Annotated in this window: 55 protein-coding genes, 3 tRNA genes, 1 pseudogene and 1 riboswitch (1 of these 60 running past the window's edge); of the genes and pseudogenes, 32 read left to right on the top strand and 27 right to left on the bottom strand. The window is 60.9% G+C overall.

What is annotated here, in order from left to right; all coding sequences use genetic code 11:
- From ABEA12_RS10485 to rpmH, 8 genes are all read right to left on the bottom strand, one after another.
- Positions 1–73, bottom strand: partial view of a ParB/RepB/Spo0J family partition protein gene (locus ABEA12_RS10485; protein ID WP_210102306.1) — the 5' end (the start) only. It extends 1,139 nt beyond the left edge of the window; 73 of the gene's 1,212 nt are visible here — the first part of the coding sequence; it begins with the start codon at positions 71–73; its stop codon lies beyond the left edge, outside the window.
- Between the two features lie 282 nt (positions 74–355).
- A complete protein-coding gene (locus ABEA12_RS10480) occupies positions 356–1,282 on the bottom strand; it encodes a ParA family protein (protein WP_425571770.1) in 927 nt (308 codons plus the stop codon).
- A gap of 266 nt (positions 1,283–1,548) precedes the next feature.
- Complete coding sequence (gene rsmG, locus ABEA12_RS10475) at positions 1,549–2,190, bottom strand: 16S rRNA (guanine(527)-N(7))-methyltransferase RsmG (protein WP_210102305.1); 642 nt, start codon at positions 2,188–2,190, stop codon at positions 1,549–1,551.
- Positions 2,191–2,215: 25 nt separating this feature from the next.
- The gene (locus tag ABEA12_RS10470; protein WP_210102304.1) at positions 2,216–2,764 is read right to left on the bottom strand and encodes a Jag family protein; all 549 of its coding nucleotides are present in this window, start codon (positions 2,762–2,764) and stop codon (positions 2,216–2,218) included.
- 2 nt (positions 2,765–2,766) lie between these two features.
- A complete protein-coding gene (gene yidC / locus ABEA12_RS10465) occupies positions 2,767–3,732 on the bottom strand; it encodes a membrane protein insertase YidC (protein ID WP_210102303.1) in 966 nt (321 codons plus the stop codon).
- 15 nt (positions 3,733–3,747) lie between these two features.
- Positions 3,748–4,107 (bottom strand): membrane protein insertion efficiency factor YidD, encoded by a 360-nt coding sequence (gene yidD, locus ABEA12_RS10460; protein WP_210102302.1) that lies wholly within the window; start codon positions 4,105–4,107, stop codon positions 3,748–3,750.
- Complete coding sequence (gene rnpA, locus ABEA12_RS10455) at positions 4,091–4,459, bottom strand: ribonuclease P protein component (protein WP_210102301.1); 369 nt, start codon at positions 4,457–4,459, stop codon at positions 4,091–4,093. Before rnpA ends, yidD begins: the two co-directional genes overlap by 17 nt.
- 75 nt (positions 4,460–4,534) lie before the next feature.
- Positions 4,535–4,672, bottom strand: a complete 138-nt coding sequence (gene rpmH, locus ABEA12_RS10450; RefSeq protein WP_210102300.1) for a 50S ribosomal protein L34 — start codon at positions 4,670–4,672, stop codon at positions 4,535–4,537.
- 503 nt (positions 4,673–5,175) lie between these two features.
- Here rpmH and dnaA point away from each other — a divergent pair.
- The 11 genes from dnaA (at position 5,176) to ABEA12_RS10395 (ending at position 17,789) form a co-directional block, all read left to right on the top strand.
- On the top strand, positions 5,176–6,588 hold the full coding sequence (dnaA, locus tag ABEA12_RS10445) for a chromosomal replication initiator protein DnaA (protein WP_210102299.1): 1,413 nt from the start codon (positions 5,176–5,178) through the stop codon (positions 6,586–6,588).
- A 982-nt stretch (positions 6,589–7,570) separates the two neighbouring features.
- Positions 7,571–8,701, top strand: coding sequence for a DNA polymerase III subunit beta (gene dnaN / locus ABEA12_RS10440; RefSeq protein ID WP_210102298.1), 1,131 nt, complete (start codon positions 7,571–7,573; stop codon positions 8,699–8,701).
- A gap of 172 nt (positions 8,702–8,873) precedes the next feature.
- Entirely contained in the window at positions 8,874–10,076 is a 1,203-nt protein-coding gene (gene recF / locus ABEA12_RS10435; protein WP_210102297.1) for a DNA replication/repair protein RecF, read from the top strand.
- Complete coding sequence (locus ABEA12_RS10430) at positions 10,073–10,624, top strand: DciA family protein (RefSeq protein ID WP_210102296.1); 552 nt, start codon at positions 10,073–10,075, stop codon at positions 10,622–10,624. Before recF ends, ABEA12_RS10430 begins: the two co-directional genes overlap by 4 nt.
- A gap of 357 nt (positions 10,625–10,981) precedes the next feature.
- A complete protein-coding gene (gene gyrB, locus ABEA12_RS10425) occupies positions 10,982–12,979 on the top strand; it encodes a DNA topoisomerase (ATP-hydrolyzing) subunit B (protein WP_210102709.1) in 1,998 nt (665 codons plus the stop codon).
- Between the two features lie 59 nt (positions 12,980–13,038).
- Positions 13,039–15,729, top strand: coding sequence for a DNA gyrase subunit A (gene gyrA, locus ABEA12_RS10420; RefSeq protein WP_210102295.1), 2,691 nt, complete (start codon positions 13,039–13,041; stop codon positions 15,727–15,729).
- On the top strand, positions 15,726–16,277 hold the full coding sequence (locus tag ABEA12_RS10415; protein WP_210102294.1) for a DUF3566 domain-containing protein: 552 nt from the start codon (positions 15,726–15,728) through the stop codon (positions 16,275–16,277). Before gyrA ends, ABEA12_RS10415 begins: the two co-directional genes overlap by 4 nt.
- A 122-nt stretch (positions 16,278–16,399) precedes the next feature.
- Positions 16,400–16,473, top strand: a tRNA-Ile gene (locus ABEA12_RS10410).
- 40 nt (positions 16,474–16,513) lie between these two features.
- Entirely contained in the window at positions 16,514–16,630 is a 117-nt protein-coding gene (locus tag ABEA12_RS10405) for a DLW-39 family protein (RefSeq protein WP_210102293.1), read from the top strand.
- Between the two features lie 8 nt (positions 16,631–16,638).
- Positions 16,639–16,711, top strand: a tRNA-Ala gene (locus ABEA12_RS10400).
- 130 nt (positions 16,712–16,841) lie between these two features.
- On the top strand, positions 16,842–17,789 hold the full coding sequence (locus tag ABEA12_RS10395; RefSeq protein WP_210102292.1) for a DMT family transporter: 948 nt from the start codon (positions 16,842–16,844) through the stop codon (positions 17,787–17,789).
- 99 nt (positions 17,790–17,888) lie between these two features.
- On the opposite strand, the gene ABEA12_RS10390 is transcribed toward ABEA12_RS10395, so the two are convergent.
- Entirely contained in the window at positions 17,889–18,890 is a 1,002-nt protein-coding gene (locus ABEA12_RS10390) for a hypothetical protein (RefSeq protein ID WP_210102291.1), read from the bottom strand.
- Positions 18,891–19,050: 160 nt separating this feature from the next.
- Here ABEA12_RS10390 and ABEA12_RS10385 point away from each other — a divergent pair, with 160 nt between their 5' ends.
- The 3 genes from ABEA12_RS10385 (at position 19,051) to ABEA12_RS10375 (ending at position 22,259) form a co-directional block, all read left to right on the top strand.
- A complete protein-coding gene (locus ABEA12_RS10385) occupies positions 19,051–19,596 on the top strand; it encodes a peptidylprolyl isomerase (RefSeq protein WP_210102290.1) in 546 nt (181 codons plus the stop codon).
- A gap of 437 nt (positions 19,597–20,033) precedes the next feature.
- Entirely contained in the window at positions 20,034–20,717 is a 684-nt protein-coding gene (locus ABEA12_RS10380; protein ID WP_345468019.1) for a rhomboid family intramembrane serine protease, read from the top strand.
- 576 nt (positions 20,718–21,293) lie between these two features.
- Positions 21,294–22,259: a GNAT family N-acetyltransferase gene (locus ABEA12_RS10375; RefSeq protein WP_210102288.1), complete on the top strand. Its 966-nt coding sequence runs from the start codon at positions 21,294–21,296 to the stop codon at positions 22,257–22,259.
- 36 nt (positions 22,260–22,295) lie between these two features.
- Here ABEA12_RS10375 and ABEA12_RS10370 read toward each other — a convergent pair whose 3' ends face one another.
- Positions 22,296–22,913 carry a LysE/ArgO family amino acid transporter gene (locus ABEA12_RS10370; RefSeq protein WP_210102287.1) on the bottom strand — a complete coding sequence of 206 codons (618 nt, stop codon included), beginning with the start codon at positions 22,911–22,913 and terminating at the stop codon, positions 22,296–22,298.
- Between the two features lie 72 nt (positions 22,914–22,985).
- Here ABEA12_RS10370 and ABEA12_RS10365 point away from each other — a divergent pair, with 72 nt between their 5' ends.
- Entirely contained in the window at positions 22,986–23,894 is a 909-nt protein-coding gene (locus ABEA12_RS10365) for an ArgP/LysG family DNA-binding transcriptional regulator (RefSeq protein WP_210102286.1), read from the top strand.
- A 170-nt stretch (positions 23,895–24,064) separates the two neighbouring features.
- Positions 24,065–24,556 (top strand): annotated as a pseudogene (locus ABEA12_RS10360) (DUF4442 domain-containing protein); the annotation flags it as partial.
- Here ABEA12_RS10360 and ABEA12_RS10355 read toward each other — a convergent pair.
- Positions 24,512–25,021, bottom strand: a complete 510-nt coding sequence (locus ABEA12_RS10355; RefSeq protein ID WP_210102285.1) for a DUF3817 domain-containing protein — start codon at positions 25,019–25,021, stop codon at positions 24,512–24,514. The pseudogene ABEA12_RS10360 and the gene ABEA12_RS10355 sit on opposite strands and share 45 nt — an antisense overlap.
- 72 nt (positions 25,022–25,093) lie before the next feature.
- Positions 25,094–25,155, top strand: a riboswitch (guanidine-III (ykkC-III) riboswitch).
- A 21-nt stretch (positions 25,156–25,176) separates the two neighbouring features.
- On the opposite strand from ABEA12_RS10355, the gene ABEA12_RS10350 reads away from it, so the two are divergent.
- Positions 25,177–25,491 (top strand): DMT family transporter, encoded by a 315-nt coding sequence (locus ABEA12_RS10350; protein WP_210102284.1) that lies wholly within the window; start codon positions 25,177–25,179, stop codon positions 25,489–25,491.
- Here the strand turns inward: ABEA12_RS10350 and ABEA12_RS10345 are convergent.
- On the bottom strand, positions 25,488–25,739 hold the full coding sequence (locus tag ABEA12_RS10345; RefSeq protein ID WP_210102283.1) for a cell division protein CrgA: 252 nt from the start codon (positions 25,737–25,739) through the stop codon (positions 25,488–25,490). The two genes, ABEA12_RS10350 and ABEA12_RS10345, sit on opposite strands and share 4 nt — an antisense overlap.
- A 183-nt stretch (positions 25,740–25,922) precedes the next feature.
- Here ABEA12_RS10345 and ABEA12_RS10340 point away from each other — a divergent pair, with 183 nt between their 5' ends.
- The 3 genes from ABEA12_RS10340 to ABEA12_RS10330 are packed head-to-tail and all read left to right on the top strand — an operon-like array spanning position 25,923 to position 27,499.
- A complete protein-coding gene (locus ABEA12_RS10340; protein ID WP_210102282.1) occupies positions 25,923–26,675 on the top strand; it encodes a class E sortase in 753 nt (250 codons plus the stop codon).
- Positions 26,676–26,684: 9 nt separating this feature from the next.
- Positions 26,685–26,852 (top strand): hypothetical protein, encoded by a 168-nt coding sequence (locus ABEA12_RS10335; RefSeq protein ID WP_210102281.1) that lies wholly within the window; start codon positions 26,685–26,687, stop codon positions 26,850–26,852.
- Positions 26,849–27,499, top strand: a complete 651-nt coding sequence (locus tag ABEA12_RS10330; RefSeq protein ID WP_210102280.1) for an anthranilate synthase component II — start codon at positions 26,849–26,851, stop codon at positions 27,497–27,499. Before ABEA12_RS10335 ends, ABEA12_RS10330 begins: the two co-directional genes overlap by 4 nt.
- Positions 27,500–27,591: 92 nt before the next feature.
- Here ABEA12_RS10330 and pknB read toward each other — a convergent pair whose 3' ends face one another.
- Genes pknB through ABEA12_RS10295 form a run of 7 tightly spaced genes read right to left on the bottom strand, consistent with a single transcriptional unit; the run spans position 27,592 to position 36,810 of the window.
- Positions 27,592–29,541 (bottom strand): Stk1 family PASTA domain-containing Ser/Thr kinase, encoded by a 1,950-nt coding sequence (gene pknB / locus ABEA12_RS10325; protein ID WP_210102279.1) that lies wholly within the window; start codon positions 29,539–29,541, stop codon positions 27,592–27,594.
- Positions 29,542–29,558: 17 nt separating this feature from the next.
- Positions 29,559–31,310, bottom strand: a complete 1,752-nt coding sequence (locus tag ABEA12_RS10320) for a protein kinase domain-containing protein (protein WP_210102278.1) — start codon at positions 31,308–31,310, stop codon at positions 29,559–29,561.
- The gene (locus tag ABEA12_RS10315) at positions 31,307–32,761 is read right to left on the bottom strand and encodes a penicillin-binding transpeptidase domain-containing protein (protein ID WP_210102277.1); all 1,455 of its coding nucleotides are present in this window, start codon (positions 32,759–32,761) and stop codon (positions 31,307–31,309) included. Before ABEA12_RS10315 ends, ABEA12_RS10320 begins: the two co-directional genes overlap by 4 nt.
- Positions 32,758–34,164, bottom strand: a complete 1,407-nt coding sequence (locus ABEA12_RS10310; RefSeq protein ID WP_210102276.1) for an FtsW/RodA/SpoVE family cell cycle protein — start codon at positions 34,162–34,164, stop codon at positions 32,758–32,760. Before ABEA12_RS10310 ends, ABEA12_RS10315 begins: the two co-directional genes overlap by 4 nt.
- Entirely contained in the window at positions 34,161–35,582 is a 1,422-nt protein-coding gene (locus tag ABEA12_RS10305) for a PP2C family protein-serine/threonine phosphatase (RefSeq protein WP_210102275.1), read from the bottom strand. Before ABEA12_RS10305 ends, ABEA12_RS10310 begins: the two co-directional genes overlap by 4 nt.
- Before the next feature lie 2 nt (positions 35,583–35,584).
- The gene (locus tag ABEA12_RS10300; RefSeq protein WP_210102274.1) at positions 35,585–36,067 is read right to left on the bottom strand and encodes an FHA domain-containing protein FhaB/FipA; all 483 of its coding nucleotides are present in this window, start codon (positions 36,065–36,067) and stop codon (positions 35,585–35,587) included.
- On the bottom strand, positions 36,064–36,810 hold the full coding sequence (locus ABEA12_RS10295; RefSeq protein ID WP_210102273.1) for an FHA domain-containing protein: 747 nt from the start codon (positions 36,808–36,810) through the stop codon (positions 36,064–36,066). Before ABEA12_RS10295 ends, ABEA12_RS10300 begins: the two co-directional genes overlap by 4 nt.
- Positions 36,811–37,093: 283 nt before the next feature.
- Here ABEA12_RS10295 and ABEA12_RS10290 point away from each other — a divergent pair.
- From ABEA12_RS10290 to ABEA12_RS10280, 3 genes are all read left to right on the top strand, one after another.
- Positions 37,094–37,177: transfer RNA gene (locus ABEA12_RS10290), tRNA-Leu, on the top strand.
- Positions 37,178–37,591: 414 nt separating this feature from the next.
- The gene (locus ABEA12_RS10285; RefSeq protein ID WP_210102272.1) at positions 37,592–38,290 is read left to right on the top strand and encodes a dienelactone hydrolase family protein; all 699 of its coding nucleotides are present in this window, start codon (positions 37,592–37,594) and stop codon (positions 38,288–38,290) included.
- Between the two features lie 61 nt (positions 38,291–38,351).
- Complete coding sequence (locus ABEA12_RS10280) at positions 38,352–38,795, top strand: universal stress protein (RefSeq protein ID WP_210102271.1); 444 nt, start codon at positions 38,352–38,354, stop codon at positions 38,793–38,795.
- Positions 38,796–38,819: 24 nt separating this feature from the next.
- On the opposite strand, the gene ABEA12_RS10275 is transcribed toward ABEA12_RS10280, so the two are convergent.
- A complete protein-coding gene (locus ABEA12_RS10275; protein ID WP_210102270.1) occupies positions 38,820–39,206 on the bottom strand; it encodes a DUF5997 family protein in 387 nt (128 codons plus the stop codon).
- 29 nt (positions 39,207–39,235) lie between these two features.
- On the opposite strand from ABEA12_RS10275, the gene ABEA12_RS10270 reads away from it, so the two are divergent.
- The 6 genes from ABEA12_RS10270 (at position 39,236) to ABEA12_RS10245 (ending at position 44,471) form a co-directional block, all read left to right on the top strand.
- The gene (locus ABEA12_RS10270) at positions 39,236–40,000 is read left to right on the top strand and encodes a substrate-binding domain-containing protein (protein ID WP_210102269.1); all 765 of its coding nucleotides are present in this window, start codon (positions 39,236–39,238) and stop codon (positions 39,998–40,000) included.
- Positions 40,001–40,111: 111 nt separating this feature from the next.
- Complete coding sequence (locus tag ABEA12_RS10265; protein ID WP_210102268.1) at positions 40,112–40,921, top strand: enoyl-CoA hydratase/isomerase family protein; 810 nt, start codon at positions 40,112–40,114, stop codon at positions 40,919–40,921.
- A complete protein-coding gene (locus ABEA12_RS10260) occupies positions 40,921–41,721 on the top strand; it encodes an alpha/beta hydrolase family protein (RefSeq protein WP_210102267.1) in 801 nt (266 codons plus the stop codon). Before ABEA12_RS10265 ends, ABEA12_RS10260 begins: the two co-directional genes overlap by 1 nt.
- A gap of 80 nt (positions 41,722–41,801) precedes the next feature.
- On the top strand, positions 41,802–42,713 hold the full coding sequence (locus tag ABEA12_RS10255) for a carbohydrate kinase family protein (protein ID WP_210102266.1): 912 nt from the start codon (positions 41,802–41,804) through the stop codon (positions 42,711–42,713).
- A gap of 27 nt (positions 42,714–42,740) precedes the next feature.
- Positions 42,741–43,565, top strand: a complete 825-nt coding sequence (locus ABEA12_RS10250; RefSeq protein ID WP_210102265.1) for an HAD-IIB family hydrolase — start codon at positions 42,741–42,743, stop codon at positions 43,563–43,565.
- A gap of 60 nt (positions 43,566–43,625) precedes the next feature.
- Positions 43,626–44,471, top strand: a complete 846-nt coding sequence (locus ABEA12_RS10245; protein ID WP_210102264.1) for a glycerophosphodiester phosphodiesterase family protein — start codon at positions 43,626–43,628, stop codon at positions 44,469–44,471.
- Between the two features lie 28 nt (positions 44,472–44,499).
- On the opposite strand, the gene ABEA12_RS10240 is transcribed toward ABEA12_RS10245, so the two are convergent.
- The 4 genes from ABEA12_RS10240 to ABEA12_RS10225 all read right to left on the bottom strand — a co-directional run bounded on the left by ABEA12_RS10240 (position 44,500) and on the right by ABEA12_RS10225 (position 49,226).
- Positions 44,500–45,492: a hypothetical protein gene (locus tag ABEA12_RS10240; protein ID WP_210102263.1), complete on the bottom strand. Its 993-nt coding sequence runs from the start codon at positions 45,490–45,492 to the stop codon at positions 44,500–44,502.
- Positions 45,493–45,585: 93 nt separating this feature from the next.
- Positions 45,586–46,542 carry a carbohydrate ABC transporter permease gene (locus ABEA12_RS10235; RefSeq protein ID WP_210102262.1) on the bottom strand — a complete coding sequence of 319 codons (957 nt, stop codon included), beginning with the start codon at positions 46,540–46,542 and terminating at the stop codon, positions 45,586–45,588.
- Positions 46,542–47,675, bottom strand: coding sequence for a carbohydrate ABC transporter permease (locus ABEA12_RS10230; RefSeq protein WP_210102261.1), 1,134 nt, complete (start codon positions 47,673–47,675; stop codon positions 46,542–46,544). Before ABEA12_RS10230 ends, ABEA12_RS10235 begins: the two co-directional genes overlap by 1 nt.
- A 213-nt stretch (positions 47,676–47,888) precedes the next feature.
- Positions 47,889–49,226 (bottom strand): ABC transporter substrate-binding protein, encoded by a 1,338-nt coding sequence (locus ABEA12_RS10225; protein ID WP_210102260.1) that lies wholly within the window; start codon positions 49,224–49,226, stop codon positions 47,889–47,891.
- Positions 49,227–49,833: 607 nt separating this feature from the next.
- Between ABEA12_RS10225 and ABEA12_RS10220 the strand changes: the two genes are divergently transcribed.
- Positions 49,834–53,085 (top strand): beta-phosphoglucomutase family hydrolase, encoded by a 3,252-nt coding sequence (locus ABEA12_RS10220; RefSeq protein WP_210102259.1) that lies wholly within the window; start codon positions 49,834–49,836, stop codon positions 53,083–53,085.
- 191 nt (positions 53,086–53,276) lie between these two features.
- On the opposite strand, the gene ABEA12_RS10215 is transcribed toward ABEA12_RS10220, so the two are convergent.
- Positions 53,277–53,633: a DUF3224 domain-containing protein gene (locus ABEA12_RS10215; protein ID WP_345467995.1), complete on the bottom strand. Its 357-nt coding sequence runs from the start codon at positions 53,631–53,633 to the stop codon at positions 53,277–53,279.
- A gap of 77 nt (positions 53,634–53,710) precedes the next feature.
- Between ABEA12_RS10215 and ABEA12_RS10210 the strand changes: the two genes are divergently transcribed.
- On the top strand, positions 53,711–53,848 hold the full coding sequence (locus ABEA12_RS10210; RefSeq protein WP_210102257.1) for an FAD-dependent oxidoreductase: 138 nt from the start codon (positions 53,711–53,713) through the stop codon (positions 53,846–53,848).
- A 543-nt stretch (positions 53,849–54,391) separates the two neighbouring features.
- Entirely contained in the window at positions 54,392–54,616 is a 225-nt protein-coding gene (locus ABEA12_RS10205; RefSeq protein ID WP_210102256.1) for a hypothetical protein, read from the top strand.
- Positions 54,617–54,675: 59 nt separating this feature from the next.
- On the opposite strand, the gene ABEA12_RS10200 is transcribed toward ABEA12_RS10205, so the two are convergent.
- Both ABEA12_RS10200 and ABEA12_RS10195 read right to left on the bottom strand, forming a co-directional pair.
- Complete coding sequence (locus ABEA12_RS10200) at positions 54,676–55,398, bottom strand: alpha/beta hydrolase fold domain-containing protein (RefSeq protein ID WP_345467989.1); 723 nt, start codon at positions 55,396–55,398, stop codon at positions 54,676–54,678.
- 308 nt (positions 55,399–55,706) lie between these two features.
- A complete protein-coding gene (locus ABEA12_RS10195; RefSeq protein ID WP_210102254.1) occupies positions 55,707–57,032 on the bottom strand; it encodes a uracil-xanthine permease family protein in 1,326 nt (441 codons plus the stop codon).
- Positions 57,033–57,263: the final 231 nt, after the last annotated feature.

The raw sequence follows: 57,263 nt of genomic DNA, 5'->3' as shown, positions 1-57,263 counted from the left end.
CAGTCTCCACGACAGGGCTGCTCGAAATCAATGCACCGAGACCTCGTCCTAAACCACGTCGTTTTTCCGACATTGGATGCTACTCCCTTTCGACACCGTTTCTACCTTGACCCAAGGCAATTCTACTGTCTGGTTCGCAAAACATAAGGACCCGGCTCACGGGTGTGGCCCCGGTTGGTCGAGACCGCTCCGTAGGGCCTGACTGCCGTTCAGGTGACATAACGCTGAACCAGAGAATCTGTGTGAGTCTTGTGGAGATTATATGCAACCGTTTAAGAATGATAATTTGTCATTTGGTCGGCAGAATGATTATTTTCGTTGCCCTGAATGAACGATAAGGACGAATCTCGAACGACTAGCTTTTGCCACGCTCGGCGATTTCGGCTGCAGCCTCTAGATACGAAAGAGCACCCGTGGAGCTGGAATCATAGGTGATCACGGTTTGTTGATAGCTTGGAGCTTCCGAGATCCGCACGCTACGCGGAATCACAGCCCTAAGAACCTGATCCGGGAAATGCTCACGTACTTCGCTCGCAACCTGTGCGGCTAGGTTTGTACGTCCGTCATACATGGTCAAAAGTATCGTTGAGACCGAAAGGTCCGAGTTGAGATGTTTTTGGATCATCTCGATGTTCTTGAGAAGCTGGCTTAACCCTTCCAGAGCATAGTACTCGCACTGTATCGGAATTAAGACTTCCTGGGCGGCAACGAAGGCGTTGACCGTCAATAGGCCAAGGCTCGGCGGGCAATCAATAAATACATAGTCGAGGCGATCCATGTCGTTCGCTTCACGATACTTGGCATATTCCTCAAGCGCCCTGCGAAGTCGTTGTTCCCGCGCGACCAACGAAACAAGTTCGATTTCTGCACCTGCAAGATGGATCGTCGCCGGAGCGACCGTAAGATTGTCTATGTCTGGGCATTCCGCAACAACATCAGACAACGCCATGTCGTTGATAAGGACATCGTAAATACTGTCAACATCCGCATGATGCTCAATTCCCAATGCAGTTGAGGCATTTCCCTGAGGGTCGATATCAATCACCAGTACGTTTAGGCCGGCGATGGCCAACGCGGCAGCAATGTTGACGGTGGTGGTAGTTTTACCAACACCGCCTTTTTGGTTACTGACCGTCATATAGCGGGTGATGTCCGGTTTCGGTAGTTTCCTGCCACTCAACTTCTCTCGCCTTTTGTGTTCACTTGCGAGTTGGCTGGCCAGCGGAGAACTATCGTCGCTGGTGTCGAAAACATTTCGCGCCGCCGTAGGTTCCTTCGCCACTACTGTGTCCCCTCCATCGGAAGCCTTTATTTCCACAGTTTTGATCTCATCCGGGATATGCGTTGCGGGTGGAATCGTTTCACGTGAAACATTGTCAAGTTCTTGTAAAGCAACAACTTCAGGTTGCTCTAAATTGTTCGGCAGACCGAAACTAGCAAAAAGCGCTGCAAACGGTGGAATCTTGTTAACGTTACGCTTCAATACGGTTCTCTCTACTAACTCAACAGGTGATACCAAACCACCTGATACAGCCTATCGCGATTGCCTCAGCCTACGTGGATACGCACCACGGTCGTCGGTTCGCTCAAAATCTCTTCCCCGACCGTCACGACATCAGTACGGGTTCCACCAAGACGACGAATCACCTTAGTAGCCTTTTCTACTTCTTCGGCTGCTGACCGACCCTTGATAGCCAAGACCGTTCCCTTGCCGTGCAACAACGGAATGGTAAGTCCGGCCAGATTCGTCAAGGCGGAAACTGCGCGCGCGGTTGCGAAGTCCGCGTTAACTTGGTCCACGACCTGCTCGGCCCGGCCTCGCAACACAGTGACGTTTTCGAGTCCTAAGTCCTCAACAACTTCGTTCAACCAGATGCAACGACGTTCAAGAGGCTCGATCAAAGTCAGCTTTAGGTCGGACCTAGCCAGGGCAAAGGTCAAGCCTGGGAGCCCTGCTCCACTGCCGACATCGGCGACATGGGCACCCTGGTCGATTAGGTTGGCAACGACAGCGCAGTTCAGGACATGCCGGGACCACAGCCGTGGGACCTCACGCGGCCCCAGCAGGCCACGTTCCATACCTGTAGTGGCCAGATGCTGGACGTAGCGTTCAGCCAACCCCAGGCGGTCGCTGAACACCGCCTGTGCAGCGCGGCTCTCTTCTGCGGTCAGTTCTACTTCGTTGCTCATAGCTTGAGGTTCCTTAGTTGCGTGCTTAGGAGTCGCCGTGGGAAACGACAATATGGCGTCGGGGACCTTCACCCGAGGACTCACTGTGCATTCCCAATTCTGCAACGAAATCGTGTACCAGCTTGCGCTCGTAAGCACTCATGGCATCAAGGGGAACATCTTCTCCGCTGGCCTTAACCTTGGCAGCGGCTTCCTTGGCAATTCGCTTAAGATCTCCGGCACGCCCTTGGCGGTACCCTGTGATGTCCAAAACCAGTCGTGAGCGGCTACCTGTCGCGGTCAGTACAGCCAGCCTTGTCAATTCCTGCAAGGCGTCCAATACCTCGCCTTTGGAACCGATTAGGCGACGCAAGGAGGCCCCGTCCTCTGGTTCCCCCGCGATCGAGATATACGTGCGTCCACCACGGACTTCAATATCGATGTCGCCGTCGAGGTCAGCGATATCAAGCAGTTCCTCAAGGTAGTCGGCGGCGATATCGCCTTCTTCCTCGATGCTGCTGGCAACATCGGGGATTTCTGTTTCCTCATCCGGCGTTGCGGTTTCGATAGCGTCACTTTGCTCAACATGGCTCATGGCTACTTCTTCTTCCTGTTTTTGCGCTGTGGCTGGACGCGTTGCACCTTTGGTTCTTCAACAATTACCTCTGCTGCAGCTTCATCGGCCTTTTTCTGACCGATGGGCGGAAGTCCCTTGGCTGCGCGACGCTCGTTGAGTTCACGTTCGGCCTGCGAACCCGGAGTCGGGTTGTTGCGAATAACGTAAAACTGCTGACCAAGGGTCCACAGGTTGGTGGCTGTCCAGTAGATTAACACACCGATGGGGAAGTTGATGCCGCCAATGCCGAAGACCAGCGGAAGGATGTAAAGCATCATCTTCTGCTGCTTCATGAAGGGGCCTTCAAGGGCCTCCTTCGTCATGTTCTTGGTCATGATCTGCTTCTGAGTAATGAACTGCGAACCAGTCATAGCCAGAATCATGATTATGGCAACGATGATCACTGCAACGTTGATTGGACCGTCGGAGTTGATCGTCCCCAAGAACGTCTCCGAAAGCCTTGCACCGAAAATCGAAGACTGGTCAAAACTGCGGATGGATTCCGCAGATAGCTTGCCGACGCCTTCGCCAGCCTGGCTTGCTTGTGAGGCACTGTTCAGAACACGGAAGAGGGCAAAGAAGAACGGCATCTGAATGAGCATTGGCAAGCAGGAAGACAGCGGATTGGTCTTGTGCTTTTTGAACAACGCGCGCTGTTCAGCGATCATGGCCTGCTGCGAAAGCTGGTCTTTCTTGCCCTTGTACTTGGCCTGGAGCTTGCGCAGGTCCGGCTGTAGCGCTTGCATGGCGCGCTGCGCCTTGATCTGTTTGACGAACACCGGGATCAGAGCGGTACGAATCAACATCACCAGGAAGATGATGGACAGCGTCCATGTCCAACCGGAGCTGGGATCCATACCAATGAGGCCGAACAGTTCATGGAAGGCCCAGAGGATCCATGAGACTACATACCGAAACGGGGTCAGAATCGAGTCAATAAAGTTCATTACCGGTCATGCTCCTCAGGCCGCGTCTGCGGCATCTTCGTCGGCGGGAATCGGAGGATGATTCAACACCATGATCTTGGGGGTCTTGCCTTCTGGCCAAATCCGCCGGCCTTCGGGAACGTAATCGATCCCACCATGACTAAACGGATTACATCTTAAGACGCGCCAGACGCTTAGCCCGATGCCTTTAACTGCACCGTGTACCGTAACCGCTTCAAGGCCATAGGCCGAGCAGCTAGGGAAATAGCGACAAACATCGCCGTAAATCGGCGAAATGATCTTCCGATAGACCATGAGAAAACCGATGATCAGGTTCCTCGGTATATCGATCAAGAACCAAAGAATTCCGTTTCTTGGCCTAGAGTCCTTTTTCATGCTTGGTCCTTGCCTTTTGCAGAACAGACCCAAGCGCGGATCGGACTTGTTGGCTCAGTTCGTCCCAGTTGATGTCTGCAGAACCAGGCAAAGCCCGGACCACGACATCGAGACCGGTGGCGTCCGCAGTAAACTGCGCGGCCAGAGCCCGCATTCGTCGTTTGACGACATTGCGGTGCACGGCATTGCCAACGGCCTTGGAAACGATGAAACCAAAACGATTATTGCCCTGGGGTTCTTCAGAACGAACCCGTGCATATAGCACTACGTTCCGGCGCCCAGTTCGGGCGCCGGAACGTACAGTGGCTGTAAAATCCTGTGATAGACGCAATCGTTGATTCTTTGGCAACACGACGTCACGCGTCGAGTCTAAAAAACAAAGAACCCACGATTACCTGCGCTAGTTCAGGAAAATAGTGCTTAATGGTTATGCAGAAAGTTCGCTGCGGCCCTTGGTGCGGCGGGTTGCCAGAATGGCACGGCCTGCACGGGTACGCATACGAAGTCGGAAACCGTGCTTCTTGGCACGACGACGGTTATTCGGCTGAAAAGTCCGCTTGCTCACGGTAGTAACTCCAAGACGATCATGTGATGCGCCTTGCCCGTTGCTACTAAGTACGGAAGAACAGGCTGACGCTCGTATTCAGGTGGGCCTCGAGGACTGTTCCGTACTTTCGATCAATCAAGAGATTCTCGAAGATACCTCACAGTGCCAAAAGTGCACACATAGGACTACACAACGATAGGGGTGGAAGTGAAGGCACGTCAAATTGGACGTTTCGGAGACCAGCTCACACCCTTGCCTCAATGTGTCTAGAGCTTGTGGATAGTTCGGTGGATAAGTCTCGTTCCACCCTAGTTCCATGGGTTAATTCCCATGTCCTGGATCTCAATCCCTACTTGTAATTCCGACGGTTTGCAAGCTTCCAAGAGTTATCCACCTCAAGTTATCCACTGTCTGTGCATAACGCTGTGGATGAGAGCTAGAATCATTCCGTTGGGTTCAGTAGCTGGGAACCCCATTCGTCGCCCGTTTGGTCGATGTAACAGAACGAAGGGGCCTTGATTGTGAGCACGGACGAGACCAACAGTGTCGGCAGTGCCTGGCGCCAGGTAGTTCGCCATATCGAACAAGATGACCGGGTGACTCCCCGACAACGTGCATTCGCTGCCTTGGCGCAACCCCAGGGACTCATCGGAACTACGCTCTTGCTAGCAGTACCCAACGAGTTGACTCGTGATGTTCTTCAAACCCAGCTCAAGGACCCTCTTGAGCAATCGCTGAAACTCGTTTTCCAGTCGGATATTCGTTGTGCATTCAGTATTGACTCTGATCTTCTTCCGGAAGAAGCGCCTGTTCCCCCGGTCGAGCTGCCACCGGTCCCCAAAGCGCGTATCAGCGATGTTCTTCCCCAGCCTTCGCCCCCTTCGAACTCCCAGGAATTCGGCCGCCTAAACCCGAAGTACATCTTCGATACCTTCGTGATTGGTTCTTCGAACCGCTTCGCACACGCAGCAGCTGTCGCGGTCGCCGAGGCGCCGGCCAAGGCCTACAACCCCTTGTTCATCTATGGGGACTCCGGTCTGGGCAAGACTCACCTCCTCCACGCAATCGGGCACTATGCACGGCACCTCTACAACGGTATTCGCGTTCGTTATGTGAATTCGGAAGAATTCACTAACGATTTCATCAATTCGATTCGTGATGACGAGGGTGCAAGTTTCAAGCAAACCTATCGGAACGTGGATATCCTGCTGATCGATGACATCCAGTTCTTGGCCAACAAGGATGCCACCCAGGAAGAGTTCTTCCACACATTCAATGCACTCCACAACCACAACAAACAGGTTGTCATCACCTCTGACCTTCCGCCCAAGCAGCTATCCGGGTTTGAAGATCGTATGCGTTCACGCTTCGAGTGGGGCCTGCTTACCGATATCCAGCCTCCCGAGCTTGAAACCCGCATTGCCATTCTGCGCAAGAAGGCCACGGCCGAGAATCTCTCCGCTCCTGATGAAGTCATGGAATACATCGCTTCAAAGATCTCGACGAATATCCGCGAACTCGAGGGCGCGCTCATTCGCGTCACGGCTTTCGCTTCGCTCAATAACCAGACGGTCGACATGAGTCTGGCTGAGACCGTCCTGAAGGATTTGATCACCGATGAAGGTGCCCAGGAGATAACTCCGGCAACCATCGTTGCCCAGACCGCCGAGTATTTTAATCTGACGATCGAGGAGCTCACCAGCAAGTCAAGAACAAGGACTCTGGTAACGGCACGCCAAATCGCCATGTACCTTCTTCGTGAACTCACCGATATGTCGTTGCCGAAAATTGGTCAGGAACTTGGAGGCCGCGATCACACCACAGTCATCCACGCGGATCGCAAGATCCGAGAACTCATGGCCGAACGACGTGCGATTTTCAACCAGGTAACCGAGCTGACCAACCGAATCAAGCAGCGGCAGCGAGAAGGGTAGCCCTCTAAAAGCCTAATAACCACAGGTGTGGATAAACCTGTGGATCATTAAGTGGACGACTGGGTTTTCCTGCGGATAACTACAGGGCTACCTGTGGATCCTTTTAACCGCGCGGAAAGTTATCCACTGGTCCATGACACTGAGTACCACCCCCAGTCACATGTTGTGCACATGCATAATTGGTTCATTCCCGCACCCCTAGGCACTTATCCACAGTATCCACAGGGGTTATTAACACTACTAATCCCATCTTTCTTATTAATCCAGATAACAAGTCCACTCGCTCCGAAACCGCCGATTCAGTCCAATGAACGTCGTTTGATTCTCAGGGGATCGCCACTTGAACGGTGGCCACAACTACCGCTTCCTGAAAGCGCTCCCGCATTCCAAAAGTCTTCTTTCACCACCCCACCGACCGTTCCAAACGGCGTTACACCGTGGCAATGGTTCTGGCCCTAGTTCATAGATCCTCAACACCAGCACGACAAACACTTCGCTCCAGAGAACCTAAGCCGTCACGCAATACGAATCGACAGCGATTCCTAGTAAGCCGGGTTTGCTCACCCTTCTGTTTAGCCATTCACAAACCAACCAAAGGCTCGTTCGTAGAAGGGTAAAAACGCAGGTTCCGAACTGCTGCTCGTGCATGGCTGTTCTGCCGGCCATTGCAATTCCAAAGAAGTCCCTCTTGGTAGTCCCCTGATAAACCAAACCCGGTGTTCCTCAGTGCCCTGATGAACTGGGATTCTCTGCATCCCGCCTTATATCCGTACATTCCGTCAAGAACCATGTTTTTGTGGTTCCCAAAGCCGGTATGCTTGAGGGCTGTGTCCTATGTGTTGCCGACCAAAGCAGTCGGTTCACGCAGCAGGCAGGCAAATGCATCTCGCTCTTCGCATCGCGTGTGTTTGATTTTTCTTCGCCCGCTACTCTTGTTTTAAGTCATTTACTGTCGACTTCGTCCTGAAAGGCGGACCACTTCGTGAAGTTCAGCGTTGAAAAGGATGTATTGGCCGAAGCCGTATCCTGGACCGCCCGTTCACTATCCCAGCGACCGCCTTCACCGGTGCTTTCAGGCATCCTCATCACCGCGAAAAACAGCACGGTTTCACTCGCCGGTTTTGACTACGAAATTTCTGCTCACCTTGAGATCGCAGCCGACGTTGCCGCCGAGGGGACGATTCTCGTTTCAGGCCGATTGCTGGCCGAAATTTGCCGGAGCCTTCCAAATGCGACTGCCGTCATCGAGACGGACGGAACCAAGGTCACTCTGACTTGCGGGAGAAGCCGATTCCATTTGGCAACCATGCCCGTAGCGGAGTACCCGGAACTTCCAGTTCTTCCCGAGGTAACCGGCGTAGTTGACGGCGAGGCTTTTGCGCACGCAATCAACCAGGTCATCGTGGCCGCGTCCAAAGACGACACCTTGCCGATCCTTACCGGTGTCAAGATGGAAATTGAAGATGACCTGATCACTTTCCTGGCTACAGACCGTTACCGTCTGGCCATGCGCGAAGTTCACTGGAAGCCGTCCCAGCCAGGCATTTCCACTTCGGCGTTGGTCAAGGCCAAGACCCTGAACGAAGTTGCCAAAACGCTAGGCTCTGCAGGCGAACTGAAGATCGCCCTTGGCCAAGGCAACGAGCTGATTGGTTTCGAAAGCGGAAACCGCCGAACCACATCGTTGCTCGTCGACGGTGATTACCCGAAGATCCGGTCCTTGTTCCCCGAGAACACACCGATCCACGCCACGGTGCGTACCTCCGAGCTCATGGAAGCGGTACGTCGTGTGGCGGTTGTTGCCGAGCGCAACACCCCGGTTCGGCTCTCTTTCGCCGGAGGCCAGCTCTCACTCGATGCCGGAACCGGTGAGGACGCCCAGGCTGAGGAATCCATCGAAGCGCAGATCGACGGTGATGAGATCACCGTCGCATTCAACCCCGCCTACCTCAGCGAGGGACTGAACGCGTTCACCAGCGAATTCGTGCGCTTCTCGTTCACGAGTGCGCCGAAACCCGCCATGATGACGGCGCAGTCCTCCCTGGACGGCCAGGACAGCGACGAATATCGATACCTCGTCATGCCGGTGCGGCTACCAAACTTGCCCAATTAGGTTGACTGCGGGGGAAGGCACTGTTTTCCTCACCGGCGCAACCTCGTGTTCGGCTGCTCCACGACCGCTCCAATCGGAGCGGCCGAACACAACTTCACTTGGCGTTTTCCGCCAATTCTCTGTTACCCGATCGATGGCATTGCGCCCCTCGATCCCATCGCAGGACGTTTAGGTGTACATCTCACATGTCTCTCTCACCGACTTTCGCTCGTATGCGCAAGCCGATGTCGAGCTCGGACCTGGCACCAATGTCCTGATAGGTGCAAACGGCGTTGGAAAGACCAACATCGTCGAAGCCATCGGTTACCTGGCAACGCTTTCTTCGCATCGGGTCACCAACGACGCACCGTTATTGCGCTTCGGCACCGATCGCGCCCTGGTTCGTGCACGGGTCCAGCGGGCAAGACTAGTGACCACCCTCGAAGTGGAAATCACTGCCGGCAAGGCAAACCGAGCCCGTATAAATCGCGCAAACCCGGTGAGGGCCCGCGATATCCTCGGCATCGTGCGTACGGTTCTTTTTGCCCCCGAAGACCTTTCCTTGGTCAAGGGAGACCCCTCGAACAGACGCCGTTTCCTGGATGAACTGCTGGTCATCCTGCGTCCTGGCGAGGCGGCAACCCGAGGGGACTACGAACGGGTCCTGAAACAACGCAACGCGTTGCTGAAGTCGGCCCGTGCCGGCAGCAAGCTCTCCACAACGCGTGAAGCCACACTGGATGTGTGGGATACGCATCTGGCCCGAGCCGGCGCACGGGTGCTGCGCGGCCGCCTTGAGGTCCTGAGCCTGCTCTCGCCCTACATGGGCGCTGCCTATGCCTCGTTGGCCGACGCCAACAAGGAAGCACGCGCCTACTACCAATCAACGGTCGTGATAGATCCCGAGGACGAGGAACCCACAAACGGTTTCTCGACCGTCCAAGACCATCCGGCCCAAGTCGCCCCTGCAACCCTGCTCGATGCCGGAATCCGGGAACTCGAGGAAATGTTCCTTGCGGCCCTGTTGAAGAACCGTGACAAGGAACTTGAACGCGGCATCACCCTTGTCGGACCCCATCGTGATGATGTCCTGCTGACCTTGGGTAATGCCCCGGCCAAGGGATATGCCAGCCACGGAGAGACCTGGTCATTTGCCTTGGCCTTGCGGCTGGCTGCCTACAAGGTCCTGGGCGAGGATGATCCTCGTCCCGGAGCCGGACCGATCTTGATCCTCGATGATGTTTTTGCCGAACTCGATGCAACTAGGCGTACGCGGTTGGCCACCATAGTTGCCGGTGCCGACCAAGTGATAGTCACCGCCGCCGTGGCCTCGGATGTGCCCGCAGAGCTAGGCGGTGCCTTCCTGAAGGTTAGCCCCGGGGTGGTGAGCACGTGAGCGAAGAGAAGGATCCGCACGCCCCGGAAGCGCTCGATGCCACCCGCGCGATACTCAACCGCATGCGCGAATCGGCAGTCAGCCGTGGCGAGGCAAGAATCGATGCCGCGAAAGCGGCAAGGTTCGAGGAGAACGCCGCTGCGCGCAAGACGCGAAGGCGTGCCTCCTCCGCACCGGCGAAATACACCGACGGACGCGATCCCCAGGAGATCGGCAACCTCTTCGGCAAGATTGTCCGGGACCGCGGTTGGAGCGCACCTGTTGCCGTGGGATCGGTGCTGTCGCGCTGGAGCGAACTGGTGGGACCCCAGATCGCACAGCATTGCATCCCGGAATCCTTTGAGGACTCCACCGTGGTGGTGCGGTGCGACTCCACGACCTGGGCCACCCAGGTGCGCTTGCTTTCGCACGAATTGCTTAAGCATTTCGACAAGGAACTGGGCCAAGGAGTGATCACCGTGATTCGGGTGCTGGGTCCGGCGGCACCCACCTGGAGGCACGGTGGACGCTCGGTAAAGGGCCGCGGCCCGCGCGACACCTATGGGTAGCGAAACAAAAACGCGTAGCTGGCCCGCTGGTGCGCTCAGAGCTCGCAAAGCACATAGCCCCCCAGACGAGTCGGCATTAATGGCTCCTAAGTATGCTTGGCGGCTATTAGACCTATGTTGCTGCTGGTCAATGTCCGATTAAATTGGTGTTACGCGGTAGAATTGATGAAGGTGTTTTGTCCAAGCGGCAAGACATCGGTTCATGATCGGACACCTTCGGTGTCCGGCCTTCCACTGTTTGAGGAGTCTGTAGCACCTGTGTCTACCGATAACACCACACCCCAGGAGCCAAACGATTCCCTCGAGGCAGGTGAATCCCCCACAGCGCAACCCGTAGAAGAGCACGTCAGCGGTCGGGTGGAGCACACCTACGGCGCCCAGGACATCACGGTGCTCGAGGGCCTTGAAGCGGTGCGCAAGCGTCCGGGCATGTATATCGGCTCCACGGCATTGCGCGGACTGCACCACCTGGTCTACGAAGTCGTGGATAACTCCGTGGATGAGGCCCTGGCCGGGCATTGCGATCACATCAAGATCACCCTGCGCGAAGACGGCGGAGTCCGCGTTGAGGACAACGGCCGTGGCATTCCCGTGGATATCCACCCCACGGAGGGCAAGCCCACCGTCGAGGTCGTCATGACCATCCTGCACGCCGGCGGCAAATTTGGTGGTGGCGGCTACGCGGTCTCCGGCGGCTTGCACGGTGTGGGCATCTCCGTCGTCAACGCACTCTCCTCCCGGGTCGATACCGAGATCAGGCGCCAGGGCAGCGTCTGGCGGATGTCCTTCGCCAACGGCGGCAAGCCGCAGGGCACCTTGGTCAAGGGCGAGGACTCCGATGCCACGGGAACCATCCAGACGTTCTACCCGGATGCAGGCATCTTCGATTCGACCCACTTCGATTTCGAGACCCTGCGCGCTCGCTTCCAGCAGATGGCATTCCTGAACAAGGGCCTGCACATCACGCTCACCGACGAGCGCACTATGGACACCGAAGGCGACGAGATCGCCGCCGAGGTCATCGAGGATAATGACGATGACGCCCCCAAGCACCGCGTGGTGGACTACCTTTACAAGGACGGGCTGCTGGACTATGTCAAGCACCTAAACTCGGCCAAAAAGGTCGAACTGGTCCACGAGGACGTCATCGCCTTCGAATCGGAGGACACCTCCAAGGGCATCAGCGTGGAAGTTGCCATGCAGTGGACCAACTCCTACTCGGAGTCGGTGCACACCTACGCCAACACCATCAACACCCATGAGGGCGGCACCCACGAAGAGGGCTTCCGCGCAGCCATGACCTCGTTGATCAACCGCTATGCGCGCGAGAAAACGATCCTGCGAGAAAAGGACGACAACCTCACCGGCGATGACATCCGTGAGGGATTGACCGCGGTGATCTCTGTGAAACTCGCCGAACCGCAGTTTGAGGGTCAGACCAAGACCAAGCTGGGCAACTCGATGGCCAAGGGCTTCGTTCAGGGCGTTGTCAACGATGAGCTCGGCGACTGGCTCGAGCGCAACCCCAACACCGCACGGGACATCATCCGCAAGGCCCAACTGGCCTCCCAGGCGCGCATGGCCGCACGCAAGGCCCGCGACAACGCGCGCCGCAAGTCGCCGCTGGAATCCTTCGGCATGCCCGGCAAGCTCTCGGACTGCTCCTCGAAGAACCCCGCCGAGTGCGAGGTCTTCATCGTAGAGGGCGACTCCGCAGGCGGCTCCGCCAAGCGCGGACGCAACCCTCACACCCAGGCCATCCTGCCGCTGCGCGGGAAGATCCTGAATGTGGAACGTGCCCGGCTGGATCGCGCGCTGGGCAATGCGGAGGTCCAGGCGATGATCACTGCCTTCGGCACCGGCATAGGCGAGGAATTCGACATGGCCAAGCTGCGCTATCACAAAATAGTGCTGATGGCCGATGCCGACGTCGATGGCCAGCACATCACCACGCTGCTGTTGACCCTGCTCTTCCGCTTCATGCGCCCGCTGATCGAAAACGGCTACGTCTACCTCGCCCAGCCTCCGCTGTACCGCATCAAGTGGTCCAACTCCCCCCACGAATATGTGTACTCGGATCGGGAACGCGACGAGTCGCTGACCGCCGGTGCCGCCAAGTCCAAGCGCCTGCCCAAGGAAAACGGCATCCAGCGCTACAAGGGCTTGGGCGAGATGGATTACTCGGAACTGTGGGACACCACCATGGACCCGGAGCACCGTACGCTGCGCCAGATCACTATGGAAGACGCTGCAGCCGCCGACCAGATCTTCTCCGTGCTGATGGGCGAGGACGTCGAATCACGTCGAAACTTTATCCAGCAAAACGCCAAGGACGTGCGCTTCCTGGACATCTAGTCCGGTACCGCCCACCCACGCGTCTTACTACTTAGAACTTTGACTAGAGGAAGAAATCGATGAGCGATCAGACTCCCGAGAACCCGCAGGACAACAAAGCCGGCAACGACGAACCCATCGAGGGTTCGGTGATCGATGATGCGGCGCCGATCAACCTCGGCGTCGACAAGATCGAACAGATCGACCTGCAGACTGAAATGCAGCGCTCCTACCTTGATTACGCCATGGCGGTCATCGTGGGACGTGCGCTGCCGGATGTGCGCGATGGCCTGAAGCCGGTGCACCGCCGCGTGATCTACGCGATGTACGACGGTGGCTACCGCCCGGACCGTTCATACAACAAGTGTGCGCGCGTGGTCGGCGAGGTCATGGGCCAGTACCACCCGCACGGTGACACTGCCATCTACGATGCGCTTGTACGCCTGATCCAGGACTGGACCATGCGTTACCCGCTGGCCCTGGGCCAAGGCAACTTCGGGTCCCCCGGCAACGACGGCGCCGCAGCCCCGCGTTACACCGAGACCAAGATGTCCCAGCTGGCCATGGAAATGGTCCGCGACATCAACGAGGACACGGTCGACTTCCAGGACAACTACGACGGTAAGAACCAGGAACCCACGATCCTGCCGGCGCGTTTCCCGAACCTGTTGGTCAATGGTTCCTCCGGCATCGCCGTGGGCATGGCCACCAACATTCCCCCGCACAACCTGCGCGAGGTCGCCGCCGGCGTCCAGTGGTACCTGGAAAACCCGGAAGCCGGCCGCGAGGAACTGCTCGAGGAATTGATGCTGCGCATCAAGGGCCCCGACTTCCCCACCGGCGCGGTGATCCTTGGCACCAAGGGGATTTCCGATGCCTACCGAACCGGCCGCGGATCGATCACCATGCGTGCGGTGGTCAGCGTCGAGGAACTCCAGGGGCGCACCTGCCTGGTCGTCACCGAGCTGCCCTACCAGGCGAACCCGGACAACCTCGCGGTGAAGATCGCCGAACTGGTCAAGGACGGCAAGGTCTCGGGAATCGCGGATCTGCGCGATGAAACATCAGGCCGCACCGGTCAGCGCCTGGTGATCGTGCTCAAGCGCGATGCCGTGGCCAAGGTCGTGCTGAACAACCTCTACAAGCACACGCAGCTGCAGGAAAATTTCTCCGCGAACATGCTCGCGATCGTCGACGGGGTGCCCCGCACACTCTCCCTCGATGCCTTCATCCGCCACTGGGTGGCCCACCAGATGGAAGTCATTGCCCGGCGCACGGCCTACCGCCTGCGCAAGGCAGAGGAGGAAGCGCACATCCTGCGCGGACTGCTCAAGGCCCTGGATGCATTGGACGAGGTCATCGCGTTGATCCGTCGCTCATCGACGACCGAGGAAGCCCGTGACGGGCTGATGGAGCTGCTCTCCATCGATGAACTGCAGTCCCGGGCCATCCTGGACATGCAGTTGCGCCGCCTGGCCGCCCTGGAACGCCAGAAGATCCAGGTCCGCCATGCCGAGCTCGAGGTGGAAATCGCCGAATACCAGTCGATCCTGGCAGATCCACAGCGTCAGCGCACGATCATTTCCGAGGAAATGGGTGAGATCGTCGACAAGCACGGTGATGACCGCCGCACCAAGGTGCTGATGGGCTTCGACGGCGACATGAGCATCGAAGACCTGATCCCTGAAGAGGAAATGGTCGTCACGATCACCCGCGGCGGCTACGTCAAGCGCACCCGGAGCGATAACTACCGCACGCAGCACCGCGGCGGCAAAGGCATCAAGGGTGCCGCGCTGCGCGGAGACGACGTGGTGGAGCACTTCTTCGTCACCACCACGCACAACTGGCTGCTCTTCTTCACCAACCACGGCCGCGTGTACCGCTCCAAGTGCTACGAACTGGCCGAGGCGGGACGCGACGCCAAGGGCCAGCATGTGGCTAACGTGATGGCTTTCCAACCCGACGAGCAGATTGCCCAGGTCCTTGACCTGCGTACCTACGAGGACGCCCCGTACCTGGTGCTGGCCACCCGCAACGGTCTGGTCAAGAAGACCCGCCTGACCGACTATGACACCAACCGCACAGCCGGGGTCATCGCGATCAACCTACGCGAGGGCGACGAGCTCGTCTCGGCGCAGTTGGTCAGCGAAACGGATGACATGATGCTGGTCTCGCGCAAGGGACAGTCGGTGCGCTTCACGGCCACCGATGCTGCTTTGCGCCCGATGGGCCGTGCCACCTCCGGCGTGACGGGCATGAAGTTCCGTGAAGAGGACGAATTGCTCGCCGCCGACGTAGTCACGGAAAATTCCTATGTGTTTGTCGTCACAGAGGGTGGCTACGCCAAGCGCACCTCCGTTGACGAATACCGGGTTCAGTCCCGTGGCGGCATCGGCATCAAGGTCGCCAAGCTTGCCGAAGAGCGCGGAAACCTTGTCGGGGCATTGATTGTGCATGATGAGGACGAGGTCTTGGTGGTGATGCAGGGCGGCAAAGTCGTCCGCACGGATGTTTCGCAGGTGCCGGCCAAGGGCCGCGACACCATGGGAGTGATATTCGCCAAGCCAGACAAGAAGGACCGCATCATCGCCGTGGCGAAGAACACCGAACGCGGCCTGGGAGTAAATCCCGAGGAAGATGAAGTACCGTTGAACGCGGAAAAGACACAAGAACCGGCCTCCCGGGCCCTTCCAGGTGATGAAAGCCTTGAAGGAACCGAGGGAAACCTTGGGCACGACGACGAGGCCATCAACGACGGAGGTAACGCGTGAGCACCCCAAATACGCCCCGCCCGGGCGGCGGCACTGGTGGTACCCGTCCGGCACCGCCAAGACAGGCCCCCACAGGCGCACAGCGTCCTGCAGGAGCGCCGCGCCCCGCGGGAGCGAAGCCCCAGGCGGGCGCTCCGCGCCCAGGCGCCGGGAACCCCCAACTGGTGCGCCCGGCACCCAAGGCCAAGGTCCGCAAGGCCCGCCTGCTGGTCTCCAAGGTCGATCCCTGGTCCGTACTGAAGATGGCGTTCCTGCTTTCGGTGGCCCTGGGCATCGTGACCGTCGTTGCTTCTGTGGTGTTCTGGACGGTGCTCGACCTGACAGGCATCTTCAAGGCCGTTAACGACCTCCTGGGTGAGATCGTCGGCTCGGAAAGCGGTTTTGACCTGATGAAGATCGCGTCACTGGGACAGGTCGCTTCGTTCGCCACCATCATCGCTGTGGTGAATGTGGTATTGCTCACGGCGCTTTCGATGCTCGCCGCAGTGCTCTACAACCTCTCCTCGACCCTGGTCGGCGGCATTGGCGTGACCCTCACCGACGATTAATTCGCGGAAACACAACAAAAGTCGGCCTTCGAAGCCCATCCGGAATGTTGCTTCGAAGGCCGATTTGTCTCCGGGGCAGTTCCTCGGGTAAAGTTTTATCTCGTTCCCGGCGGGAACATAGAGGGCGTATAGCTCAGGCGGTTAGAGCGCTTCGCTGATAACGAAGAGGTCCCTGGTTCAAGTCCAGGTACGCCCACGGATTCCCTCATCCGAGCGGTAACTGAAAGGAAATATCCATGCGGAAATTTCTGGTGTTTGCGGCAATAGTCGCAACCTTCGTCGGATATCGTAAGTACAAGGAATCTACGGCCGAAAAGGCCACCTGGAGTCAGGGCACCGATAAGGTATCCTGAATTCATACGGGGACTTAGCTCAGTTGGTAGAGCGGTAGCTTTGCAAGCTTCAGGTCAGGGGTTCGACCCCCCTAGTCTCCACCGAAGCGAAAGGCCCGGAACTCTGGTTCCGGGCCTTTTTCGTTTTAAACCGGCTTTGGTGGCCCCGGGCAACGCCGCGTGCATACCTTGCATGTATCCGCCCGGAGCACAATGCCAATACAGTGGGATCGTGACCTTTCTTCTGGCCCTGGTGGGTGTTCTAGGCGTTGCCGCATCGGGACCGCTCATCGCCGCGTTCCCTGCCGTACCGGCACTGTCCATGGCACTGTGGCGCAACGCCGTAGGAACCGCTGTCATGGCCGTTCCCGCGCTAGTCAACGAACCACGCACTTTCGCCCGGTTGCGCCGCCAGGAATGGGGCTGGAGCGCTCTGGCTGCTGTCTCGCTGGCGCTGCACTTCGCGTTCTTCATGACATCCATCCGTATGACCACCGTGGCAGCTGCCACGGCGTTGGTGTGCCTGCAGGCGGCATGGATCGCAATGTTCCAGTCCCTGCGCGGAACCAAATATGGCTGGAGAGTGGGGCTGGGCATCGTGCTGGCCTTCACCGGAGTCATCGTCATCACCGGATTGGACATCGGTTCGGGTTCCGAAGCACTGACGGGCGACGCTTTCGCGCTTATCGGCGGGGTCCTCGCCGCTGCCTATACACTTTCCGGGTCCAAGGCGCGAGCAACGATGAGTACCAGTTCCTACACGACGATTTGCTACGGGATGACCTCGGTCTTGTTGCTGGGGATGTGTTTGGTTGCCGGTGCCCCCATTTGGGGATTCAACCTCAACGGGTGGATCGGTATCATCGCTTTGGCATTGTGTTCACAGGTCCTCGGGCATTCGGCCTTGAACCACCTGTTGAGCTCACTTGGCCCGTTGACCGTGTCAACGCTGATCCTGCTCGAAATCCCCGGGGCCGCCCTGCTGGCCTCATTGTTCCTGGGCCAGGTCCTGCCGGCCGGCACGGTCGTGGGATTGACCGTCATCCTGGCGGGGCTGTTTTTCGTGGTCCGCGGCCAAGGCCACGCCCAAGCACGAGCACTTGTCTCGGTGGACATCGATGATCCAATAATGGACGAGGACGTAGCCGACGAACAGGCAAAGGAACAGGGCACCAACTGATCCATCGCGCCCCGGTTCCCGGAGACCTCGACGGGGCAGCTGCTGCCCTGCTTGACCTGCTTTTCTTCGGGGCTCCCGCGACGGGCGCCCAGAAGTGAATTACTTCTTGCTGCGCGGACCCGGCTTAGGCGTGGAATCCGTGGTGGATTCCTCGGCCTTGTGCTTGGCTGTGGCCGCGGACTCTGAGAGTTCCTCCGCCTCTTCGGAGAGCTTCTCCTTGGTTTCGGAGACGGTTACCTTGGCTGCCTCCGCGGCCTCCTCGACTGCTTCCTTGGCGTCCTCGGTGGCCTTCGCAGCGTGGGCCTTGGCCTCGGCTGCCGACGATGCTACTTCGTCGCTTACTTCCTCGACGCTTACCGGTACCTCTACGGGACCGCTGGCACGCACTGTGGTCGGCTCCACGGGCGTGGGCGTTTTCCAGGGGTCATCGATGGGCTTGGATGCGCGCCACGCGGCCACGCCGGCGGCCGTGGCCGCGGCGATGATGGCAACAATGAGCCAGCCCTTCTTCTTCTTGGCGGGCTTCTGCGCCTTTTGCAGCTCCTTGCTCACGTGGTCGACGGCTGCAGTTGCGGTGTCCTGCAGACGCGCGACGGTTTCGGCATTGGGCTTGAGCTTCTCGGAAACCTGGTGCAGTGCCTCCGGGACCTTGGCCTGGTCAAGCTTGCGGGAGGTGTAGTCGGCTGCCTTGCCGATCTTTTCATTAGCCGTCGGCAAGTAGTCGTTGAGCACGACGTCGCGGGCGTGGTTGAACGCGGGGCTGGCCTTGCCCATCGCCTCGTTCAGCGCCGGAGTTGCACGGTCGACGGCTTTCTGGACCCGCGGGGTAGCCTCATCGATGGCGGCGGAAATCCGCGGCCCCACGCGGTCAAGTGAATCCTGGATCATGGGACTGACCTTCGCAACGGTGTCGGAGAGCTCCTGGGCAGCCCAGGTCAAACCCTCTTGGATCTTCGGGGAAGCGGTCTCAATGCCCTTCTCCAGGCGCGGAACGGCCCATTTAACCGCGCTGTCCACCTTTGGTGCGGCCCAATCCAGTGCTTGTTCTGCACCGGTGGCAACACTTCCTCCAAAGTCTCGAGCAGTACGTTCTGGCTTCACGGGGACCCCTTTGATCGTTTCGTATGCTTAGTCCTAGCCTACGGCGTTCTAACGTCCCGGAGCCATTACCTGCCCGGCATATATGCAAACCCCTGCCCTTGTTCACTGAACGCGTAGCCAATCGCAGCGGTAGCTCAAGTGCTCATGGAAGAATGACTGAATGACTGCAATCCCAACGCACACAGCCACCATCCACACCACCTTGGGCGACATCGTCGTTAACCTCTTCGGTAATCACGCCCCGAAGACCGTGAAGAACTTCGTTGGCCTGGCCAACGGAGAACAAACCTGGACCGACCCGCGCTCGGGCGAGGAAAAGGCCAACACCCCGCTGTACAACGGGACGATCTTCCACCGCATCATCTCCGACTTCATGATCCAGGGCGGCGATCCGCTGGGCCAGGGCACCGGAGGCCCGGGCTACCGCTTCGACGACGAAATCAACCCCGAGCTTGATTTCCGCGAGCCTTACAAGTTGGCCATGGCCAACGCCGGGATCCAGATGGGGCAGGGCACGAACGGCTCCCAGTTCTTCATCACCTCTATCCCGACCACCTGGCTGCAGGGCAAGCACACCATCTTCGGTGATGTCACTGAAGAAGCTTCGCGCAAGCTTGTTGACCAGCTGAACGTCGTTCCGACCGATGGCCGTGACAAGCCACTGGAAGACGTAGTCATCAACAGCATCGACATCGCTGCACTCTAGCCCCGTGCTTCGGGCGCATTCCCTGCACCGATAAACGCGGACGGCCCCATTGACGACCCGCCGGCCTGTTGTTCACCTTTCCCTGAAACGTGGATGACGGGCGCGGGATGGTCCAATGGGGCCGTTTTGCATCGGTGGGCAGATGAATCCCGCCAGGGGTAAGGTCTATCTCCTCGGTTTCGGGGGCAAAACCGCGGCAAGAACCGGTTCCGGGGACACCGGAACCACGAACGTACTCACACAGGAGCATCATTTCCATGTCCTATGGACTGTCTAACCCGAACCAGGCCGCGCAAGCCCCGGTATGCCCAAGGCATCCGGAGCGGATCTCCTATGTCACTTGCCAGAGGTGCTATAGACCGGCGTGCCCCGAATGCCAGGTTGCGGCGGCCGTCGGTACCCAGTGTGTGGACTGCGTGCGGGAGGCAAACAAACAATTGCCGAGCACTCGGACGGTGTTCGGAGGAAAAGCCTCAGATGGACGACCGATCGTCACCTACGTGCTGATCGCGATCAACGTGGTGGTCTTCGGCCTGCAGATGCTGATTCCCAGCTTCACCAACCACTTGGTCTACGCGGGTCTTTACACCAGCGGCTATTTCGAGCCGGAACCGTGGCGGATGGCGACTTCGATGTTTGCCCACTCCACATCATTCATCGGGCACATCGCCTTCAACATGTACGCGCTGTATATCTGCGGGCGCGTGCTTGAGCCGATGCTGGGGCGGTTGCGCTTTCTCGCCCTCTACCTTGTGTCGGGCCTGGGCGGATCGGTTGCCGTGCTGCTGATCACCGATCCGCGGGTTCCGGTTCTGGGCGCTTCGGGCGCGGTCTTCGGCCTCTTCGCAGCCATGTTCGTGTTGCTGCGTTCGCGAGGGGTGCAGACGATGCAGATCGTTGTCCTCATTGTAATCAACCTCGTGATCGGATTCATTTTCCCCGGGATCGCATGGGAAGCCCACGTTGGCGGCCTGATTCTGGGTGCTGCCATGGCAGCGGTATTTGCCTATTCCCCGAGAGCGAACAGGCAAGCATTGATGCAGTGGGCAGGAACCGCATTGCTGGTGATGTTGTTGGTGGCCTTGACTTTGTATGGTGCCGTCAACGTTCGAGTTGGATAAGCCGAACTTAGTGGCACCGTACAAAGTTGTCCACAAGAGTTATCCACACTGTTAATAACTCACAAGCATGTAATTCACTTACGACGGACCGGCTCCAGCGCCCGCGCTGACGCCGGTCCGTCATGTATTTAAGCAACTTTTGACGAATATGCACAGTTTCATCCACAGCTGTGGATAACTTAGTGCACAACCTGTGTAGTGTTACCGGCCTCGATTCGAATGGAGGTCCCCCTGCATTCTTCGAAAGTATGACCTAGCCCCCGTGATTACGCGGAATATTGATGTATCCCCGATTGCCGTAGGGGCCTTTTCCACACATCTTATCCACAGTGTTAATAACTTACACACATGTAGTTCATCTTGGATGGAACCCCGAAAGAGCAGCAATTTGGGGAGAAATGAGGCGAAACCCACAACTTTATCCCCACCTGTGGATAACTTAGTGCACAGCATGTTACTAAGTTTCGATGGATGGTGCGGCGTCACTTTTGTGCAAGGCCGGGGATAATTGCAAAGTGGACTGCGGCAGCCTTGCCGCGATGAGGAAATCCACTCACAGCACCATGGGGGAGCGAGATGCACGAGGAACCGATCCACGTCGAACACGTGGAGGCATGGGCGGACCTCACCAATGCCTTGGCGGTTTCCGATGCCACCGATGAATTCTATGAAACTGAGGATCTCCTTGAGGAACTAGGGGAGCCGGGAGTAGACCCCGAGCACGATACCGTGGGACTGTGGGATCGCGGTGCAATGGTCGGTTTTGGCCAACTTCGGCTGGGTGCGCAGCTACGCGACGGACGCGGACGCATCTCCATTGGAGGTGGGATTTCCCCGGAATACCGTCGCAAGGGGCATGGACGAAAAATCATGGATGCCCTGGAGCTCAGGGCAACGCAAAAGATGGCCGAAAGGTTCCCTGGTATCGATTTCACCATCGATGTCTGGGGAAATTCCCCTGGGCACAGTGCCGGCTTGATGGCCCTGGCCCGCGGCTACGAGCCAGCCCGCTACTTCCAGGACATGGCGGTGGGCCCAGGGAACTTCTGTCCGTCCGGCCCCCCGGGTGCAATCCCGGAAAGCGCCCGACTCCTCTCCTACTCCCCCCGTATCGCCGAAATTGTCAGGCTCCTGGACAACGAGGCATTCGCTGACCACTGGGGCTCGACCCCAAAAAGTGTGGAGGAGTGGGAAGCGACGACGGGCGCGCGCTCATTCAGGAGCAACTACTCCATGGTCTTGCTGGAAGATCGCGGATCGGAGGCCGAACCACGCGCTCTGTGTTATGTCTTGAGTGCGGAATGGATATCCAAGGAACTCTATATATCCAGGGTGGGCACCTCTCGAAGCGACAGGGGGCACGGATATGCCGCGTGGGTGCTCTCTGCGGTGGTCTCGGCCGCATTCGAGGCCGGATATACGAAGGTCGATTTGTCAGTGGACGTGCAGAGCCCCACGGGGGCTACTGGCCTGTATGAACGACTGGGTTTCAAGACAGTCCGCCAAGGGATCATGTACCGGAAAATCGCTGCTGCAGGCTAAAACGTAGAGGGACTCCGAATCGACGTGCCGCATGCCCTATCCAAGGACAGGCAGCAGCAGCGATAGTGCCAGTGCCAACATCAAGGCGGCTACAACGGCATCAAGAAAACGCCATGACTTGGGGCTGGCGAAGAAGCCACGCAGATACCGTGCGCCAAAACCCAAGCACACGAACCAGAACGTACTTGCCAGGATTGCGCCGGCACCAAATGCCCATCGCCCGATATCACCCTGTGCCGCGGCGACGGATCCAAGCAAAATCACGGTGTCGAGGTAAACGTGGGGATTGAGCCATGTCAGTGCCAGTGCAGTTAAAACAGCAGTGTGGGCCGTAGTCTTCCCGGACATTGTGGTGGCTTCCAACGCGGACGAACTGAAGGCGCGTTTGGCGGCAAAGAGGGCATAGACGAGCAAGAACCCTGCTCCACCTATGCGGGCAACGGAGATGAACCACGGGGCCACGGCCAGCAGTGCACCGAATCCGGCGACCCCGGCCAAAATCAATACAGCGTCGGAAAGCACGCAAATCAAGACAGTGGCCCCTACATGGTCCTTGCGGATTCCTTGGCGCAAGAGGAAGGCGTTTTGGGCACCAATGGCAATGATCAGGGACAGGCCGGTGGCTAAGCCAGATACGAAGGGAAGTAATGTCACTAACCGAGGATATGCACTGCCGCAAAGATGTGTCGAGCTAAAGTATCTAAGCGTCCATTAGAATCCCTTACTATGGACTTTCCCGCCGAACAGCTGCAGACATTCAAGGTCGTCATCGAAGCCGGAACCCTTGAACGAGCAGCGCGGCAGTTGAACATCACCGCCTCAGCGGTTAGCCAGAGGCTCAAAGCACTGGAAAAACAAGCAGGCAGTGTGTTGTTCATCCGCTCGAGACCGATTCGAACCACCGGGAGCGGGGACGTGTTACTTCGGCTGGCACGCGAAACCCACATGCTCTCAGCCGAGGCACACCGGGCACTCGGCCTGCAAACGGCGACGGGTGTTGAACCCCGCCGCACGGATCTCAGCATTGCCGTGAATGCGGATTCCCTGGCTAGCTGGTTCACCCCGGTATTGGGAGGCCTGGCAACCCAAGACCTCATGGTGTGTGAAATCCTGCGTCACGACGAGGAACACTCAACGGAGTTGCTTCGGTCGGGACGGGTGATGGGCGCGGTGACCACAAAAGACACCCCTGTGCAGGGGTGCTCGGCGCTTTACCTAGGCACCATGCGCTACCGGGCCATGGCCAGCCGCGGTTTCACGGACCAATGGCTGCCGGGTGTCGACCCCGTCGCCGAGCTCGCTGAAGCCCCGATGGTGAGCTTTGACCGCACCGATGGTTTGCAACGTTCGATTCGCTGGAACATCGTCGGAGGAGCCGGTCCGGAGAAACCGACGGAATATTTCGTCCCTGACTCGCGCGTCTATGTGGCGGCCGTGGCGGCTTCGATGGGATGGGGCATGATTCCTGAAATCCAGGAGCCGGATGACGGCTCGCTCGTGTGCCTGAACCAGGCTTGGACCAGTGACGTGAATCTGTACTGGCAGCGATGGAAGGTTCCCTCCCGGGCGTTGGACATGCTCACGGCACTGGTCACGGATGCTGCCAGATCCTCCCGGCTGCACCAGGAACGGTAGCGCGCATGAAGGATCCTGCTGGAAGGTAACTTATGCGTCTAGCCTGAGTCCATGAGTAACCGGAAAAGCGCCAAGGAAAGGCCTCGATCCTCAATAATCTGCTTAAGGTGACGCCAAGGATGACCGGGGATCCTCGGGTGGTGCGATCTTGAAGGTCGCTCTGGCCGACGTTCTGGAGTGCGGGGATCAAGGTCAAGCAAATCGCTGCGGACTGGCGACGGGCCGCGGTACTCCTGAGGCAGCATCCGCGGAACATGAACTACGTGGGAAGCCATTTCGGTGGTTCGTTGTTTTCCATGACGGATCCGTTTTGGATGATGATGGTGCTGTACAACATCGGACTCGGGCACATTGTGTGGGACAAAAGCGGTGAGTTCGACTTCCGCAAGCTCGTATCCGGAACCCTGACATGCGCCATTGAGCTGGAGGAAAAACGCGTCGACGATCTCAGGGTAAGCGTGGCCCGGGACGGAAAAGCCACGATGTGGTTCCGCGTGGACATACTCGTTTCGACGGGCGACATCGTGGCAACAATCCGCAAGGAAGTCTATGTGCGCGCAAAGGACCGGTCGCCGGAAACCACCAGAGTGGTTCCGGCAACTGATGGAGATCGCTTGCTAGCTGCTGCTGCCGCCTGGGGGGCCAATGAACAGGAGCACTAAGGTGATGCCAGCTACCAAGACAACGCCAACAAGTGCGGCCAACCATGGGCTGCGCAGGGCCACGGCTTGGATCTTCTCGAGTGGGCCTCGGGGCGTATCGCCGCCGGGTGCCAGCCGCCAGGTGTCGCTGAGCAACCCTCGGCGCAGCATGGCCCGTTCGAAGGGCAGAGTGGCGAACGGAATGATCGCGGTCGCCAGACCGAGGATGCCACGTGAAGCACTCCATCGTTCATTGGCCCAGACGAAGATGGTCACCAGGCCGTAGGCGATGAACACCACGCCATGGAACATCCCAAAGATCCGGACGTAGATTTCCGGTCCGACGCCGTATTTGATGACCATGGCGATGATCAGCAGGGCCCACGTGAGCATTTCGGCTGCTGCCAGAAAGCCATACAGGCGTTTGGGGGAGAGCCGTGAGGCGGTGGCGGTTGGAGTGCCTGGGGAAACAGTGGGGCGAACCATGGATCGGCAAACCTTTCTGGGAGTTGGTGTGAGCGGTGTGTGCACGGACGCGGAATTGCTAAGCTGTGCGTATTGGAGCGCAGAAGCGCCCCCGGACGAGGGAGCCGTACCCGGACAGCGACAAGACGGCCACCGAAAGGAATCGGTGCAGCGCCATGTCGTGGATCGTACTTATTGTCTCGGGGCTCTTTGAGGCTGTCTGGGCCGTGGCGTTGGGAGCCTCGGAAGGCTTCAGCAAGCTCGTGCCCACCGTCATCTTTGGTGTGGGGCTAGTGATCAGCATGGCCGGACTGGCCTGGGCCATGAAGGAGATCCCCACAGGAACCGCCTACGCTGTCTGGGTGGGAATCGGAGCGAGCATTGCTGTCGCCTACGGCATGATCTTCGGCGGGGAAGCCGTCAGCATGATCAAGATCCTGCTGATCATCGGTTTGGTGGGCTGCATCATCGGGCTAAAAGCGGTGAGCTAGCGCCAGCCGGTGGTCATGAAAAAACCGACCATGGCCAAGCCAAAGCCAATCACGATGTTCCATCCGCCGATTCCGGGAATCGGGAACGCGGTTTGGGCGACGTAATAGACCATGATCCAGATCAAACCCAGGATCATCAAGCCAAACATGACCGGCTTGTACCATTTGGGCAACGGCTTGTCTTCGGCCCGTACGGCGCTGCCGCCTTGTGGCTTGCGGTTTTTTCGACGTGTCCTGGATTCAGGCATTGCTGCTCCTTGAGTCTTTGAGCGTCGACACGATCTCCAACGAGGCCGTGGCGGAACGGTAAGGTGTTAAGGGTGTGCCGAAGGGGAACGCTTCCCGACGTCACGCTTTGATCCAATACTATCCGCTCAAACTGGGCACCAGCAGGTTTCGCGGTGTTCCACGTGGCAGTGAGGGAATTTCGCATGACACGTTCCGCATCGCGGACGCGCCCCCGGCCCTCGATCGGGCAGCGCCTGTTGGGCGGTTTCGGTGAAATCCTCATCACTGTCGGTATCGTCCTGTTGCTCTTTGTCGGATGGGAACTTTGGTGGACCAACATCGACGCCGGACGTGCCCAAACGGAGGTCACCTCGGAGTTCGTCAAGGACCTTGACGTGATGGCCGATGCCCCGGGCAACGAAACGACAAAAGATTTCGGCCCGGCACCCATCACCAAGATTCCCGACGGGGAAACATTCGGGATCTTCTATATCCCGAGGTTCGGCAGCAACTTTGCACACCCGGTCACCAACGGTGTGGGAATGGACGTGCTGAACAACGTGGGCATCGGCCATTACCCCGAGACCCAGGCACCGGGGGAGCCGGGCAACTTTGCCGTTGCCGCCCACAGGCAGACCCACGGCCAGGTTTTTTGGAACATCGACAAGTTCCAGAAGGGCGACAAGATCTACCTGCACACACGCAAGGGGTTCTATACGTACGAATGGAACGAAACCGAGATCGTGTATCCATCGCAGAGCGAAGTGCTGTGGCCGGTGCCCCACAAGAACGGCGCCAAACCCACGAGCTCCATGCTCACCATGACCAGTTGCCATCCGCCGTTCACCACCCGGATGCGCATCATTGCGTACTCGGAGTTGGAGTCATGGCGTCCGATAGATGCAGGTCCGCCGAAGGAAATTGCCGCAGTGGTCAAAAAGACAATGGAAAAGTAGGTCACACACATGTACGCATGGATATTCTCCAGTCTTCCCGGCCCGCTGTGGATCCGCATCCTCCTGTCCTTGGCGTTGATCGCTGCCGCCGTACTATTGCTTATGACCTACGTCTTCCCTTGGCTGAGCCAATACAGCCCCTGGACCGAATCAACGATTGGCCTGATGCTCCCGTGAACGCCCCGAAGATCCTGGTGATCGATAACTACGACAGCTTCGTCTACACCTTGGTGGGATACCTGCGCGAGCTGGGCGCCGAGACCACGGTGATACGCAATGACGACCTTTCACTGGCCGAAGTCATCGAATTGGCGCGGGCCCGTGATGGCGTCTTGGTATCCCCCGGACCAGGAGCGCCGGCCGATGCCGGGGTGTGTATCGAAGTCATCAAGTGGTGTGGCGAGCACGGCAAGCCGATGCTGGGGGTCTGCTTGGGCCACCAGGCATTGGCTGAGGCCTATGGCGGCATCGTGACGCATGCGGAAGAACTCATGCACGGCAAGACCTCTCCCGTGTTCCACACCGGCCACCAGGTGTTTGCACACATCCCCAGCCCCTTCACCGCGACGCGGTACCACTCCCTGGCCGCCGTGCGCTCGAGCATTCCCGAGTCCCTCGCAATCACCGCGGAAACCGAAGGCGGCGCAATCATGGGCCTGGTCCACCGCGATGCGCCGCTGTGGGGAGTCCAGTTCCACCCTGAATCGGTCCTCACCGAGGGTGGATACCAAATGCTGGGCAACTGGCTGGAATCATTGGGCCTGCACGGCGCGGCTGATCACGCATCGACGCTTAGCCCGTTGATTCGGGACACTGGGCTCTAGAAAAACATATGGGAAGGAGCGATTTCGCCGGTGAGTGTTCTCACCGGCGAAATCGCTCCTTCCCAAGCATCCCCGTTGCGGCCATTGCCGCACTAGGGGGTTGGCGTTGGGGTTTCTCCCGTTGGCGTCGGGGTTGGCACCGGCTCAGGACTTGGAGTGGAACTGGTCTCCGTTGGTTCAGTACTTTCGGTCGTTTCCGAAGGAGAGCTCTCTGTGGGAGTGGGTTCCGTGCTTTCCTCTGGAACCTTCGGCTTTATGGCAACGGTAACAGTTACGTTGCCGCCTTGAGGAGACGTTGAACCAATTTCGGGAACCTGGCGGATGATGGTTCCTGGCTCAACGTCCTGGCTTTCTTCCTCGGTCGTAAGTATGCTCACGCCCGCATTGAGTTCATCCAGAACCGCGGTTGCTTCAGGTACCGTGAGATCGATCAGCTTTGGTACCTCAACTAAACCCGTAGATAGCACCAAATCGATCGTGGTGCCGACCTTGACCTTGCTGCCGAGTTTCGGCTCGGTGTTCACCAACCAATCGGTGGGGATCGAGGCATGGTTGACCCGGGTCACCGATCCGATCTCGAATCCCATGTCGCGCAGGACCTGCCGGGCCCCGGCCTCGGACTGGCCGGCGAGATCCTCAGGAAGGACCATGGCCTCAGGACCCTGGGAAACCATCAGTCGAACCGTGGATTCCTTCCGGACCTGCTGCAACGCGGCTGGATCGGATTCAACGACGTTCCCGATCTTGATCTCGTCATCGAAAACCGTTTCGACCTGTGGAACGAGTTGCAGCTCGGTTAGTGTCGATTCAGCCTTGGCCTGGGACATGTTCACAAGACTGGGAATGGTAACCGGTGCGTTGCGTTCGGCTTCGGCCTGCATCCAGTTGTAAAAGAACAGACCAGCAATTGCCAGGGCAAGGACTAAGACCAGGGATACCGCCACGGTCCAACTACGCCTGGATCTCGCCCGCTGCTCATCGCGTTCACGCTGTAGGCTTTGTTCCCACATCGAGGGCTCGTCCAAGTGGCGGGGACCATCAACGGGCTCCATGTAGCCCGTATGGCTTTGCGGGATCGCTGCGAAAGCCTGTGTAGACGACGAAGGAATGGCGGAGTGCGTCACCGGCGAGGCAAAGGTGGCCTGGTCGTCGGCATAGGGCAGTGGCGCCGTGAGCTCGTCGGGCGGCAACGGAATTCCCTGCCGGGCATTGGACAGCGCCGTGGCAAAGGCCGCGGCATCGGTGTAGCGATCTTCGCGGTCCTTGGCCAGGGCCTTGAGGACCACGGAGTCATAGATCGGATCCAGCTCCGGCACCAGGGTACTCGGAGGCGGTGCCTGCTCCCCAACGTGTTGATAGGCCACCGATACCGGTGAATCCCCGATGAAGGGTGGCCGGCCTGTGAAAAGCTCGTACAGCAGGCACCCGGTGGAGTAAAGGTCGGTACGGGCGTCAACGATCTCGCCGCGGGCCTGCTCCGGAGACAGGTACTGAGCGGTGCCCACCACGGTCTGCGTCTGGGTCATGGTGCTCGATGAATCCGCCAAGGCTCGGGCAATCCCGAAGTCCATGACCTTCAGCGCACCGCGGTCGGTGACCATGATGTTCGCCGGTTTGATGTCACGGTGGACGATTCCCATCGAGTGGGAGTGCTCCAGCGCTTCCAGGACACCCAAGACGTAGGTGATGGCCAGGTCGCTGGTCATTTCCCCCGCCTTGACCAATTCGCGCAGGGTTCGTCCACGGACGTATTCCATCACAATGAACGGGAGTTGGATGGTTGAACCGGCAACCATCCTTTGTTCCTCGCCGGTGTCAAAGACAGAAACAATGTTGGGGTGGTTCAGTCCTGCTACGGCCTTGGCCTCGCGCCGAAAGCGCGCCTGCACCATAGGGTCGCGGGTCATTTCGCTGCGCAATAGCTTGATGGCGACCTTCCGACCCAGGATCTGGTCAATGCCCAAATGGACGTCGGCCATGCCACCACGTCCTATGAGTTCCTCAACGACATATCGCCCGTTGAGAATCCGTTCCTCGGTCACCGTCTATACACCATCATCTATTCTTTTGGCTGCTCAGGAGCAGGGACAGGGTCTTTGCCAGAATCCGGTGCGACTGCCTCCGGTGTGGTTTTGGTGGGAGTGGGTGTCGGTTTAGTGGTTTCGGGCGGTGCCGAGGACTCTTTGGTGGGGGTGGGAGTGGGTGTCGGTTTAGTGGTTTCGGGCGGTGCCGAGGACTCTTTGGTGGGAGTGGGAGTAGGTGTCGGTTCAGTGGTTTCGGGGGGTGCAGTGGAGCTCTTGGTGGGGGCTGGCTCCCGGGAAGGAGGAGCCGGTGCTACGGCGGGACCGCGGGACAGGATATAGGTGACAGTGCTTCCGAGCTCGACCTTGTCGCCGGAGTTCTTGCTCTGTGCGATCACGGTTCCCACTTCAAGCGAGCTCTCCTGGGATTTGCCCTCGACCGGGTTGAGGCCGGCAGTGGTCAATTCTTGGGACGCTGCACTAGCGCTTAAGCCGAACAGGTCCGGCACAGCCACCGTTGAGGCAGCCGTTGAGCTAGGCGCTTGAGTGGTCTCCGACGAGGATGGGTCCGAGGATCCTGAAGTCAGCACCGGTATGAGCCAGGCCCCGAGGATCGCAAGCAGCACCAAGATAATTAACGCGATCAGTGGCGTGGTCCAGGGGCTGCGGCCCTTTTTGTCCGGGGTACGCACAGGGGCATCCTCGGGCTCGTAGTTTCCGACCGGTTCGTCCTCCCACTGCTGTGAGGCACCCATGACAGTGGTGTAGTTCCCCTCGTCACCGCCTGAGGACCCCTCGGCGGGGACCTGTGGCAGGGCATTCGTGATGGGGGCACTGGCAGTGGCGTCGGTCGACGGCAATGCGACGGTTTCGTTGCCCTGGGTTATCGGAGTCTGGTTGATGGCCTGGGTAGCGGCATCGGCGCCGGAGAACAGCAGCATTCCGGGCACTGCTTGCGTGGCCGTTTCCGTGTTCCCGGCACGGATCGCATCGGCAGCCACTGCCAAGGCATCGGCATCCTTGGGACGGTCTGACGGATCCTTGGCCAGCATCGACATCACCAGGGAGCGAACCGGCAGCGGGATCGTCTCCGGCAGCGGTGGCGGTGTGTCGTTGACCTGGGCCAAGGCAATAGCGATCTGGGATTCACCGGTGAACGGCCGTCGCCCAGCCAGCAATTCGTATCCGATCACGCCCAAGGCATAGATGTCCGAGCTTCCCGTAGCCTGCTGGCCGGTTGCCTGTTCGGGCGCCAGGTACTGGGCGGTGCCCATGACCTGGCCGGTGGCCGTCAACGGAACCTGGTCGGCAATGCGGGCGATGCCGAAGTCGGTGATCTTCACTCGTCCGTCGGGCAGCATCAGCAGGTTACCCGGCTTCACATCGCGGTGCACCAGACCCTGGATGTGGGCGGCGGCAAGCGCCTTGGCCGTCTGAGAAATGATCGACAGCGTGCGATCGGGGGAGAGCACGCGCTCACGCTCGATGATCGTTGACAGCGGTTGCCCGGGCACCAACTCCATGACCAGGTAGGCGGAACCGCCCTCCTCGCCGTAGTCGAAGACGCTGGCGATGCCGTTGTGGTTCAGCAGCGCGGTGTGCCGTGCCTCGACGCGGAAACGCTGAAGGAACCCGGGGTCCCCGGTGTACTCCTCCTTGAGGATCTTGATCGCCACAAGGCGGCCCAGGACCTGGTCCCTGGCCCTCCACACTTCACCCATGCCGCCAATGGCAATACGGTCGGTCAGCTTGTATCGACCGCCCAGGGTAATACCGGAAATTGGCCTCACTGGTTGAACACCGCCTCTAGAATCTTCTTCAGGTTGGGACTGGTCAAGGAGGACCCAGTCTTGAAATCAATTTTTTCAAACACAATTGTCACGGCGACCTCCGGGTCATCGGCCGGGGCGAAACCCGTGATCCAGGAGTTCACCAGGCCGGAACCTTTTGCCAACTGCGAGGTTCCCGTCTTGGCAGCAATATCCAGCCCCGGGACCTGGGCCCGCACGGCGGTACCGCTCTTGACCGGGCCGCGCATCAGGTCGGTGACCTTGTCGGCGATCTCCTTGCTGGTTGCGGTGCTGAATTCCTCGGGCTTGTGCTCCGAAAGCACCCGCAGATCGGGGGCGATGACCTGTTTGATCAGGTTTGGTGCCATGATCACCCCGTCATTGGCGATGCCCATTGCGGCCATGTTCATCTGCAGCGGTGTTGTCTTAACATCGCGCTGGCCGATCACCGATTGGGCCAACGGAGCGGGGTCGAGGCCGGGCGGGAAGACGCTGGGGACCACGCTCATCGGGATATCGACCTGCTGGCCGAAGCCAAAGCGCTCGGTCACGTCCTCGAATGGCTTTGCGCCAAGTTTCTCGCTCATCAGAGCGAACGGGGTGTTGCAGCTTTGCGCCACGATGAATGCGAAGCTGGCCGGGTTCCGGGCCGCACAGTTACCGCCATAGAAGTTCGGCAGCGGGGTTGTGGTACCGGGAAGGTTCATGCTGGAGGGGTTTTCGAGCATGGTGTCCGCATTGTATTCCCCCGATTCGAGGCCGGCGACGATATCGAAGATCTTGAACGTGGAACCGGGCGCGATGAGGTTGCCGATGGCCGGGTTCCGGTAGGGGCTCAGACCCTTGGACTTCAACTTCAACAGCTTGTCCATGTTGGCCGCAGCCTGCTTGGAGCTGTGCACGGCCAGGAGGTTGGTGTCATAACTCGGCTTGGAGGCCATGGCCAAGATGTTTCCGGTTTTGGGTTCGGAAACAATGATGGTTCCGCGGGTCCCGTCGGGAATGAGGTCGTAAACACGCTTTTGCAGGTCGCCGTCGATGGTCAGCTCCACGGCTGCCCCCTCACTGGCCCTGCCGGAGAACAGATCGACGACCCTGTCGAAGAACTGGTCTTGGCTCTTGCCCGTCAGCTCGGGGTTCATTTCCGATTCGAGCTGGGTGGAACCGTTGGCCAGGGAATAGAAGCCGGTCAGGTGCGAGTAGAGTTCCGGGTCCGTATAGACACGTTGGTACTTGAACTGGCCATCGGAGGGAACCGACTCGGCAATGGGCTTGCCGTCAACCAGGATCGCTCCGCGAGGGAGATCGAAGTCCCGGAACAACTGTCGGTTGTTCAAGGCATTCTGGTTGAGGTCCTTGGCAGCGAAGAACTGGACGTAGCTCAATGCGCCCAGACCCAGGACGAACAACAGCATCACGGCGATCCAGGTGTTGCGGATAGCTTGGTTCACAGCTGTGCCTCCTTTCGGCGTGCAAGGATGCTCCTGGAACGGCGGGGAGCCTTCGTGGCGACCTCGGGTGTCGCAGAAACCCCCGAAAGCATGGGGCGCCGGGAATTATGGGAAATCAGCAACAGCAAGGCGACGATGATCCAGTTCGAGAGCAGGGATGAGCCGCCAGCAGCCATGAACGGCGTGGTCAGGCCGGTCAGCGGGATCAAACGGGTGACCCCGCCAATGACCACGAAACACTGGAGGGCGAGGGTGAAGGAAAAGCCGGTCGCCAGCAGCTTGCCGAACGAATCGCGTGATCCCAGCGCTGCACGCATGCCGCGGCTGACCAGGATCAGGAACAATAGCACTATGGCGGCGATGCCGATGAGGCCCAGCTCCTCTCCCAACGACGCGACGATCATGTCGCTGTTGGCCAAGGGCACCATGTACGGGCTGCCATTGCCCAGTCCGGTACCCAACAACCCACCGTTGGCGAGGCCAAATAAACCCTCGACGATCTGTCGGCTGCCGCCGACGGCGTGGTAGATATCGGGGTCGAAGGCGTTAATCCACCCATCGATACGGCGGGTGACGTGCCCCATGGTCAGGTAGGCAAAGACGCCTCCACCGACCAGCATCAGGGTTCCGATGACGATCCAGCTCACTCGGGCGGTGGCGACATAGATCATCACCATGAACAGCCCGAAGAATAGGATCGATGAACCCAGATCCTTCTGGATCACTAGGACGCCGATGCTGACCATCCAGGCCACGATCATGGGGCCGAGGTCCCTGGCCCGGGGTAGCTGCATCGGGCCGAGTTTCTTGCCTGCCAACAGAATCAGTTCGCGGTTGGAAGACAAATACCCGGCGAAGAATATGGCGAGGGTGATCTTGGCCAGTTCACCGGGTTGGAAGGAAAGCCCGAAGAAGTTCACCCAGATCCTTGCGCCGTTGATTTCCACGCCCAGTCCCTTGATCAAGGGAAGGATCAGCAGCAGAACCGAGGCTGCCAGGGCAATGTAGGTGAATCTCCGAAGGATTCGGTGGTCCCGGATGGCCCAGAGGACGATCATGGCCACCACCATGGCGACCCCCGTCCACAGGATCTGGCGCAGTGCCGTGTCGTCGTTTCTCGCCAGGTCGATGCGGTGGATCATGGCCAGCCCGATGCCGTTGAGGGCAACGGTGGCAGGAAGTATTACCGGATCTGCATATTTTGCCCAGATCCGCAGGATGACGTGGAAAACGAGAGCAAGCCCGGCCAGGAAAAGCCCTTGGGTGATGAATTCCTTGCTCAGCCCGTTGTCACTGTTTGCACCGACAAGGTAATAGGCGCCCATGGCGACGGCAAGGGCAAGCAACAGCAGGAGCAGCTCCATGTTGCGCCGCGGGACCGGCACGGTTTTCAATTCGCTCATGGGGTGGTCTCCTGACAGTACGGGGGCAGGACAGGCAAGCTTCCGGCAGATTCCGGATTCTCCGGGACGATGACCGGGCATCGTTGCTTGGCAGTCACGAGCAGCTCTCCGACCATGGTCTGTGCGTGTGCCAGATCGCGTGCAGGGAGTGAGGAATCAATGCGTTGCTGGGTGTATTGCGGCAGTGCGTCCACTGGAATCTCTGTCAAGGTATCGAGGTGGGAGAGTTTCAAGGGTCCCAGGTCTTGCGAGACACCCTTGAAGATAGCCACTTGGCCATCGTGATTGCCCACGAAGTACTGGGTTTGCGTCCAGAGGTAGCCCCAGCCGCAGACGGCGAGAAGGATCAGCGTCATCAGGGCAAGGAAGGTCGGGACCAGCCAACGCCGCGGGCGGCGCCCTGCAGCCTCGAACTCTTCCTGTTCCTGGGCTGCCTGCGCGGCAGGCGTTTTGTGCGTCAGGATTGCTGCTGCGCGCTTTTCCCCCGAGCGTTGCGTCACGACCGGGATCTTGCCGGTTTGGGTGGCGAGCTCCGCGGCACCGACCAATAGGTGTGGGCGCTTCGCCATTTCGTGGCGGATCAAGGCCGCACTCGCCTCGAGGTCGCCCCCGGCGGCGATCGTGAGCTGCCCGGTGTCAGGGGCCGGCTCACTGATCTCGGTAAGTTCATCTGTCGGCGACGGCACAGGTGCCCCATCATGCTCAACGATCTCGAAGACGACGATTGTCACGTTGTCCGGCGAACCATGGGCCAGCGTTGTTTCGACCAGGTCTTCGGCTGTTTCATCAAGCGAAGCGGTGCCGCGCATGATTCGCTCGGTGATGGAATCGGGCACAACGGCGTTCAATCCGTCAGAGCAGAGCATCCAGCGCTCACCGGGCTCGACCGGGTACTGGTTTACGTCAAGTTCCGGGCTGGCGTCCGAATCGCCCAGCACACGCAAAAGGACATTCTTGTGTGGGTGGAGCTCGGCTTCCTCGGGGCGCAGGCGGCCCTCGTCGACCAGCCGTTGAACGAAGGTGTGGTCCTTGCTGACCTGCTCGAACACGCCATTCTTCAGGCGGTAGGCGCGCGAATCCCCGATGTGGGCGAATTGCAGCACATCTCCGGTGAGCAACATTGCGGTGACGGTGGTGCCCATGCCCGACAGCTTCGGATTGGCGTTGACCAGCTCGTTGAGCACCAAATTCGCCGCCTGGATCTCGTCAGGCAGGACCGTTTCGGGATCCGGGGTCTCGGGAACATCCAGGTGCACGAGGTCAAGCACGGTGGAGGCACTGGCGACATCGCCGCCGACATGACCGCCCATGCCGTCGGCAACGACGGCCAGGTAGCGTCCCACGTAGGCGGAGTCGTCATTCTTTGTGCGGACCATTCCAACATCGCTCCGCGCCGCAAAATTCAGCATCAACGCCATGTCTAGGGCCTCAACTCCATGACCGTCTTACCGATCCGAATTTTCTGTCCTAGCTCAACAGGCTGTGCACGGGTGAGTTGGGCATCGCCCAGAAAGGTTCCGTTGGTGGAACCGAGGTCTTCAATGAACCAGCGGGTTCCCTGCGGGAACAGGCGGGCATGGCGTCCTGAGGCGTAGTCGTCTTCGAGCACGATGGTCGCCTCTTGGGCGCGGCCCAGCAAGACAGGAGTGGAATTCAACTCGTGTTCGATGCCGGTAAGCGGCCCCTCTAGGATGGCCAGCGTCCGGGCCTGCTGCTTGGAAGGGGCCTCCACCGGTGGGGCCAGCGAAGGATCCTTGCGGATTTCCCTGGCGGTCGGTGTGCCGACCCGTGCCTTGGTGCCGATGGCGAGGTCGCGCCGGAGCGCGCCGACGATACTCAGGACGAACAGCCACAGCAAGATTAGAAATCCGAGCCGCAGCACGGTGAACACTAGGTCGTTCACGCACGGTCTCCTTGGGATTGGGGGAGTAGCCGGAATACGATGCGCGTCTGCCCCATGGCGATGTTCGAGCCGTCGTGCAGTTCCGTTTCACCAACGATCTTCTTGCCGTTGACGAAGCTCCCGTTGGTGGAGCCCAGATCGACGGCCCAGGTCGACGGACCGCGCTGCTCGATCTTCAGGTGCCGGCGCGAAACGCCTGGATCCTCGATGGGGATGTCGGTTTCGGCAGAACGCCCCAGCACGATGCTGGGATGGTTTAGCGCGTACCGTTGGCCGGCGATGTCGAGCACCGGCTGTCTCTTGGGCGTTTCGCGTGGGGGAGCGGTTGGCGCCGGCGGTGCAGCAGGAGCCTGGTGCACCTCGGGGGCGGAAGCCTCCGAGGTGGTTGCATCGATTTCGAAGCCTCCCGGCTTAAGCTCACTGTCCTTGCGAAAATTCACTTCCACCGCGCCCTGCAGGGTGTACCCCTGGCTCTTGGCGTGTTCCAGCGCAGTGGTGCACAGCTCCCTGGCCAGGGGGGCTCCCCATTCCCGGGCCCGGGCGAAGTCCTGGTCCGAGAGGCGAATGATGAAGTGGTTCGGTGCGAGAGTTCGTGCCTGTGAAATGGTCAGTGATTTCGCATCCATTTGGTTGCGCAAGCGCGAAGCGATCTCCACCGGTTTGACCTCGGAGCTGCCGGCGCCGCGGAAGACGCTGGTGACGAGCTTTTCAAGTCCACGTTCAACATTGTCAATAAGACCCATCGCTTCGCTCCCTTCCTGGTTCAAACGCGTGCTGTTGCACGGTTATTGGCATGGCGTCGCAGAGCCTGGTTGCCTTGCGCCTTGTTCGATACTACTTGTCTTGGATTTTATGTGGGGCTCATTGTGGTGAAACCGGCCTATTGTTCTGCAACGAACGGGCACTTCCAAAGGTTGCTGCAACGTGGGCCTGATCACAAGGATCTTTTCGATTAGTTGATCTGGGTACCCCGTGTATATGATTGATCTCGCTGTTGAAGTCATTGACGAAAACAGTAGTGAATATGCGCGAGTGGCGGAATTGGTAGACGCGCTGGCTTCAGGTGCCAGTGCTCGCAAGGGCGTGGGGGTTCAAGTCCCCCCTCGCGCACATATGGAAAATGTCCCCCCGGTCTTTGGCCGGGGGGACATTTTGGTGTTAAGGGTGCGAATCACGGGAACGTACGGAAACTGTTCCCGGACCTCGTTGAAGGCCGGTGGTGCGCTTGTCCGCCGGTCCGCCCACGGACGCCTACAGGCTTGGAAACGTGTGCACGGGGAGCACCAGCGGGCCCCTTTGGCGCCCGAGGCTACGTGGTCGGGCGTACCCGGCGTAAACCCGGGTGTCCAAGGACATTTGCGGGTTGCTCGGGTGGGATTGGGTCTGAAAGCCGTGGGGAGAGGGCGCATGTGATGCAATCTGCGGCGATTTGGGGGCGTGGGCCTTGTTACCATGCATAGACTGGGAGTCGTTCGAGCTTTTCCTTAGGCAAAGAAGCATGTAGGAACAGGAGCAGTCGGCATCATGGCGTCTCAGGCACCGCACCAGAACGTTTCATTTCCGTCCGAAGGGCAGACGGCACACGGATACCTTGCGCTCCCCGAAGCCGGCAAGGGGCCCGGGGTCATCGTCATCCAGGAATGGTGGGGACTGACTGACCACATCCGCGACGTCGCTGATCGCCTGGCTTCAGAGGGCTTTGTCGCCCTGGCTCCGGATCTTTTCGGTGGTTCGGTGACCCACGATGGCCAGGAAGCAGCGGAAATGATGTCCAAGCTGCCCGTGGAAGTCGCTGCGAAGCTGCTTGCCGGTGCACTGGACTACCTTTTGGGCCTGGACTCGGTGAACAGCTCCACCGTGGGGACCATTGGATTCTGCATGGGAGGCGGCTTTGTACTGGCCTTGGCGGCCCAGCAAGGAGAGCGGGTCTCTGCCGCGGTTCCCTTCTACGGCGTCGGCCAGGGGGTGCCGGAGAGCTACACCGGGGTGCGGGCCAAGATCCAAGGTCACTACGCCAATGCTGATTCCATGTACCCGGTGCAGCAGGCGCACACCCAGGAAGAGCAGATCCGCCGGGAATCGGGAGCCGAGGTCGAGTTCTACTACTACGACGCAGATCATGCGTTCCACAATGACGAGAATCCGGCGGGCAACTACCGCCCCGAGGCTGCGCGTGTGGCGTGGGGCAGGGCCGTGGACTTCCTGCGGCAGAATGTTTCCTAAACCAATTTTTACACCCATCACCGGTCGCCGTAGGCGGCCACACTACAAGGAGCGTCAGAACATGGCAGAAATTATCATCGTCGGTGTTGACGGTAGCGAAACAGCTCAGCGCGCCGCCGAACGTGCAGCACGCCTCGCCTCCGACATGGATGGCGAGCTGGTCGTCGTGACGGCTCACACCTCGGACAACACCGAAGTCGTGAAGATCGGCACCGACACCTGGATCCTGGACGACGCCGAGCAGGCCGGGAAGGTTGCTGAGCAGTGCGCGACTGGTCTGCGGATCGCCGTACCGAACGCGAAGATCACCGCAACGGCAGCCCACGGCAAGCCGCAGGAAGTGCTGGTCTCGGAAGCCGAGCGCCTGAAGGCCACGCTGATCGTGGTCGGCAACGTCGGCATGAAGGGCCTCGGACGGGTGCTTGGTTCCGTGGCCACCTCCGTGGCACACGCGGCCCCGTGCGATGTCTACATCGTCAAGACCGTCAAGAAGGGCGCCAAGTAGTCAGCGCAGAAAATTGATTCGTGGTTAGCTGCGGTCGCCCTTGGCGGCCGCAGCATCACGCACACGCTTTTCTTCTGCACGGACCGCGGCCAGCGAGGCACGCTCTTCCTGCAACCACACCGGGCGGTCGGCCAGCAGCTCATCGATCTGCGCGGTGGTCAACGCGTCGGTGATTTCCGCGCGCGCCAAGCCCGAGATCGAGACGTTCAGCTTGTGGGCAACCACGGGGCGCGGGTGAGGGCCCTTGGCCCGTAATTCCTCGAGCCATTCCGGCGGGGTGGTCAGCAGTTCGTTGAATCCCGCCCGGGAAAGTGGTTCTTCCTGGAACTCGGCCGGGGCTGCGGGCAGGTAGATGCCCAATTTCTTCGCGGCTGTCGCCGGCTTCATGTTCTGTGTGGTTTTCTCGCTCATACGCCCAAGCGTACCGGTACGCTGGGGTGGTGACAGGACTAAAAATCGCCTATGTACCGGGCGTCACGCCCGGCAAGTGGCTAACCAGGTGGAACGAACGTTATCCACAGAACCCCCTGCAGGCCCAGCGCTATGACGGGACCGAGATCCTGGCGCGCCTGCATGAAGGTGAATCGGACGTCGTCTTCGTCCGCTTCGCCACCGGCGCCTCGCCCAAGACCCCGTCGGTCCACGTGATCCCGCTCTACGACGAGCAACAAGTCGTTTGCGCCGCCAAGGACCACGACATCGAGCTCTATGACGAGACCGTGCCCTTTGAAGAGCTGGCAGGGGAGAGTTTCCTCGACCTTGCCGAGTATCCCAAAACCGCCGGCGGGACGGCCATGGCCATGGAGGTATGTTCCTCGGGCGCCGGCCTGTTGGTGCTTCCCTTGGGGGTTGCGCGCCTGCACAACCGCAAGGATGTCGTGCACAAGGAGCTGACAGGTGTCCCCACCACGAGCATCGGCATCGCCTGGTTGGCTCCGGCCGGGGACGATCCCGCCGACCCCGTGATCGAGGAATTCATTGGTGTGGTGCGAGGGCGTGGGGAAAATTCCTCCCGCCAAGCCTCCGTGGCCCAACGCCAGCAGGAGCAGGCAGTCGAAGCACGCAAGAACCGGCAAAGTGCTTCGACCGAGGCGACCAAGACCGCAAAGTCCGCGAAGTCCGCGAAGAAGAAGTCCGGTGCACGCGCAGGAAAACCGGGAGCTAAGCGCGGGGCAAAACCCGCGCCCCGGAGCAACAAACGCTGATCCGTCGCGTGGACCCCGGGGAGGTGGGGGGCCTTGTGGGCGTGCCAACGCGGCACCCGCACGCCAAACATGAGACGCTGGTCTCAAAAGCTAGCCATCTAGGGAGTGCACATGGATTTCGGGACGTACAAGACATTGCTCGTGGAGCATCGCGAAAAAGCGCTGTTGGTGACCATCAACCAGCCTGAGTCGATGAACGCACTGGCCGCTGCCGTGGTCGAAGACCTGCACGCGCTCACCGGAGTGCTGGCGCGACTGGGCACCGACGCCAACTGGCCGGTGCGCGGCATCGTCATCACCGGTTCCGGCCAGAAGGCCTTCGTCGCGGGGGCCAACATCGTGGAAATGAACCAGATGGACCCCGACGCGGCCTTGGCCTACGGAAAACGCATGCATGATGTCACGCTGCGCCTCGAGGCCCTGCCGGTCCCCGTGATCGCAGCAGTGAACGGTTTCGCCCTGGGCGGCGGCTGTGAACTGGCGATGGCGTGTGATTTCCTTTACGCCTCGGCGAACGCAAGCTTCGGTCAGCCGGAAGTCAACCTCGGCCTGGTGCCGGGCTTTGGCGGATCCGTACGCCTGCAGCAGCGAGTGGGCATCGGCATGGCCCGCGAACTGATCTACACCGGACGACGCATCAAGTCCGACGAGGCGTTGCGCATAGGGCTGGTCAACCGGGTACTCGATGACAACGAGGCGCTGTTGGAGGCCGCTTTGGCTACAATTGCCGAGATCGCCTCCAAGGCGCCCACGGCGGTTTCGAACGTAAAGAACGCCATCAACGAGATCGCCGGGTTGAACGTTGCGGACGGATTGGAAGCCGAGGCCCGTTCCTTCACGAAGGCCTTCGAAACCGAGGACTCCGTGGTGGGTCGGGCGGCCTTCGTGGCCAAGTCGACCCCTGACTTCCCGGGCCGCTAGTGGGCCATACAGTGGTGCCGACGCGGCACCCCTACGGTGCGCACGCCAGCCAGTACGCCGAGCTGTGGGTCCCCGAGAACCGGGTGCACCCGGTAATCGCAATCATCATCCACGGGGGGTTCTGGCGGCAGGCCTACGGTGCGGAACTCGGTCGTCCGCCGGCCGCAGACCTGGCAGAGCACGGAATCATCTCCTGGAACCTAGAGTACCGGCGTACCGCCGGCGGAGACGGCGGCTATCCGGAAACCTTCCTGGATGTCGCCGCCGGAATCGACGGGCTCGATGCGGCCCTCGGAGCAGCCGGGATCGCGGACGGCCCGCGGGTCGCACTGGGGCACTCCGCCGGTGGACACCTGGCGTATTGGGCTGCCGGACGGTTGCTGCTGCCGGATGGCGCACCGGGGTCCCAGGTCCGAGGCGGCCGCGGCCTGGACGGCGTGGTGTCGCAGGCCGGGGTGCTGGACCTGCACCTTGCGCACGGCATGGGCCTGAGCAATGATGCCGCTGGCGAACTGATGGGCACCACTCCCGAATCCGATCCCGCAGCCTGGCAGCTGGCCGATCCTGCAGCCGGCGAGCTGGCCCGGGTGCCGATGGTGATGCTGCACGGACGCCAGGACGGCAATGTCCCCGTTTCATTGGCACGATCCGTCGCGATGCGTGCCCGGGAAGCCGGTGTGCCGGTGTCCTACCGGGAATTCGACGGGGACCACTACGGGCTGATCACCCCGGGTGACCCTGCGTGGGAGGCAAGCCTCGCGGCACTGCTGGAACTCGGTGGCGCCGCTGCCTCGGGTTAGTCGCGGCACACACTGCCGGTCCTAGGGCTACCGACCGGTATATTGGACTCGATGCCCCAACTAAGAATGAGGAGTCCGATGTGCTGACGGTCATAGGCGAGGCCTTGGTCGACGTGCTTTCCGGCGGGATCAGCGCGCCACGTTCCTTCGTGGGTGGAAGCCCGCTGAACGTCGCCGTCGGCCTGGCCAAACTGGGGCACCCCGTCACGTTCATCGGACGCTGGGGTGAGGACGAGTACGGACAGATGATCCAGCACTCGTTGAACACCAACGACGTGCGCTACATTTGCGGTCCCGACGACGCCCCGACCTCGACGGCACGCGGCACCCTGGATCCCGTGGGAGCTGCCAGCTACACCTTCGAGGTGCACTGGGACCTGCCCGAGCTCCCCGCGCACACCCCGGCGTTGGCCGATGCCCAGCTGGTGCACACCGGCTCGCTGGCCACCTTGCTGGAGCCCGGTGCGTCCAAGGTGCTGCGGTTCATCGAGGCCGCCCGTCCGCACGCCACCATCTCCTACGATCCCAACATCAGGTCCTCGCTGATCACCGACCACGCCCGGGCCGTCGCGGACGTCGAGCGTTTCGTTGCTCTGGCAGACGTGGTGCGGGCCTCGGACTCGGACCTGGAATGGCTCTATCCCAACCGCCGCGTGGCCGACACCGCGGCCGCCTGGCTTGATTTGGGCCCCGCAATGGTCGTGGCCACGTATGGCTCCGGCGGCCCCTGGGGCCTTGTGAAGGCCGGCACGGCGCGCACCGAGGCACCGGTTGTCGACGTCGCGGACACCGTGGGCGCCGGGGACTCGTTCATCTCCGCGATGATCTCCGCCCTTGAGGTCCGTGGGCTGCTGGGCAGCGCCAAGCGCGAAGCCCTGCACAAACTGGACACCGAGACGCTGCGCGAGGTCCTGGACTATGCCGCACGCGCCGCCGCCATCACCGTCTCGCGGCCCGGGGCGAACCCGCCCACCGGCCAAGAAATCTCCTAGCCAGGACTCACAGGGGAGGAATCGGACATGGATGTGCGACTTATCGCCAGCGATCTGGACGGAACGATCATCCGTGCCGACGGGAGCATTTCCGCGCGCACCATCAAGGCCTTCGGCGCTGCACGCGATGCGGGGATCCACATCGTGTTCGTCACCGGGCGTCCGGTTCGCTGGCTCGAGCCGGTGCGCCGTGCCTTCGGCCACCTTGGCACGGTGATCTGTTCCAACGGGGCGGTGCTCTACGACCTGGAAGCCGAAAAGCTGCTCAGTGCCGCAACCATTGCACCGCAGTCGTTGCTCAGTGCGCGCGAACTCATCCTGCACGCCGAGCCTTCGGCGACATTCGCCGCGGAAACCACCCTCGGCCTGCACCTGGGACAGGGCTTCGCCGACGATTCGGCGGCCCAGCGGCTCGGGGAATTCCAATCTCTGGACCTGCGCTCGGCCCAGTTGGCCACCGACGGAGTGGTGAAGTTCCTGGCAAAGTCCCGCACCCGGGGATCCGATGACTTCATGGCCGCCATGGAACCGGTTCTGGGACGCCTTGTCTCGGTGACCCATTCCGCTTTCGACGTGGCATTGCTGGAAATGGCGCACGTGGATGTCAACAAGTCCGTCGCCTTGGGCGCCTATGCCGCGGGTCTGGGGATATCGGCGGACCACGTGGCTGCCTTCGGTGACATGCCCAACGACCGGCAGATGCTTGCCTGGGCCGGCCATGGGTACGCGATGGCCTCGGGACACCCGGCTGCCTTGGCCGCGGCCGCGTACCGGGCTCCGGGTGTCGAACAGGACGGGGTTGCCAGGATCCTTGAAGATCTGCTCGCCGGCCGTACGCGGCAAACACGCTAGCAAAGACAGTGGTGCACCCATACGATCGTTTCAAGTGAGCACCTACTTCGGGAGACGGACATGCAGAGCCAACCACGGGTCGGAACGGCACCGTTCCTGCGCAACACCGCAGGGTGCCCCCTGGAGGGATTTCCGCTGGCGTTCTCCCACCGCGGGTTCGCCCCCGATGGCGAGGAAAACACGGTAAAGGCGTTCGCCGCGGCTCACCGCCTGGGGTTCAAGTACCTGGAGACCGATGTCCACGCGAGCAAGGACGGGGTGTTGATGGTTTATCACGATGACGACCTGCTCCGTCTTGCCGGGGACCGGCGCAAGGTCTCAGATTGCACCTGGGCCGAACTTTCGGAATTGCGGGTGGCTGGGGAGGCGATCCCCACCTTTGATCAATTGCTGGAGACCTTCGGGGACTCGCACTTCAACGTGGATGTCAAGGAACCTGGGGCTGCGAGGCTTTTGGCCAATGCGATCAACCGCCATGGCGCTCGCGACAGGGTCTTGGTGGCCGCGTTCAACGGGTTGCGCCGGCGCAAGTTCCAACAATTGCTGGCCGCCTCGGCCCCTGGTTCACCGATTGCTGCAAGCCCCGGAGTGCTGGGGGTCGGCGCCGCAACCCTGCTGGGCCGCATAGTGCCGCTGCCCGGTGCCCTCTACCGCAACGTCGATGCGCTGCAGGTTCCGGAGAAACAAGGCGCGGTCCGCGTGGTGAGCCCGAAGTTTATTGACCATGCCCACTCCGCCGGACTGCAGGTGCATGTCTGGGTCATTAACGAGGCTGCGCAGATGCACCGGCTGCTCGACATGGGTGTCGACGGGATCATGAGCGACCGGGCCGATGTCCTGGCCGGGGTCATGGATGAGCGCGGCTATTGGCCCCAAAGCGGCGGTTCGGGCACCGATCACGCCTAGTCGGCGCCGGCGGATGGTGTGATCGGGCTCAGGCCGTGGCACTGGCCAAGGACGCCAGCGGCTCCAAGACCATCGGGGCCCAGCGCAGCATCGTGGGTTCATCGGCCTCGGCCAGCAATTGCAACCAGGTTTCATGGGTGTGCAGCGGTGAAATGCGGATGGCCGGTGCGACCAATTCATATAGTTCATCCGGTGAGCCGTAGTCGCTCCATGCGCCAAGATACGCACCGATGGCCTGGATGATCCGGGGGTCGTCGGCCGAGGTACGGAAATCGATTTGCATCCGTTCCACCGGCCTGGCCAGCGAGGCGAAAGGATGCGCCCAGTGTGCATCGCCCAGGTTCAGGATCCGGGGAGCGTTGCTTTCGTCCGTGGGCGCAAAGACCCTGCGGCGGTCGAAGGACCCGTGCTCCAGGCTCAACGGGATTGCCCCAGCGGAGAGCTGTGCACAGGCCTCTTCGATGTCCTTGAAGGCAGCGAAGGCGTGATCGGCATCGCGGGTCGTAATGCCCAGCGGGTGGCCGGCCGGCAGCGAAGCATGCAGGGTAAGCGCGTTGTTGAATTCGTCGGGAATCCGCGCCGGATCAAGGATCTGCAACCCGGCATCAAAGAGAGCTTCCTCGCAGTCGACGACCTCGCGTTGAAGCTCACCCAGGGCGCCGAGGGCACGCGCCCACATCAGGGGGGTGGTGGCCAACTCATCGAGCGTGGCACCGTAGTCGGGGCTGAGCATCCAGCCGCGCTCCGGGTTGATGGCCAGCGGCATGACCAAACGTTCGGGTACCAGTGCGGCGGCCACGGCGCTCACCGGCGGCTCGAATAATTGCCCGGGTGCCACCGCCTTGAAGTAGAGCAGCCCGGACGCCGTGGGCACCCTCCGGTGCACAGCGCGGATGGACGAAGAACCGTTCTGAAGTGGGCCTATGCGTTCGATGGAATATGCCTCGCAGGCCATGTCAATCCATGCGAGCACCTCTGCACGCCAATTGTCTTCGGTCCAAGTCTTAATCCAGTCAGCCACGTCCTCCATCGTAACGAGTCAAGCGTCGACTTTGCTGGGAGAGGACCTAGGCAAGATGCCGCGCCGGGATCCAAAGGCCCGGGATTCTGCCGCCTAGCCCTTTGCGGAACCTGCCATCAGCCCGCGAACGAAGTAGCGCTGCAGCGCGAAGAACACTGCCAGGGGCACGATCATCGCCACGAACGCCCCGGCGGTGAGCAGGTGCCAGTCCTGTCCCCGGCTGCCGGTGATCTCGGCCAAAAGCTTAGTGATCGGTGCGACCGGACCGTCGGCAAATATCAATGCCACCAGCAGGTCGTTCCAGACCCAGAGGAACTGGAAGATGGAAAAAGCGGCAATCGCCGGGGCTGTCAGCGGCAGCACGATCCGGAAAAATATCTGTCCGTGGCTTGCACCGTCGACCCGTGCCGCCTCGATGATCTCATTGGGGATCTCGGCGATGAAGTTGTGCAGCAGGAAGATCGCCAGAGGCAGGGCGAAGATGGTGTGTGCGATCCATACCTGCGCATACCCGGCCGAACCAAACGCCCCAATGACCGGGACGCCGAAGAGCTCCCCGGCGGCAAAGAGTCGAAGCAACGGCACCAAGGCCATCTGGATGGGCACGATCTGCAGTGCAAAGACGAGCACGAAGACCAGGTCCCTGCCCGGGAAACGCATCCACGCGAAGGCGTAGGCGGCCATGGTGGCCATCACCAGCGGGATCACCGTTGCCGGCAAGGTGATGGCGATCGAGTTGATGAACGACCCTGCCATGGTCAGCTGGGTATTCCCGGCCTGTAGTACCGCGGTGTAGTTATCGGTGGTGAAGCCCCAGTTCTCAAAGATCGTCCACCAGCCGGTGGTGCGGACCTGCTGCGCCGGCCGGAAGGATGAAACCAGCAGGCCGATGGTCGGGATGGTCCACAGCGCGGCAATGACAAGAGCTGCCAAGGTGGCCCAGCGGTTGGTCAGCCGCGTCTTGGCCAGGGAGGCCGCCTTGCGGCGTTGGGGCCGCTGCCCGTCCTTGGGCACCTTGGCACCTGGTTGGATCGTGGTCAGCGTGGACATCAGCGCAGCTCCCTTTGCCGTTTGATCTGTCGGGCGTTGTAAATGACGATGGGCATCACCATGACGAACAGGATGACGGCGAAAGCGGCCGAGCGGCCACCTTCGAAGTTCCGGAACTGCGTGTACATCTCGTTGGCGATCACCGAGGTGTCGTTGGCGCCGGCCGTCATGGTGCGGACGATGTCAAAGACCTTCAGGGACGCGATCGAGATGGTGGTCAGCACGACGACCAGCGAGGACCGGATTCCCGGAAGGGTCACGTTGAAAAAACGCTGCCAACCGTTGGCTCCGTCCAGCTCTGAGGCTTCGAGCTGCTCGATCGGAACCGCCTTGATCGCCGCGGAGAGGATCACCATGGCAAACCCCGTTTGAACCCAGATCAGCACCACGATCAGCGCCAAGGTGTTCCACGGCTGTTGCTGCAGGAACTGGACGGGGGATCCGCCGAGCCAGACGATCAGCTGGTTCAGCAAGCCGATCTGCTCGGCGTCGGCCGGACGGGCGGTGTAGACGAAGCGCCAAATGATGGAGGCACCGACGAAGGAGATCGCCATCGGCATGAACACCAGGATCTTGAAGAACTTCTCCCCGCGGGACTTGTCGATGAACACCGCGTAGGCCAACCCGGCAATCGTTGACACGGCCGGGGCCACAAGAACCCACGCCATGGTGTTGAGCACCGTGCGGATACCCGCCGGTTGGGTGAAGATCCAGGCGAAGTTCTCCAGCCCCACGAATTCGGTGCCGCGCGAATTCATGAACGATGCCATCGTGGTTTGGATCGTCGGGATCACCAGGCCTGCCACCAGCAGCAGCAATGCCGGGGACAGGAATCCCACCAGCGCGAAGACGTAGCCGGCACCGTGGCGCGAACGGTAGTCAAGGAAAAACAGGCCAAGGCCCAAGAATCCGGCGGCGATGATGGCCCATGTATAGGAATTCAGGATCGCGACCATCAGCAGCGGGAAGGCGACGCAGGCGATGGCCCGGATGATGGTGAACTTCTTTCCGGCCCGGGGTGCGAGCTCGATGAGGAAAAGCAGCAGGAGCACCACGGCCAGGAACACACCGATGATGATCGGGATCTGCGCCAGGGTGGGCATGGTGCTGAGCCATTGAAGGAAACGGGTCATGATGCCGGGTGCCGATCTGTCGACGGGACCGCGGGCAAATCATCCGGTCCCGTGGGGTCCGGGATGCGCGTTCGCGGTGGCGGTGCAGGAATTAGTAGGTTCACGTTCGAGGTGCTTGTGCAGCGACCGGGTGGATCCCCGATGGTGCCCCGGGCGGAACCGGGTCGGTGACAGCGACCCGGAGCCGCCCTGCGGCGCACCTCGTTTGGGGAACTACGACGAAGGCCAGCCGGACTCGATCGCCTTGAGCACGGTGTCGGTCTCGGATCCGTTGATCCAGTCGACCATGCCCTTCCAGAAGGAGCCCGCGCCCACCGAACCCGGCATCAGGTCCGAGGCGTCAAAGCGGAACGTCGTCGCCGGATCCTGCAGGATCTTTACTGCTTCCTGCAGGAGCGGGTCCGACGCGTTCGCCGGGTCCAGGCCCTTGTTGGCCGAGAGCACACCGCCAAGCTTGACCCGGGAATTGGCCCAGTCGGCGCTCGAGAGGTATTCCTGCACCTTGATGACCGACGGGTCATCGTTGAAGGCACCGACGATCTCGCCGCCACCGGTCACCGAGTTGCCTCCGGCCTCCATGGACGGGGTGACGAAGCCCCAGAGGTCAGCATCCGGGCCAACGGTGCCGCCGGCATCGGCGATGAAGCCACTGAAGAACGAGGCCTGGTGGTGCAGCGAGCATTTGCCGCTGACCAGTACATCGGCAACGTCACCGAAAGCGGTGGCATTGATGGAAGCCACGTCGCCGTATCCGGCATTGACGTACTTGGGATTCTTCAGGATCTTGCCGACCTCGTCGAACGCGGAGGCGATCTGCGGGTCGGTGAACTTCACGTCGTTGGACACCCACTTGTCATAGACGTCCTTGCCGCCCTGGCGCAACACCAGGTCCTCGACCCAGTCGGTGCCCGGCCAACCGGTTGCATCTCCGGAACCGAAGCCGGCGCACCATGGCGGTGCGCTCTTGTCCTTCTCGATCTGTGCCGTCAGGTCAAGGAGTCCCTGCCAGGTGTCGGGCACCTCGTAGCCCTTGTCCTTGAACTCGGAGGGCGAATACCAGACCCAGCCCTTCACGCTGGCCATCAACGGCGCCCCGTACAGTGTTCCGTCCACGGTGCCGTAAGCCGCCCAGTCCTCGGACCAGCCCGATTCGACGTTGGCCTTGACTCCGTCGGATGCCGGTTTAAGGAAGCCCCGGGTGGCCAAGTCGCCCAGCAGCCCCGGCTGGGGGAAGATTGCCAGGTCCGGCGCGTTTCCTCCCTGGGCGCGGACGGCGATCTGGGTCTCAAATTCCTTTGATGCCTCGTAGCTGATCTTGATGTTGTTTTCCTTGGACCAGTCGGCCCAGGATTTCTCAAGCAGCTCGGCCTCGGTGTCGGCGATGGTGCCGTACACCGTCACCTCGGCCTTGCCCTCGGCCGCCCCCGACTCGCTGCTGGCAGCCGTGGTTTCGGGAGCCCCGGGGCCACCTCCGCAACTTGTGAGAACCAGCGCAGCAGCGCCCAACGTCGCCAATGAGGCGTATACTTTTCCCCGTCGTGATGTGTTCATTATTCCTCCTGATCGGACCGGTAGGCACTGCCACCGGGGTACGTATAGGAAGGGGAATAAATGATCCGTCGGACGCGAGCTCCGCAGGATGCCCGGTTTCCGCTAGGGACAGATGCCTCGGCGGGAACTAAGCCCCCTGTGCTGGACCACCGAAATGTTCCCCCCATGAAGGCGAAGGGTCCGCACCGGCAACGGGTCGAAGCCCTTCTACTGCTCATCATCTATAGCGCGCATCCGCTTTTCAAGGGTTGAGGTCAACTATGTCGGACTCTTGAATAACGATTTGACTTGAAGTTATGGGCTGTCAGCGCCCACGGCCCCGAGGCACCAGGCTCCGTGGAGCATCCAAGATCACCGCCGGGGAGCCGTGGAACCATGCCCGTGGTTTCACTGGCGAGTTGATCTCTCGCTAGGCTTGGGGTATCCGGGTCGTTTCAGGCGCAAGGGTGGTGGCGCACGCTTCAGCCGGCTGAGTGATCCTCCGCGAGCGCGGGTGCACGGGGACAGGGACCCCTGAGGACCGCAGGTGAGCGCGGATCGCTGCACCTTGCCGCAGATCCAGGAGGCCCGGAAGCCGCCGACACAAAGAGATTGGGAATCAAACACGATGCGTGAAGCCCTCGCCACCGGAGCCCCCTACCGGCGCCGCGATTTCAAGGCCGTGCTTTTTGACCTGGACGGGGTGTTGACCCCCACGGCCGAGGTGCACCGCGTCGCTTGGGCGGAACTCTTTGACGGGTTTTTCGCCGAAGCCGGTATCACCCGCAGCTACACCCTCGAAGACTACTTCGCACTTGTCGACGGCCGGCCCCGCTACGAGGGCGTCGCCGCCGTGCTCGCCGATCGCGGGATCGAACTGCCATGGGGCAAGGACACCGACGCTCCGGGGACAACGAGCGTGTGTGCGCTGGGAAACCGCAAGAACACGGTGTTCCGCAAGATCCTTCACGAGACCGGCATCGAAGCGTACCCGGGATCGCTGGCATACCTGCGCCAGGTCCAGAAGGCAGGACTGGAGGTCGCCGTAGTTTCCTCCTCGCGCAACGCGGAGGAGGTGCTGGAAGCCGCCGGCCTGCGCGATGATTTCAGCGTCGTGATCGGTGGGCTGCAAGCCACCGCTCGCAACCTTGCGGGCAAGCCGGCCCCCGACACCTTCCTGGCCGCCGCCCGCGACCTGGGCTGGTCACCAAACGAATGTGTCGTTTTCGAGGACGCCGTCTCCGGTGTGCAGTCCGCCGCCGCCGGGGAATTCGGGATGGTGGTCGGTGTGGCCCGCGACCAGCCGGCGGAGGTGCTGCGCGCAGCAGGCGCCGACATCGTGGTGGCCGACTTGGATGAACTGGTCAGCCAGAAGGCGCGCGACGACTTCGAGCTGGACACCTGGTCTTACACGCGCGTGCATCCGCGTCCCATCGACCCCTCGGTTGAACGGACGATCTTCTCGCTGGGCAACGGCTTTTTGGGCATGCAGGGGGACTCCCTGGGAACCGGGGAATCAACCGAGGGCATGTTCATCAACGGACTGCACGAAACCTGGAAAATCCGCCACGCCGAATCGGCATTCGGGCTCGCTGAGACCGGGCAGACGATGGTTCCAGCGCCCGATGCGCGCACCGTACGCGTCTACATCAACGACGAGGCGCTAGAAATCGGACGCACCGAGATCCTCAAGGACGAACTGCGGGTGGACTTCAAGGACGGCACCCTGGTCTCCGACACCACCTGGCGCACGGCCGAGGGACACCGGGTGCTGGTGCGCACCCGTTCCATGGTCTCGTTCACCGAACGCCACCTGGCACTGTTCCGCGTCACCGTGCGGCTGCTGGACGCCCCGGCCCACGTCTTCGTCCAATCGGCGCTGGTCGGTCAATCACGCACCCGTCCGGTACCGACCCCCGCAGAGGCCGATGCCCGCGAGGGGGCCTTCGACCCGCGCAAATCAGTGAAAAGCGAGATGGGATCCCTGATGCCCGGGGGAACCCGCGAGGAGGATGGGGTCTTCGCACTGAGCTACTACGTGCGAGGCTCCAACATGTCCGTTGCCGCGGCGATCGCGCACGAGACCCGCATTGCCGGGGGCACCACCGAGTTCACCGAGCACTCCACGGTCACTGACGATCGCGTCGAACACACCGTTTCCGCCTACCTGGAGAAGGATGAGGCGCTGCACATCGACAAGTTCGCCTCCTTCCACACCTCCCGGCGGCACGACACCGCAGAGATGCTCACCCGTTGCGTGCGGGCCCTTCACCACCTGGTGCCGCGCGGCGCCGACGATCTTTTCTGGGAGCAACGCGAGTTCCTCGATGCGTTCTGGGAAGCCTCCGACGTGGTGGTCCACGCCCATCCGTTGTTGCAGCGCGCGATCCGCTGGAACCTCTTCGCCTTGGCCCAGGCCTCGGCACGCTCCGACGGGCTGGGGATCTCTGCCAAGGGGGTCTCCGGCAACGGGTATTCAGGGCACTATTTCTGGGACACCGAGATCTACGTGCTTCCGTTTTTGACCTATACGAACCCGCAGTGGGCCCGCAATGCGCTGCGTGCCCGGGTGGCGATGATCCCCGCTGCCCGGCGGAGGGCGGCCACCCTGAACGAGCACGGGATCCTCTTCCCGTGGCGCACGATCAATGGCGAGGAGGCCAGCGCCTACTATCCGGCGGGCACCGCGCAGTACCACATCAACGCGGACGTGGTGTATTCATTGGCCCGCTATGTGGGAGCCAGCGGCGACACCGGGCTGCTGCTGGCCGGCGGGGCGGAAATCGTGGTGGAAACCGCACGGTTGTGGAACTCGCTGGGGTTCTGGCGCGAGACCAGCTCCGGTCGCACCTTCCACATCCACGGGGTCACCGGTCCCGACGAGTACACCGCGGTGGTCAACGACAACACCTTCACCAACGTGATGGCGCGCTTCAACCTGAACTACGCAGTGCGCCTGATGTCCTATCTGGCCACAGATTTCCCCGATGACTATGCGCGCATCGTCGATGAGCTGGTGATCTCCGAAACCGAGATGAGGGACTGGGCCGAGGCGGCCGAGGCGATGTTCATCCCGTTCTCCGAATCCGTGGGCATCCACCCGCAAGACGCAGGGTTCCTGAACCGAGAGGTCTGGGACGTGCCCGGGACCGGGGCAGAACACCGCCCGCTGTTGCTGCACTTCCACCCGTTGGTGATCTACAGGTTCCAGGTGCTCAAGCAGGCGGACACGGTGCTTGCCCTGTGGCTGCGTTCCTCGGACTTCACGGCCGAGCAGAAACGTGCCGACTTCGACTACTACGATCCGCTGACCACGGGGGATTCCACGCTCTCGGCAACGGTCCAGGCGATCCTTGCGGCGGAGGTCGGGTACGGGGACCTGGCTTACGACTACTTCGAGCACGCGTTGAACGTGGACCTGCTGAACCTGCACGGCAATGCCGCCGACGGGGTGCACGTTGCCTCCACAGGCGGAGTCTGGGCGGCTCTTGTCTATGGCTTTGCCGGGTTGCGCGACGACACCGGCTCCTGGCAATTCGATCCGCGCCTGCCCGCGGGATGGGACGGGTTGGAGTTCAACTTGCGCCGGAACGATGCCTCGGTGCACTTCCACCTCACCATCGATACCTTTAGCGCGTCGCTGCGTTCCGGCGAGGAGAAAATCTCCTTCTCGGTGCGCGGGGAGGAGTGCTCGGTGAGTCCCGAGGACCCGGAATTCACCATCAAGTTGCACGGGCAGGGCCCGGTGCTCGAGGGGGAGCCACACATCGAGGCGGTGTTCGCGCTGCAGCGCGATGACGGATCCCCGTTGATCTCCAGCAAGAAACTGACCCGCGACGAAGAGCTGGCCAAGGAGCCTCCGATCACCATCATCAACTAGCGCCTCCATCCTTGGCTGTCGGCGGGCCAAACCATCGGCCCCGGGATCCGGCCGGCTCATACCCCGAGGGATGCTTCCGGTCGTTTTGCGAAGTGCCCTGCATAATGGTTCCACTTGCCTATCGGCCTCCGCCACTGGCCCAATGGGTCACGGAGCGCCCGGCGGGGCCATGCTCGCTGGTTGGTTTTGGGCTAGAGCTCAAAGTCGAAGTCGAGCTTGTAGCGATGGGTGCCGTCGTCCTCGATGGTGAGGTGCAGTTCCCCGGTGATGCCCTCGAGCGATCCGCGGCCCGACCCGGGCACCACCACGTATTGGAGCGCTTGCTTGCCGCCGTGCAACGCACCGGACTGTTGCAGTGCGAAGCCTCCGTCCATGCCGTTGAGGCTGCCCTGGACGGTTTCGATCGCCACGTAGCCTGCCTCACCGGCCTGCGGGTTGCCGAGGGAGAGCATGATGCCCGCTGCTGTGGCCTCAAGACCTCCCCGGAAGGTCTTGGTGAAATCGAACCGGTCAACTTGTTCCTCGACTTCCGGCGGTGCCGGAGCCATGTTTACTTNAGCTTTCGCGCGGAAATGGTTGCCGGCCACTATGCGTAAAGCGGCCGGCCGCCGCTACAGTGGACGCCATGACCGGAGGCTTGGGTACGGCCGATGTGGTGGTCATTGGTGCCGGGGTGATCGGCCTGAGCATCGCCGTTCGGCTGCTCGAAACCGGCCGATCGGTCACCGTGCTCAGCGACCGCGAACCCCTTGAAACGACCTAGCCCACCGCCGGGGCGATGCTCGGCATCACGGGTACCGCGCCGAATGATCCCGCGACCCGTTGGGCGTAGGTCACCAAAGCGACATTCGAGCAGCTTGCCCGGGACCCCGCCTCGGGAGTGCACCGGGTGCACGGGCGCATCGTCACGGACTTCGCCGAACAGTCACCCCCGTGGGCAAGGGTGCTCCCGGATTTCCGTGAGCTCTGCGCGGCGGAACATCCCGGGTTCCGCAGCGGAATGGCACTTACTCTTTCGTTCGCGGACATGCCCACCTACCTTGGCTACCTCCACGGCAGGTTGAGGGCCGGTGGCGGCCAGCTCGAGATCCGGCATGTTGGCGCTTTAACGAGGTTGCTGGCGGCCCTCCGCCGACGCAGGGTTGACCGCGACGCGGGGAGTACACGTTCTGGTAAGCAACGTCGGGATCGATGAATTCCAGATGGAGGCGGTCGCCGAATCCACTTGGACCAACATCTTTCCCTACGAGTCCCACGTCGTCCTTGGCGGTGCGGCACTTTCCGAGGGGGACCACCGGAGCAGGATGTGGCCGCAGGCATCCTGACCTGGGCAATTGAGGTCGATCCCCGGCTCGCCGACGCGACGGTTCTTGGGCGGCAAGCCGGATGGAGGCCAACACGGCACAGCCCCCGGGTGGAGCTTGAGAATGTTGGCGGGACACCGTGCGTGCATGCCTACGGACCCGGCGGGATCTGCGTGACCGTCTCCTGGGGCGTAGCCGAGGACGTCCTGGAACTGCTGGATCGATAGGCACTAACCCCGATGGCCGGCTACCCCGGGAACGGGCCGTGCTGCTCCACGGGCTGTGGTCACCAAGTGACGTCCGAGATCGCCTCGGCCACGCGCCCAACGATCTTTTTGCGGGCATCCTGGCCGATCCTGGTCGGCAGCAGCGGATACACGTGAATCTGGCCATCGATCTCGATGAACTCGACATCGACACCTGCGGTGGTCGCCTTGGCTGTGAAGAGCTTGCTGTCGGGATTCAGGATGTCGCGGGTTCCGGAGAAGATGGTGATGGGGCCCAGGCCCTCCAGGCTGCCTTCGAGCGGACTGACGACGGGGTCGAGCACGTCTAAGGTGCCTTTCCAGAGATCGATAAAGACCTTGGCCCCCTCGGTCCCGAGCCATGGGTCGCTCGGCTGAACAACCTGGATCTGCGGATTCGTCATGGACAGGTCAAGCGCGGGGGAGATGGCGATGGCCCGTGGCAGCGTGAGACCGTGGATATCGCGAAGCCGCAGGAGGGTCGAGAGCACGATCTGCCCGCCGGCGGAGTCTCCGGCGAGAACGGTGGGACCATGGGCCCGGGTGGATTCCAGGACCTCTGCGCTGACCCCTTCGACGACCTCCCGGGCGCTCCCAAAGGGAACCAAGGGGTAGATGAGGACCTTGACGGTGATCATGGCCTCGGCGGCGATCTGGGCGGCGAGTTGCCAGTGCTGCGGTGCGATCTCGTTGACCCAGCCGCCGCCGTGGACATAGACCACACTTCCGCGGGCAGTGCTGTTGCGCGGGATGAGGGTGTACACGGGCCATCCGGTCTCATTGCGCGCAGCGGAGATGGCAACGTCGGACCTCAACCGCCGGGGCGGTCCGTAGGACGTTGGGCGCAGTGTGCGTTGATGCAGACGTCTCCGGGCACCCGGGGCGGAGCGAAACGGTGCGTTGGCCCTGCTTGCCCTCAGGACGAACGGAATGAAACGTTCGGGAAGGTTCATGGGGAGGTACTCCGGCTTCGATTCGGGGGACGGGTGATCTGCAAAACGAGCAGGGCCTCGTCCCCGGTATGGAACTCCTGCCCTGCCCTCGTTCGGCCTTGGTGTGGTGGAAAACGACCCTAGCCCAGCTTGGAGTGCGCGGCCCCGCTGGTTTCCTCGAGGTCCGTCGGCTCGGTTCCGCGCGCCCTGGCGATGGAACGCATCAGGTGGAAGACCACCAAGGTGGCGGCGGTGCCCAAGGTGATGCCGCCGAAGCTCATGTTCCCTACCGACAGGACATTGCCGCCGAAGAGCGCAATGGCGATGATGAGCCCGGTCCCGGCGGTCATCAGGTTGATCGGGTTGGAGAAGTCGACCTTGTTTTGCACCCAGAGGCGGGCGCCGACGATGGCGATCATCCCGTAGAGCACGATGCCCGCGCCGCCGGCGACTCCCGGGGGGATGGTGTTGATCAGCACCCCGAACTTCGGGAAGAACGCCAGCGCGATGGCCACGGAACCGGCGACCCAGTAAGCGGCCGTCGAATAGACGCGCGAGGAGGCCATGACGCCAATGTTTTCGGCGTACGTGGTGGTGCCCGAGCCCCCACCCATCCCGGCGATCATAGTGGCGGCGCCGTCGGCCATCAACGCCCGCCCGTTTACGTCGTCGAGTTCGCGCCCGGTCATCAGCGCCACGGTCTTCACGTGGCCGACGTTCTCGGCAATGAGCACGAACACCACCGGCAGGAAGAGGGTCAACGTGTCCAGGTGGAAGGACGGTGCGGCGAAGGAGGGCAGCCCGATCCAGGCGGCGTCGCCGATGGCGGAGAAATCGACCTGGCCCTGCGCCCAGGCGACCAGGTAGCCCACGATGATTCCCAGCAGGATCGAGAGGCGTCCGAGCATTCCGCGGAACGCCACCGTGGTGATGATGATCGCCAGCACCGTGGAGAACGTGGTCAGCGGCCAGGTGGTGATCTTCTCGGTGGTCGAGGTGGCAAGGTTGAGCCCGATGAGCGCGACGATGGTGCCCATGACCACCGGCGGCATCAGCGCGTGGATCCAGCCGGTGCCGGCCTTTTGCACGATCAACCCCACGATGAACAGCGCGGCTCCGGCCATCACGATCCCGCCCAGCGCCCCGCCCATTCCGTGGGTGGCCATCGCCCCGGTGACCGGTGCGATAAAGGCGAAGGAGGAACCCAAGTAGCTGGGGACCCGTCCGGCGGTGATGATCAGGAAAAGCAGGGTGCCGATGCCGGTGAACAGCAATGTGGTGGTGACGGGGAACCCGGTGATCGTGGGAACCAGCACGGTGGCACCGAACATCGCCATGACGTGCTGGACGCCCACCCCGATGGTCTGCGGCCAGGCCAAGCGCTCATCGGGGGCCACCACGGTGCCTGGACGGATTGTCTTGCCGTCCCCGTGCAGGGACCAGCCAATGCCTAAGCGGTTGCTCATGATGCGGGGATGCCTTCCGGGAGGGGCGGGAAAATGCCTGGGGATCAGCGATGTGCAAGATCCCCTCGTGCATTTTACCGCCCCCGCCACCGGGCCGCGACACCCCGTGTTGACTCATCTAAAGTGCGCGCGAAATGGGGCGCATGCCTCATTTGAGAAGTGCACGCGAAATCTCTGGCGCATGACCGGGCACCTTGGTGTGCTGGAGGGATGGGTTATGGGTTGACATTG

Source organism: Paeniglutamicibacter antarcticus (genome assembly GCF_039544305.1).
GTDB lineage: Bacteria > Actinomycetota > Actinomycetes > Actinomycetales > Micrococcaceae > Paeniglutamicibacter > Paeniglutamicibacter antarcticus_C.
This window is presented reverse-complemented; position numbering and strand designations above follow the sequence as displayed.

What these genes read in the sequence shown, in the direction of transcription:
- ABEA12_RS10375 (WP_210102288.1), top strand. Translation starts at nt 21,294, where the DNA reads ATGCACGAGGAACCGATCCACGTCGAACACGTGGAGGCATGGGCGGAC.
- ABEA12_RS10305 (WP_210102275.1), bottom strand. Translation starts at nt 35,582, where the DNA reads ATGGCGTTGATGCTGAATTTTGCGGCGCGGAGCGATGTTGGAATGGTC.
- ABEA12_RS10250 (WP_210102265.1), top strand. Translation starts at nt 42,741, where the DNA reads ATGGATGTGCGACTTATCGCCAGCGATCTGGACGGAACGATCATCCGT.
- ABEA12_RS10405 (WP_210102293.1), top strand. Translation starts at nt 16,514, where the DNA reads ATGCGGAAATTTCTGGTGTTTGCGGCAATAGTCGCAACCTTCGTCGGA.
- ABEA12_RS10470 (WP_210102304.1), bottom strand. Translation starts at nt 2,764, where the DNA reads ATGAGCCATGTTGAGCAAAGTGACGCTATCGAAACCGCAACGCCGGAT.
- ABEA12_RS10295 (WP_210102273.1), bottom strand. Translation starts at nt 36,810, where the DNA reads ATGGGTCTTATTGACAATGTTGAACGTGGACTTGAAAAGCTCGTCACC.
- yidC (WP_210102303.1), bottom strand. Translation starts at nt 3,732, where the DNA reads ATGAACTTTATTGACTCGATTCTGACCCCGTTTCGGTATGTAGTCTCA.
- ABEA12_RS10280 (WP_210102271.1), top strand. Translation starts at nt 38,352, where the DNA reads ATGGCAGAAATTATCATCGTCGGTGTTGACGGTAGCGAAACAGCTCAG.
- rsmG (WP_210102305.1), bottom strand. Translation starts at nt 2,190, where the DNA reads ATGAGCAACGAAGTAGAACTGACCGCAGAAGAGAGCCGCGCTGCACAG.
- ABEA12_RS10245 (WP_210102264.1), top strand. Translation starts at nt 43,626, where the DNA reads ATGCAGAGCCAACCACGGGTCGGAACGGCACCGTTCCTGCGCAACACC.
- ABEA12_RS10310 (WP_210102276.1), bottom strand. Translation starts at nt 34,164, where the DNA reads ATGAGCGAATTGAAAACCGTGCCGGTCCCGCGGCGCAACATGGAGCTG.
- ABEA12_RS10210 (WP_210102257.1), top strand. Translation starts at nt 53,711, where the DNA reads ATGACCGGAGGCTTGGGTACGGCCGATGTGGTGGTCATTGGTGCCGGG.
- ABEA12_RS10335 (WP_210102281.1), top strand. Translation starts at nt 26,685, where the DNA reads ATGTACGCATGGATATTCTCCAGTCTTCCCGGCCCGCTGTGGATCCGC.
- ABEA12_RS10230 (WP_210102261.1), bottom strand. Translation starts at nt 47,675, where the DNA reads ATGACCCGTTTCCTTCAATGGCTCAGCACCATGCCCACCCTGGCGCAG.
- ABEA12_RS10355 (WP_210102285.1), bottom strand. Translation starts at nt 25,021, where the DNA reads ATGGTTCGCCCCACTGTTTCCCCAGGCACTCCAACCGCCACCGCCTCA.
- ABEA12_RS10340 (WP_210102282.1), top strand. Translation starts at nt 25,923, where the DNA reads ATGACACGTTCCGCATCGCGGACGCGCCCCCGGCCCTCGATCGGGCAG.
- ABEA12_RS10345 (WP_210102283.1), bottom strand. Translation starts at nt 25,739, where the DNA reads ATGCCTGAATCCAGGACACGTCGAAAAAACCGCAAGCCACAAGGCGGC.
- ABEA12_RS10385 (WP_210102290.1), top strand. Translation starts at nt 19,051, where the DNA reads ATGACTGCAATCCCAACGCACACAGCCACCATCCACACCACCTTGGGC.
- ABEA12_RS10265 (WP_210102268.1), top strand. Translation starts at nt 40,112, where the DNA reads ATGGATTTCGGGACGTACAAGACATTGCTCGTGGAGCATCGCGAAAAA.
- ABEA12_RS10215 (WP_345467995.1), bottom strand. Translation starts at nt 53,633, where the DNA reads ATGGCTCCGGCACCGCCGGAAGTCGAGGAACAAGTTGACCGGTTCGAT.
- ABEA12_RS10365 (WP_210102286.1), top strand. Translation starts at nt 22,986, where the DNA reads ATGGACTTTCCCGCCGAACAGCTGCAGACATTCAAGGTCGTCATCGAA.
- ABEA12_RS10350 (WP_210102284.1), top strand. Translation starts at nt 25,177, where the DNA reads ATGTCGTGGATCGTACTTATTGTCTCGGGGCTCTTTGAGGCTGTCTGG.
- ABEA12_RS10195 (WP_210102254.1), bottom strand. Translation starts at nt 57,032, where the DNA reads ATGAGCAACCGCTTAGGCATTGGCTGGTCCCTGCACGGGGACGGCAAG.
- ABEA12_RS10275 (WP_210102270.1), bottom strand. Translation starts at nt 39,206, where the DNA reads ATGAGCGAGAAAACCACACAGAACATGAAGCCGGCGACAGCCGCGAAG.
- ABEA12_RS10220 (WP_210102259.1), top strand. Translation starts at nt 49,834, where the DNA reads ATGCGTGAAGCCCTCGCCACCGGAGCCCCCTACCGGCGCCGCGATTTC.
- ABEA12_RS10235 (WP_210102262.1), bottom strand. Translation starts at nt 46,542, where the DNA reads ATGTCCACGCTGACCACGATCCAACCAGGTGCCAAGGTGCCCAAGGAC.
- gyrA (WP_210102295.1), top strand. Translation starts at nt 13,039, where the DNA reads ATGAGCGATCAGACTCCCGAGAACCCGCAGGACAACAAAGCCGGCAAC.
- ABEA12_RS10285 (WP_210102272.1), top strand. Translation starts at nt 37,592, where the DNA reads ATGGCGTCTCAGGCACCGCACCAGAACGTTTCATTTCCGTCCGAAGGG.
- yidD (WP_210102302.1), bottom strand. Translation starts at nt 4,107, where the DNA reads ATGAAAAAGGACTCTAGGCCAAGAAACGGAATTCTTTGGTTCTTGATC.
- ABEA12_RS10225 (WP_210102260.1), bottom strand. Translation starts at nt 49,226, where the DNA reads ATGAACACATCACGACGGGGAAAAGTATACGCCTCATTGGCGACGTTG.